41 protein-coding genes and 2 pseudogenes are annotated in these 57671 nt (G+C 64.6%); 25 read left to right on the top strand and 18 right to left on the bottom strand.

Features of this window, described 5'->3' with window-relative positions; all coding sequences use genetic code 11:
- From QYH69_RS26040 to QYH69_RS26115, 16 genes are all read left to right on the top strand, one after another.
- Positions 1 to 891: aconitase family protein (locus QYH69_RS26040; RefSeq protein ID WP_308834613.1), on the top strand; the 891-nt coding region annotated here is incomplete at its 5' end.
- A 14-nt stretch (positions 892 to 905) separates the two neighbouring features.
- The gene (gene leuD, locus QYH69_RS26045) at positions 906 to 1559 is read left to right on the top strand and encodes a 3-isopropylmalate dehydratase small subunit (protein ID WP_308834614.1); all 654 of its coding nucleotides are present in this window, start codon (positions 906 to 908) and stop codon (positions 1557 to 1559) included.
- A gap of 39 nt (positions 1560 to 1598) precedes the next feature.
- Complete coding sequence (gene leuB / locus QYH69_RS26050; protein ID WP_308834615.1) at positions 1599 to 2666, top strand: 3-isopropylmalate dehydrogenase; 1068 nt, start codon at positions 1599 to 1601, stop codon at positions 2664 to 2666.
- A 428-nt stretch (positions 2667 to 3094) separates the two neighbouring features.
- Positions 3095 to 4216, top strand: a complete 1122-nt coding sequence (gene asd / locus QYH69_RS26055; RefSeq protein ID WP_308834616.1) for an aspartate-semialdehyde dehydrogenase — start codon at positions 3095 to 3097, stop codon at positions 4214 to 4216.
- Positions 4217 to 4387: 171 nt separating this feature from the next.
- Positions 4388 to 7024 (top strand): FimV/HubP family polar landmark protein, encoded by a 2637-nt coding sequence (locus QYH69_RS26060; RefSeq protein WP_308834617.1) that lies wholly within the window; start codon positions 4388 to 4390, stop codon positions 7022 to 7024.
- A 14-nt stretch (positions 7025 to 7038) separates the two neighbouring features.
- Positions 7039 to 7848: a tRNA pseudouridine(38-40) synthase TruA gene (truA, locus tag QYH69_RS26065; protein WP_308834618.1), complete on the top strand. Its 810-nt coding sequence runs from the start codon at positions 7039 to 7041 to the stop codon at positions 7846 to 7848.
- A complete protein-coding gene (locus tag QYH69_RS26070) occupies positions 7845 to 8579 on the top strand; it encodes a phosphoribosylanthranilate isomerase (RefSeq protein ID WP_308834619.1) in 735 nt (244 codons plus the stop codon). The genes truA and QYH69_RS26070 overlap by 4 nt, the downstream gene beginning before the upstream one ends.
- 56 nt (positions 8580 to 8635) lie before the next feature.
- The gene (gene trpB, locus QYH69_RS26075; RefSeq protein WP_308834620.1) at positions 8636 to 9829 is read left to right on the top strand and encodes a tryptophan synthase subunit beta; all 1194 of its coding nucleotides are present in this window, start codon (positions 8636 to 8638) and stop codon (positions 9827 to 9829) included.
- Between the two features lie 11 nt (positions 9830 to 9840).
- The gene (locus QYH69_RS26080) at positions 9841 to 10839 is read left to right on the top strand and encodes a site-specific DNA-methyltransferase (RefSeq protein WP_308834621.1); all 999 of its coding nucleotides are present in this window, start codon (positions 9841 to 9843) and stop codon (positions 10837 to 10839) included.
- 72 nt (positions 10840 to 10911) lie between these two features.
- Complete coding sequence (gene trpA / locus QYH69_RS26085) at positions 10912 to 11733, top strand: tryptophan synthase subunit alpha (RefSeq protein ID WP_308834622.1); 822 nt, start codon at positions 10912 to 10914, stop codon at positions 11731 to 11733.
- 96 nt (positions 11734 to 11829) lie between these two features.
- Positions 11830 to 12702, top strand: a complete 873-nt coding sequence (gene accD / locus QYH69_RS26090; RefSeq protein WP_308834623.1) for an acetyl-CoA carboxylase, carboxyltransferase subunit beta — start codon at positions 11830 to 11832, stop codon at positions 12700 to 12702.
- A gap of 169 nt (positions 12703 to 12871) precedes the next feature.
- Positions 12872 to 14182 (top strand): bifunctional tetrahydrofolate synthase/dihydrofolate synthase, encoded by a 1311-nt coding sequence (gene folC, locus QYH69_RS26095; RefSeq protein WP_308834624.1) that lies wholly within the window; start codon positions 12872 to 12874, stop codon positions 14180 to 14182.
- A gap of 28 nt (positions 14183 to 14210) precedes the next feature.
- Positions 14211 to 15221, top strand: coding sequence for an SPOR domain-containing protein (locus tag QYH69_RS26100; RefSeq protein WP_308834625.1), 1011 nt, complete (start codon positions 14211 to 14213; stop codon positions 15219 to 15221).
- 7 nt (positions 15222 to 15228) lie between these two features.
- On the top strand, positions 15229 to 15774 hold the full coding sequence (locus QYH69_RS26105) for a CvpA family protein (protein ID WP_308834626.1): 546 nt from the start codon (positions 15229 to 15231) through the stop codon (positions 15772 to 15774).
- A 68-nt stretch (positions 15775 to 15842) separates the two neighbouring features.
- The gene (purF, locus tag QYH69_RS26110; RefSeq protein ID WP_308834627.1) at positions 15843 to 17393 is read left to right on the top strand and encodes an amidophosphoribosyltransferase; all 1551 of its coding nucleotides are present in this window, start codon (positions 15843 to 15845) and stop codon (positions 17391 to 17393) included.
- A gap of 251 nt (positions 17394 to 17644) precedes the next feature.
- A complete protein-coding gene (locus QYH69_RS26115; RefSeq protein ID WP_308834628.1) occupies positions 17645 to 18838 on the top strand; it encodes an O-succinylhomoserine sulfhydrylase in 1194 nt (397 codons plus the stop codon).
- Positions 18839 to 18894: 56 nt separating this feature from the next.
- On the opposite strand, the gene QYH69_RS26120 is transcribed toward QYH69_RS26115, so the two are convergent.
- Positions 18895 to 19713 carry an AraC family transcriptional regulator gene (locus QYH69_RS26120; protein WP_308834629.1) on the bottom strand — a complete coding sequence of 273 codons (819 nt, stop codon included), beginning with the start codon at positions 19711 to 19713 and terminating at the stop codon, positions 18895 to 18897.
- A gap of 63 nt (positions 19714 to 19776) precedes the next feature.
- Positions 19777 to 20118, bottom strand: coding sequence for an FKBP-type peptidyl-prolyl cis-trans isomerase (locus QYH69_RS26125; protein ID WP_308834630.1), 342 nt, complete (start codon positions 20116 to 20118; stop codon positions 19777 to 19779).
- Between the two features lie 221 nt (positions 20119 to 20339).
- On the opposite strand from QYH69_RS26125, the gene QYH69_RS26130 reads away from it, so the two are divergent.
- Together QYH69_RS26130 and QYH69_RS26135 are read left to right on the top strand one after the other, a co-directional pair.
- The gene (locus tag QYH69_RS26130) at positions 20340 to 21146 is read left to right on the top strand and encodes a histidine kinase dimerization/phospho-acceptor domain-containing protein (protein WP_308834631.1); all 807 of its coding nucleotides are present in this window, start codon (positions 20340 to 20342) and stop codon (positions 21144 to 21146) included.
- Positions 21147 to 21336: 190 nt separating this feature from the next.
- The gene (locus QYH69_RS26135) at positions 21337 to 22680 is read left to right on the top strand and encodes a hemolysin family protein (RefSeq protein ID WP_308834632.1); all 1344 of its coding nucleotides are present in this window, start codon (positions 21337 to 21339) and stop codon (positions 22678 to 22680) included.
- Positions 22681 to 22750: 70 nt separating this feature from the next.
- Here QYH69_RS26135 and treY read toward each other — a convergent pair whose 3' ends face one another.
- The 8 genes from treY to QYH69_RS26175 all read right to left on the bottom strand — a co-directional run bounded on the left by treY (position 22751) and on the right by QYH69_RS26175 (position 43008).
- A complete protein-coding gene (treY, locus tag QYH69_RS26140) occupies positions 22751 to 25705 on the bottom strand; it encodes a malto-oligosyltrehalose synthase (protein WP_308834633.1) in 2955 nt (984 codons plus the stop codon).
- Positions 25702 to 27966, bottom strand: coding sequence for a 4-alpha-glucanotransferase (gene malQ / locus QYH69_RS26145; protein WP_308834634.1), 2265 nt, complete (start codon positions 27964 to 27966; stop codon positions 25702 to 25704). Before malQ ends, treY begins: the two co-directional genes overlap by 4 nt.
- A 5-nt stretch (positions 27967 to 27971) precedes the next feature.
- On the bottom strand, positions 27972 to 29873 hold the full coding sequence (gene treZ, locus QYH69_RS26150) for a malto-oligosyltrehalose trehalohydrolase (RefSeq protein WP_308834635.1): 1902 nt from the start codon (positions 29871 to 29873) through the stop codon (positions 27972 to 27974).
- Positions 29874 to 29974: 101 nt separating this feature from the next.
- Positions 29975 to 32293 carry a glycogen debranching protein GlgX gene (gene glgX, locus QYH69_RS26155; RefSeq protein WP_308834636.1) on the bottom strand — a complete coding sequence of 773 codons (2319 nt, stop codon included), beginning with the start codon at positions 32291 to 32293 and terminating at the stop codon, positions 29975 to 29977.
- Positions 32294 to 32414: 121 nt separating this feature from the next.
- Complete coding sequence (glgB, locus tag QYH69_RS26160; protein WP_308834637.1) at positions 32415 to 34652, bottom strand: 1,4-alpha-glucan branching protein GlgB; 2238 nt, start codon at positions 34650 to 34652, stop codon at positions 32415 to 32417.
- A complete protein-coding gene (gene treS / locus QYH69_RS26165) occupies positions 34645 to 38118 on the bottom strand; it encodes a maltose alpha-D-glucosyltransferase (RefSeq protein ID WP_308834638.1) in 3474 nt (1157 codons plus the stop codon). The genes glgB and treS overlap by 8 nt, the downstream gene beginning before the upstream one ends.
- Positions 38119 to 38127: 9 nt before the next feature.
- The gene (locus tag QYH69_RS26170) at positions 38128 to 41679 is read right to left on the bottom strand and encodes a maltotransferase domain-containing protein (RefSeq protein WP_308834639.1); all 3552 of its coding nucleotides are present in this window, start codon (positions 41677 to 41679) and stop codon (positions 38128 to 38130) included.
- A 657-nt stretch (positions 41680 to 42336) separates the two neighbouring features.
- Positions 42337 to 43008, bottom strand: coding sequence for a DUF1345 domain-containing protein (locus QYH69_RS26175; RefSeq protein WP_308834640.1), 672 nt, complete (start codon positions 43006 to 43008; stop codon positions 42337 to 42339).
- 305 nt (positions 43009 to 43313) lie between these two features.
- On the opposite strand from QYH69_RS26175, the pseudogene QYH69_RS26180 reads away from it, so the two are divergent.
- The 3 genes and pseudogenes from QYH69_RS26180 to QYH69_RS26190 all read left to right on the top strand — a co-directional run.
- A pseudogene (locus QYH69_RS26180) lies at positions 43314 to 43598 on the top strand (GMC oxidoreductase); the annotation flags it as partial.
- A 78-nt stretch (positions 43599 to 43676) separates the two neighbouring features.
- Positions 43677 to 44624: pseudogene (locus tag QYH69_RS26185) on the top strand (c-type cytochrome); the annotation flags it as partial.
- Positions 44625 to 44777: 153 nt separating this feature from the next.
- A complete protein-coding gene (locus QYH69_RS26190; protein WP_308834642.1) occupies positions 44778 to 45515 on the top strand; it encodes a metallophosphoesterase in 738 nt (245 codons plus the stop codon).
- 64 nt (positions 45516 to 45579) lie between these two features.
- Here the strand turns inward: QYH69_RS26190 and QYH69_RS26195 are convergent, their stop codons facing one another.
- The 3 genes from QYH69_RS26195 to QYH69_RS26205 all read right to left on the bottom strand — a co-directional run bounded on the left by QYH69_RS26195 (position 45580) and on the right by QYH69_RS26205 (position 47920).
- The gene (locus QYH69_RS26195) at positions 45580 to 46395 is read right to left on the bottom strand and encodes an RES family NAD+ phosphorylase (RefSeq protein ID WP_308834643.1); all 816 of its coding nucleotides are present in this window, start codon (positions 46393 to 46395) and stop codon (positions 45580 to 45582) included.
- The gene (locus tag QYH69_RS26200) at positions 46392 to 46754 is read right to left on the bottom strand and encodes an antitoxin Xre/MbcA/ParS toxin-binding domain-containing protein (protein ID WP_374992504.1); all 363 of its coding nucleotides are present in this window, start codon (positions 46752 to 46754) and stop codon (positions 46392 to 46394) included. Before QYH69_RS26200 ends, QYH69_RS26195 begins: the two co-directional genes overlap by 4 nt.
- A gap of 371 nt (positions 46755 to 47125) precedes the next feature.
- On the bottom strand, positions 47126 to 47920 hold the full coding sequence (locus QYH69_RS26205) for an SDR family oxidoreductase (protein WP_308834644.1): 795 nt from the start codon (positions 47918 to 47920) through the stop codon (positions 47126 to 47128).
- Between the two features lie 292 nt (positions 47921 to 48212).
- On the opposite strand from QYH69_RS26205, the gene QYH69_RS26210 reads away from it, so the two are divergent.
- Together QYH69_RS26210 and QYH69_RS26215 are read left to right on the top strand one after the other, a co-directional pair.
- Positions 48213 to 50018, top strand: a complete 1806-nt coding sequence (locus QYH69_RS26210) for a CHAD domain-containing protein (RefSeq protein WP_308834645.1) — start codon at positions 48213 to 48215, stop codon at positions 50016 to 50018.
- Positions 50019 to 50082: 64 nt separating this feature from the next.
- On the top strand, positions 50083 to 50925 hold the full coding sequence (locus tag QYH69_RS26215; protein ID WP_308834646.1) for a TOBE domain-containing protein: 843 nt from the start codon (positions 50083 to 50085) through the stop codon (positions 50923 to 50925).
- Positions 50926 to 50956: 31 nt separating this feature from the next.
- On the opposite strand, the gene QYH69_RS26220 is transcribed toward QYH69_RS26215, so the two are convergent.
- On the bottom strand, positions 50957 to 51667 hold the full coding sequence (locus QYH69_RS26220) for a phosphatase PAP2 family protein (protein ID WP_308834647.1): 711 nt from the start codon (positions 51665 to 51667) through the stop codon (positions 50957 to 50959).
- 331 nt (positions 51668 to 51998) lie between these two features.
- Between QYH69_RS26220 and QYH69_RS26225 the strand changes: the two genes are divergently transcribed.
- Together QYH69_RS26225 and QYH69_RS26230 are read left to right on the top strand one after the other, a co-directional pair.
- Entirely contained in the window at positions 51999 to 53177 is a 1179-nt protein-coding gene (locus QYH69_RS26225; protein WP_308834648.1) for a PHB depolymerase family esterase, read from the top strand.
- 92 nt (positions 53178 to 53269) lie between these two features.
- Positions 53270 to 53446, top strand: coding sequence for a DUF3563 family protein (locus QYH69_RS26230; RefSeq protein ID WP_308834649.1), 177 nt, complete (start codon positions 53270 to 53272; stop codon positions 53444 to 53446).
- Positions 53447 to 53540: 94 nt separating this feature from the next.
- Here QYH69_RS26230 and QYH69_RS26235 read toward each other — a convergent pair whose 3' ends face one another.
- The 4 genes from QYH69_RS26235 to QYH69_RS26250 all read right to left on the bottom strand — a co-directional run bounded on the left by QYH69_RS26235 (position 53541) and on the right by QYH69_RS26250 (position 57575).
- The gene (locus QYH69_RS26235) at positions 53541 to 55058 is read right to left on the bottom strand and encodes a deoxyribodipyrimidine photo-lyase (protein WP_308834650.1); all 1518 of its coding nucleotides are present in this window, start codon (positions 55056 to 55058) and stop codon (positions 53541 to 53543) included.
- Between the two features lie 142 nt (positions 55059 to 55200).
- Entirely contained in the window at positions 55201 to 55656 is a 456-nt protein-coding gene (locus tag QYH69_RS26240; RefSeq protein ID WP_308834651.1) for a MarR family transcriptional regulator, read from the bottom strand.
- A 132-nt stretch (positions 55657 to 55788) separates the two neighbouring features.
- Complete coding sequence (locus QYH69_RS26245; RefSeq protein WP_308834652.1) at positions 55789 to 56589, bottom strand: BPSS1780 family membrane protein; 801 nt, start codon at positions 56587 to 56589, stop codon at positions 55789 to 55791.
- Positions 56580 to 57575, bottom strand: a complete 996-nt coding sequence (locus tag QYH69_RS26250; protein WP_308834653.1) for a homoserine kinase — start codon at positions 57573 to 57575, stop codon at positions 56580 to 56582. The genes QYH69_RS26245 and QYH69_RS26250 overlap by 10 nt, the downstream gene beginning before the upstream one ends.
- Positions 57576 to 57671 lie beyond the last annotated feature (96 nt).

Below are 57671 nucleotides of genomic sequence, written 5' to 3' on the forward strand. Positions count from 1 at the left end.
CTGCCGCGCGGCTGTACCGCGAAAGACGTCGTGCTGGCGATCATCGGCAGGATCGGCACGGCGGGCGGCACCGGCTATGCAATCGAATTCGGCGGCTCGACGATTCGCGCGCTTTCGATGGAAGGGCGCATGACGGTGTGCAACATGGCGATCGAAGCGGGCGCGCGCGCCGGCATGGTCTCCGTCGACGATACGACCATCGAGTATCTGAAAGGCCGTCCGTTCTCGCCGACCGGTGCCGAATGGGATCAGGCCGTTACGTACTGGAAGCAGTTCAAATCGGATCCCGATGCGCACTTCGATCGCGTGGTCGAACTGAATGCCGCGGAAATCGTGCCGCAGGTCACGTGGGGCACGTCGCCGGAAATGGTCACGTCGGTCGACGGCCGCGTGCCCGATCCCGAGCGCGAGAAGGATCCGGTCAGGCGCGACGCGATCGAGCGCGCGCTGAAGTACATGGCGCTCGAGCCGAACCTGCCGATCGAATCGATCAGGCCGGACAAGATCTTTATCGGCTCGTGCACGAATGCGCGCATCGAAGACCTGCGCGCGGCCGCGTGGGTGGTGAAGAAGCTCGGCCGCCGCGTTGCGCCGAACATCCGTCTGGCGATGGTGGTGGCGGGCTCGGGTCTTGTGAAGGCGCAGGCGGAGCGCGAAGGGCTCGACAAGGTATTCACCGATGCGGGCTTCGAATGGCGCGAGCCGGGCTGCTCGATGTGTCTTGCGATGAACGCGGACCGCCTGGAGCCGGGCGAGCGTTGCGCATCGACGTCGAACCGCAACTTCGAAGGGCGTCAGGGCGCGGGCGGACGCACGCACCTCGTGAGCCCGGCGATGGCGGCCGCGGCGGCCATCGAAGGCCATTTCGTCGATATTCGCAAACTGGGTTGAGAGGCACAAGCGTCATGGACAAATTCACCGTACACACCGGCCTCGTCGCGCCGCTCGATCGCGAGAACGTCGATACGGATGCGATCATTCCGAAGCAGTTTCTGAAGTCGATCAAGCGCTCGGGTTTCGGCCCGAATGCGTTCGACGAATGGCGTTATCTCGACCACGGCGAGCCGGGCATGGACAACTCGAAGCGGCCGCTGAACCCGGACTTCGTGTTGAACCAGCCGCGCTATCAGGGCGCTTCGGTGCTGCTCGCGCGCCAGAACTTCGGCTGCGGCAGCTCGCGCGAGCATGCGCCGTGGGCGTTGCAGCAGTACGGCTTTCGCGTGCTGATCGCGCCGAGCTTCGCCGATATTTTCTATAACAACTGCTTCAAGAACGGTCTGCTGCCGATCGTGCTGAGCGGGCAGCAGGTCGATCATCTGTTTAACGAAACGAGTGCGTTCAACGGTTTCCAGCTGACGATCGATCTCGAGGCGCAGGTCGTGCGCAAGACCGACGGCAGCGCCGAATACAGGTTCGACGTCGACGCGTTCCGCAAGTATTGCCTGCTGAACGGCTTCGACGATATCGGCCTCACGCTGCGCCAGTCGGACAAGATCCGCCAGTTCGAAGCGGAACGGCTCGCGAAGCAGCCTTGGCTCGGTCATCGGATCGTCGGCTAAGCCGCGTTTCGTTTCGCTCTATACGAATAAGGAATACGCATGAAGATTGCAGTATTGCCCGGCGACGGCATCGGTCCGGAAATCGTCAAGGAAGCGGTAAAGGTGTTGAACAAGCTCGGCGAAAAATTCGAACTCGAAGAAGCGCCGGTCGGCGGCGCCGGTTACGAAGCGGCTGGCCACCCGCTGCCCGACGCGACGTTGAAGCTCGCAAAGGAAGCCGACGCGATCCTGTTCGGCGCCGTCGGCGACTGGAAGTACGACAAGCTCGAGCGCGCGCTGCGTCCGGAGCAGGCAATTCTGGGTTTGCGCAAGCATCTGCAGCTGTTCGCGAACTTCCGTCCGGCGATCTGCTATGCACAACTGACGGGCGCGTCGTCGCTGAAGCCGGAAATCGTTTCGGGGCTCGATATCCTGATCGTGCGTGAACTGAACGGCGACATCTATTTCGGTTCGCCGCGCGGCGTGCGCGAGGCGCCGGACGGTCCGTTCGCCGGTGCGAAGGAAGGGTTCGACACGATGCGCTATTCGGAGCCCGAAGTGCGCCGCATCGCGCACGTCGCATTTCAGGCTGCGCAAAAGCGCGGCAAGAAGCTCTGTTCGGTCGATAAGTCGAATGTGCTCGAGACGTCGCAGCTGTGGAAGGACGTGGTGATCGACGTCGCGAAGGAATACGCGGACGTCGAGCTGTCGCATATGTATGTCGACAACGCGGCGATGCAGCTTGTGAAGGCGCCGAAGTCGTTCGACGTCATCGTCACCGGCAATATGTTCGGCGATATTCTGTCCGACGAAGCGGCGATGCTGACGGGCTCGATCGGCATGCTGCCGTCCGCGTCGCTCGACAAAAACAACAAGGGCCTGTACGAGCCTTCGCACGGTTCGGCACCCGATATCGCGGGCAAGGGCGTGGCAAATCCGCTCGCCACGATTCTGTCGGCCGCGATGATGCTGCGCTATTCGCTGAACAGGACGGAGCAGGCCGATCGCATCGAAAATGCCGTGAAGAAAGTGCTCGAACAAGGTTTCCGGACCATCGACATCGCAACGCCGGGCTGCCAGCATGTCGGCACCGCGGCGATGGGCGATGCAGTCGTCGCTGCTCTGTAAGCGAGATTGCCGGAAGAAGAAGTTGAAGGGCCGGCCCGCGCCCGATTCGTCAGACGCGCCGGCGCGTAGCTTTCAAACGCATTCGCCGGGCGCACGAAGGCGCGCGTCGTTTAGCATCGTTCGTGCCCAAAACTAGCCAAAACGCCGCTAATTTGAAGGTTTTCGTGTAGACTCACGCAATGGCGCTGATTCCCCAAATCACTTCGGTCTCGAGCAAGCACGGCAAAACGGCCCGTGCGATCGAACTCGCCATCAGCATTGAAGCATTCGTTATGAAGCGCGTTGGCTCGCTCGTTAGCACGCGCATTAGCACGATCACCCCGAAAACGATCACGAAACGTTAATCGTCCGTCGTGCCCGCCCGTCTTCCCCGCGCGGTCACGCCGGGCAAAGTTGCGGGGAAGCGTCCACTCCAAGGGTATGAAGTCATGAACGTAGGTCTCGTAGGTTGGCGCGGCATGGTCGGCAGCGTCCTGATGCAACGCATGCAGCAGGAAGGCGATTTCGATCTGATCGAACCGGTGTTTTTCAGCACCAGCAACGCGGGCGGCAATGCGCCGTCGTTCGCGAAAAACGAGACCAGACTCAAAGACGCCAACAGCATCGACGACCTCAAGAAGTGCGATGCGATCATCTCCTGCCAGGGCGGCGACTACACGAACGACGTGTTCCCGAAACTGCGCGCGGCCGGCTGGAACGGCTACTGGATCGACGCGGCTTCGGCGCTGCGTATGAAGGACGACGCGGTCATCATCCTCGATCCTGTCAACCTCGACGTCATCAAGAACGCGCTGGTCAAGGGCCAGAAGAATTTCATCGGCGGCAACTGCACGGTGAGCCTGATGCTAATGGCGTTGGGCGGCCTGTTCCGCGAAAACCTGATCGACTGGATGACGGCGATGACGTATCAGGCCGCATCGGGCGCGGGCGCGCAGAACATGCGCGAACTGCTCGCGCAGATGGGCACCTTGCACAGCGCGGCGCAAGCGGATCTCGCGAATCCGGCATCGGCGATTCTCGACATCGACCGCAAGGTGCTCGCCGCAATGAACAGCGACAGCATGCCGACTGAACATTTCGGCGTGCCGCTCGCAGGCTCGCTGATTCCGTGGATCGACAAGGATCTCGGCAACGGCATGTCGAAGGAAGAGTGGAAGGGCGGCGCCGAAACCAACAAGATTCTCGGCAAGCCGGCCATGGGCGAGCCCGGTTCGGTGCCGGTCGATGGCCTGTGCGTGCGGATCGGCGCAATGCGCTGCCACTCGCAGGCACTGACGATCAAGCTGAAGAAGGACGTGCCGCTCGACGAAGTGAACAGCATTCTCGCGTCGGCGAACGACTGGGTGAAGGTCGTGCCGAACGAGCGTGAAGCGTCGATGCGCGATCTGTCGCCGGCGGTTGTCACGGGCACGCTGACGGTGCCGGTCGGGCGTCTGCGCAAGCTCGCGATGGGCGGCGAATATCTGTCCGCATTTACGGTGGGCGACCAGTTGCTGTGGGGCGCGGCCGAACCGCTGCGTCGCATGCTTCGCATTCTGCTCGACAAGTAAAGTAAACTACGCGCTCAAGACGCGTATAACACTTACAGCAACAACAAAAGCGTCGCGATTTTCGCGGCGCTTTTTTACATTTGGCGCTTCTACATCTTGTCTTTGTTCATCGCAAACCGCGCAAGCACACTTCGCCAAACAGGGCTGCGCGCGCACGCGCACAGCGCACCGATGATCGCTCGATTTCCTTTCCTGCACGCCGCGGCGATGTTTAACGGCGCGCGCTTGCGCACGGTAACGGCCGCTGTTTTACTGGCCGCGGCGCAAACGTGTGCTGCGCAGGCGGCACCTGGCGGTGCCGCGGCCGCGAGCGCGCCGGCCGCTGCGAGTATGTCCGCCGCCGCGAGTACGCCCGCGGTGCCCGCAGGGGCAAGCCAGGTGACGGTGCAGGCCGGGCAGTCGCTGCACGACATCGCGGTCGCGGCCACGCAGTCGCATGACCGGGCGGTGCTCGCGCGCGCCACGAAAGCGATCTTCGACGCGAATCCCAGCGCGTTCATGAAGAACGACCCGAGCCGGATGAAGATCGGCGCGCTGTTGAACGTGCCGGCGCTCGATGCGACGGGCGCCGCGGTGGAAGGCGCAGCAACGGCGGCAGGGGCTTCTGCTGCGACGACCGCATCGGGCGCTGTGCCGGCCGCGGCGCCCGGTGGCGCGGTTGCGGGGCCGGCCGCTGCAATGGCAGGCAACGCAGCGAGTTCGGCCGCCGCGGGTTCGGCGGCAACAGCGGCCGCCGGTGCGAATGCTAGCGCTGCGCAGGCAGCAGGCGGGCAGGCCGCTGCGGCGGGTCCGGCGACGGCTGCCGCAGCGACGGCGTCTTCGCCGACCGCGGGAAATCCGACGAATCCGGCGAGCGCGCCTGTCGGGGAAGCGCCGGCGTCGGCCGCGTCATCGGCGCCGGCAAACGCGATTGCGGCAGTCGCGCCGACATCGGCACCGTCGGCGTCATCGGGGTCTGCGCTGGCCACCGGCGCCAGCAGTTCCCAGGCTGCCGCGGCGAGCAGCGGCAACGTGTGGTCCGGTTCGATCCAGTCCGCGCCAGTTCAGCCCTCCGCAGGCGCCAGCGGCGCTCAGGCGGCATCGGCCGGTGCGCCGCAGGGGGCGTCGCAAGCGCGAACTCAGGTTTCAAGCCTTCAGCAGTTGCTCGCGCTGAAGAACCGTGTGCTCATGGAGCTTCAGAAGCACGGTATAGGCAAGTCGCAGACGGCAAGCGGCGTCGCGGCGGGGAATGGTCAGCCGGCGTCGGCAGCGGCTGGAGCGACGAGTGCGCCGGCGATGGCCGCGCGTCCGCCGGCCGCATCTGCATCCCCGCAGCAGCCGGCGGCTGCTACGTTGACGTCGAAGCAGGAATATGTCGGCGCGGCCGCGCTGATCGGTGCGCTGCTAGCCGCGGTAGTCGCGGGACTCGCGATGCGCCGGCGCAAGCGCGATCACGCGTCGGCCGCACGCGCGCGCAGTGGCGCGGGATTGAGTGCACCGGACGGCGGCGTGCAAGCCGTGGAACCCGCCGCTGCGAACGACGCAGCACGCGGCGCCGCCAACGCATACGACGCGATGGCGAAGAGCGGCGTGTCCGCCGCATCGCATGAGCGGCCGTCACCGTCGGACGATGCCTATGACGTCCCGCCGTTGACCGAGCGCGTTTCGCCGCCTGCCGGCAGCGGCGTGACGTCCGCGCAGTATGGCGCATCGGCCGGGCATTCGACGACGGCACGGGGCACGGCCGCGGCGACAACGGGCGTGACCGCGGCCGCCGCGCTCGATGCGGCTGCGACGCACGACCAGCATGCCGATCCGTCGCGTGAACCGCAGGCGTTCGATCAGCGAGACGATCACAGTAGTAATCGGGAATCGCTTTACGAACTGCCGGCGGCCCCAGATGATGCGTCGGCACACGAAGCGCCACCGATCGACGAAACCGATGCCGAAGCACGCGAGATCGAGCCGGACACGCCGACGGAACTTACGGAGCCGACCTGGCCCGCTGCCGAACTGCCGCCCGATGTTGCGACGCCGTCCACGGGCGCCGAGCACGCCGCCGCGACCGAGGACATCGACAGCATTCCGACACTTTCGGAGCCGATGTCTACGGAACCGGCCGCGGCAACAGACGATAGCGAAGCTGTCGCGCATGCAGAGCCTTTTGACGAAGCACAGCAACCGTCGGCTGACCAACCCGCTCGAGATCCCACAGCCGAAGAACCCGCAGCCGAAGAACCCGCAGCCGAAGAACCCGCAGCCGAAGAACCCGCAGCGGCCCCCGAATCAGCAGCAGAACCCACCGCGGCAGAATCCGACGAAACGCGCGCGGCCGCACCGCAATTCCCACGGGCCGCGCTGGCGGCGCTTGGCAGCCTCGACATGTCCTTGCCCCCGCGTGCTGCCGAATCTGCCGAACCGGTCGCGCCACCGGCATCGTTGACCACGCAACCGGTCGTCGAACCCGAAGTGACCGCGCAGCAGGCGGTACCCCCGCACGAGCCCCAGCCGCCGCGAGTCGAGGAGCAGATCGAGGCGGGCACAGCGGGTCACGGCGCGATCGCCGGCATGGGCGCGGCCAAATACGGCCCGCTCGCGCTCGACTTCGACCTCGAGTTGCCGCCGGGCCCCGCCCAGCCGCTGCCGACCTTCACGCCCGAAGAGCTTGCCCGCATCGCGCGCAACAAGCTCGAACTGGCCGCCGAATACATCGAACTCGGCGACGTCGCGGGCGCACGGACGCTGATCAACGAAGTGATCGAGTCTAACGACGCCGCGACGCGCAACGAAGCGCGCGCGATGCTGTCGACGCTCGCGCCGCTGTCCTGAGGCGCGATGTCGCGATGCGTATAGCACTCGGCATTCAGTACGACGGCGCGGCGTTTTGCGGCTGGCAATCGCAGCCGCACGGCAAGACGGTCCAGGACGAACTCGAGCGCGCGCTGCGCGAATTCGCACAGACCCCGCTGCATACGATTGTCGCGGGCCGCACGGACACGGGCGTGCATGGGCTTGGACAGGTGGTTCATTTCGACACCGAACTCGACCGCGCCGATTTTTCGTGGGTGCGCGGCACCAACGCGTTCCTGCCGTCGACGGTCGCGGTCCAGTGGGCGAAGCCGATGCCGGACGCGTTCCATGCGCGTTTTTCGGCCTTCGAGCGCACCTATTACTACATGCTTTACGTAAACCCGGTGCGCTCGCCGATGCTCGCGGGACGCGCGGGCTGGATCCATACGCCGCTCGATATCGAGGCGATGCGCGCCGCCGCCGCGTGCCTGCCCGGCGAGCACGATTTCTCGGCGTTCCGCTCGTCGGAATGCCAGGCGAAGACGCCGGTCAAACATCTGTACCAGATCGACATCCGCCGCGCCGGCGACTTCATCCACTTCCGGTTTCGCGCGAACGCCTTCCTGCATCACATGGTGCGTAACCTGATGGGCTGCCTCGTCGCAGTCGGGCGCGGGCGGTATCCTGTCGACTGGCTCGCCGGGGTACTGGCTAGCCGCGACCGCAATAACGCGGCGCCGACCTTCATGCCCGACGGGCTATATCTCGCAGAAGTCGGTTATCCCGACGAGTTCGCAGTGCCGTCCGCGCCGGTCGGCAGCGTGCCGTGGGCCTATGTCTGGAACGACGAATCGCCATCATGAACGCAACTCCTTCGAGCCCGCCGGCACAAGCCGGCACCGCAGAGGCCCCCCCCGCGACAGGCGCGACGGCCACCGTCCCGCACCGCACGCGCATCAAGCTATGCGGCCTGTCGAAGCCATCGGACGTGGATTGCGCGGTCGACCTCGGCGCGGACGCGATCGGCCTCGTGTTCTACCCGCCGAGCCCGCGTGCACTGAGCGTCGCGCAGGCCGTCGAATTGACGCGCAACGTGCCGCCGTTTCTGTCGGTGGTCGGGCTCTTCGTCAACGCGACGCCGGACTGGGTGCGCGATGTCGTCTGCGACGTGCCGCTGTCGCTGCTGCAGTTCCACGGCGACGAGACGCCCGACCAATGCGAGGCGCTCGCGAGCGTCGCGGGTTTGCCATGGTTGCGTGCATTGCGCATTGAGCCTGATACTCGGCCGGACGATTTGGTAAAATCGGCGCTTAACTATTCAGCCGCCAGCGGTCTTCTGTTCGACACGCATGTCGAGGGCTATGGCGGCGGCGGGAAGGTTTTCGATTGGTCACTTATTCCAGCAGAACTCGCGCGTCGGGCCGTTTTGAGTGGTGGGTTGAACGCGCAAAACGTCGGTGAAGCGATACGTCGCGTGCGCCCGTACGCGGTCGATGTCTCGAGCGGCATCGAAGTACCGGGCGCGAAGGGCGTGAAAGATCACGCCCGCATGGCGGCGTTCGTACACGCAGTCAGACAGGCGGACGCTGGATGATTCAGGCCGCGTAGGTGTTAATCAAACGCCGGCCCGGCATACTGAAGAGTGACGATATGTATAACTTACCTGATGAACGAGGCCATTTCGGCCAATATGGCGGCGTGTTCGTCGCTGAAACGCTTATGCATGCGCTCGAAGAGCTGCGCATCGCATACGAAAAGTCCCAGAACGACTCCGACTTCATCGCTGAATATCAGCGCGAACTGAAGCATTTCGTCGGTCGTCCTTCCCCCGTTTACCACGCACAACGCTGGAGCGAACTGCTCGGCGGCGCGCAGATTTATCTGAAGCGTGAAGACCTGAACCACACCGGCGCTCATAAGGTGAACAACGTGATCGGCCAGGCGCTGCTCGCGAAGCGTATGGGCAAGCCGCGCGTGATCGCCGAAACGGGCGCGGGCCAGCACGGTGTCGCCACTGCGACGATCGCCGCGCGCTTCGGCATGGAATGCGTGGTCTACATGGGTGTCGAGGATGTGCGCCGGCAGGCCGCGAACGTTTACCGCATGAAGCTGCTTGGTGCGACCGTCGTGCCCGTCGAATCGGGCTCGCGCACACTGAAAGATGCGCTCAACGAGGCGATGCGCGACTGGGTGACCAACGTCGAGAACACGTTCTACATCATCGGCACGGTGGCGGGTCCCCATCCTTATCCGATGATGGTGCGTGATTTCCAGCGCGTGATCGGTGACGAGTGCAGGGTACAGATGCCTGAACTCGTTGGTCGTCAGCCCGATGCCGTAATCGCGTGCATTGGCGGCGGTTCGAACGCGATGGGCATTTTTTACCCGTATATCGAGGACAAATCGGTGCAATTGATCGGCGTCGAAGCAGCCGGCGACGGCATCGACACCGGGCGCCATGCGGCGTCGCTGACGGGTGGCACGCCGGGCGTATTGCATGGCAACCGCACGTACCTGCTGCAGGACGAAAACGGCCAGATCATCGAAACGCATTCGATTTCGGCCGGTCTCGACTATCCGGGCGTGGGCCCCGAGCACGCATGGCTCAAAGACAGCGGTCGTGCACAATACGTTGCGATCACCGACGAAGAAGCGCTCAAGGCGTTCCACGACTGCTGCCGGATCGAAGGAATCATTCCCGCGCTGGAGTCGAGCCACGCCCTCGCCTACGCGACGAAGCTCGCACCGACGCTTCCGAAAGACAAGGTTCTGCTGGTCAACCTGTCGGGCCGTGGCGACAAGGACATGCATACGGTCGCCGAGCGATCGGGCATCAAGTTCTGAGCGCCGCGGCGATGCGCGACGAGTTCGAGGAAACGCAACCGGCGCTCGACACCGCTGCGGTGGAGGCGGGGCAAGCCGCGCAACCGGCCGCAGGACAACCGGTTGCCCAGATGCCCACTCAGGTGCCCACTCAGTTAACCGACCAGTTAACCGATCAAGTGGCCACTCCGACCGGCGCACCGGTCGCGCCACCGTCGACACTGCCCGCGACGTCCACGCTCCTGTTGCCGGTGCCGTCCACGATCGAACTTCGCAACCGCGATTTCCTGACCGATGCGGCGAACCTGCCGGACCAGTCGATCGACCTGATCCTCGCCGATCCGCCGTACGGGCTCGGCAAGGACTACGGCAACGACTCCGACATGCGTTCGGGCGACACTTTCCTCGCCTGGACGCGCGAGTGGCTCGAGCTCGCAATGCCCAAGCTCAAGCCTGCCGGTTCGCTGTATATCTTTTGCACGTGGCAATACGCGCCCGAGATCTTCTGCTTTCTGAAGACAAAACTGACGATGGTCAACGAGATCATCTGGGATCGGCGCGTGCCGAGCATGGGCGGCACCACACGGCGTTTCACGTCCGTGCACGACAACATTGGTCTGTTCGCGGTTTCGAAGGATTACTACTTCGATCTCGATCCCGTCCGTATCCCGTACGATGCAGCCACGAAGAAGGCGCGTTCGCGCAAGTTGTTCGAAGGCAGCAAGTGGCTGGAGATGGGCTACAACCCGAAAGACGTCTGGTCGGTGTCGCGCTTGCATCGGCAACATGCCGAGCGGGTCGACCATCCGACGCAAAAACCGTTGGAAATCGTCGAGCGGATGGTGCTCGCGAGCTGCCCGCCGGGCGGTCGCGTGCTCGATCCGTTTATGGGAAGCGGCACCACCGCAGTGGCTTGCGCACGTCAGCACCGCCAGTTCGTCGGCTACGAGATCAATGAAAGTTACTGCGCGATAGCGCGAGAACGCGTCAGTCTGGCGGCGGCTTCCGCGGCGTCCGTGGCCTCGGCGTAGTCGCCGCGGCCCACGTTACGCTGACAGGTCGGCCAGATCATCGCGCAGTCAATCGACTTCGAGAAAATCAACATGTCACGAATCAACCAGGTATTCGCGGCCCTCGCCGCACAGAAACGCAAAGGCCTGATCCCGTTCATCACCGCCGGCGACCCTGATCCGAAGCGCACCGTCGAATTCATGCACGCGCTCGTCGCAGGCGGCGCGGACGTCATCGAACTCGGTGTGCCGTTTTCAGACCCGATGGCAGACGGGCCGGTCATTCAACGCTCGTCGGAGCGCGCGCTCGCGAAAGGCGTCACGCTGAACGATGTGCTCGCGGATGTGAAGCGCTTCCGCGAGAAAGACGACAAAACGCCGGTCGTGCTGATGGGCTACGCGAACCCGATCGAGCGGATCGGCGCCGATGCATTCGCAAAAGCCGCGAACGAAGCGGGCGTGGACGGCGTGCTGGTCGTCGATTACCCGCCTGAGGAATGCGGGCCGTTCGCCGAGAAAATGAAGGCCGCCGGCATCGATCCGATCTTCCTGCTTGCGCCGACGTCGACCGACGAACGCATCGCGGCGGTCGGCCGCGTGGCGAGCGGTTACGTCTATTACGTGTCGCTGAAAGGCGTGACCGGTGCGGCGCATCTGGACGTTCTTGATATTGCAGGTAAAATCCCGGCCATCAAGTCGCGGGTGCCGCTTCCGGTTGGGGTCGGATTCGGCATTCGCGATGCGCAATCGGCGCGGGCAGTGGCGGAAGTCTCCGATGCAGTCGTGATCGGCAGCCGGATCGTCAATCTGCTCGAAGACGCGGCTCCCGAAGCCGCCGCCGAATCGCTGACCCGGTTTATCGGGGAAATCCGTCAGGCAATCGATTCGATTGGTGCGGGCGCCCGCACAGCCTGATCAGCCAATCGATCAACATCAGAAACAAGGTCGTCGGTACGCGTTGCGCGCATTGCGCGTGAAGTGACGCGTACCGGAGGCCCGGAGAAAATCAATATGAGCTGGCTCGACAAATTGCTGCCGCCCAAAATCAAGCAAACCGATCCGAAAAGCCGCAAAGGCATTCCGGAAGGCCTGTGGATCAAATGTCCTTCGTGCGAAGCGGTGCTGTACCGCAACGACGTCGAGGCGAATCTGCACGTCTGCCCGAAGTGCGATCACCATATGCGGATCGGCGCGCGCGAGCGGCTCGATGGGTTGCTCGATGCAGAAGGCCGCTATGAGATCGGCCAGGAAATCCTGCCGGTCGACGCGCTGAAATTCAAGGACAGCCGCAAGTATCCGGACCGTCTGAAAGAAGCGATCGACGAAACCGACGAAACCGACGCGATGGTCGTGATGGGCGGCGCCATCCACACGCTGCCTGTGGTCGTGGCGTGTTTCGAGTTCTCGTTCATGGGCGGCTCGATGGGCTCGGTGGTCGGCGAGCGGTTCGCACGCGGCGCGCAAAACGCGCTTGAACAGCAGGTGCCGTTTATCTGTTTCACCGCTTCAGGCGGCGCGCGAATGCAGGAAAGCCTGCTTTCGCTGATGCAGATGGCAAAGACCACCGCGATGCTAACGCGCCTCGCTGAAGCGAAGCTGCCGTTTATCTCGGTGTTGACCGATCCGACCATGGGCGGCGTGTCGGCGAGCTTCGCCTTCCTCGGCGATGTCGTGATCGCCGAACCGAAGGCGCTGATCGGCTTCGCGGGCCCTCGCGTGATCGAACAGACCGTGCGCGAAAAGCTGCCGGAAGGCTTCCAGCGCGCCGAATTCCTGCTGCAGAAGGGCGCGGTCGACATGATCGTGGACCGTCGCAAGCTGCGCGAGGAAATCGCGCAGCTGATGGCCTTGCTCACGCGTCAGCCGGCCGACGCGGTCGCCTGATCCAACGATTCGGCGGCGAGGCGTTCAGGCCGCCGAGGGGCCAGGCGAAACCCACTGCGGCGCTTGCGCGCGTCGTACGCCGTGATGCACAGACAACGCGCCGCGAGCGACAGCAAGCGGCGCGTTGTCGTTTCCGCGATAATTGCGGACCGCACTTCCGTTTCATTCGATGAGCACATTCCCCACCCTCGATGCGTGGCTCACGCATCTCGAAACTGCGCATCCGGTCGGTATCGATATGGGCCTCGCGCGGATCAGCCGGGTTCGCGACGCATTGCAATTGTCGTTCGCATGCCCGGTGATCACGGTCGGCGGCACCAACGGCAAGGGGTCGACCTGCGCGATTCTCGAGTCGATCCTGCTGCGCGCCGGCTATACGGTCGGCTGTCACACATCGCCGCATCTGCTGTCGTTCAACGAACGTGCACGCGTGAACGGCCAGAACGCGAGCGACGCCGATCTGCTGCCGCACTTCGAAGCGGTCGAAAAAGCGCGCATGAGCCTCGCCGGGCAGCCGTCGTTGACGTACTTCGAATTCACGACGCTCGCGATCATGCATCTGTTCGCGTCGCGCGGCCTCGACGCAGTCGTCATGGAAGTGGGCCTTGGCGGACGCCTCGACGCAGTCAATATTCTCGATGCCGATTGCGCGATCATCACGAGCATCGACATCGATCACACCGAGTACCTCGGCGATACGCGCGACAAGATCGCGTTCGAGAAGGCCGGCATTTTCCGCGCGGGCAAGCCGGCGATTTGCGCCGACCCGCTGCCGCCGCAGACGTTGATCGATCATGCGCACAAGATCGGCGCCGATCTATGGCTGTTCGGCAAGGATTTTCGCTACGAGGGGCAGGCGGGCAACGAGCGCCAGCAGTGGAATTACGTCGGCCGTTCGCTGCGCCGTTCGGCGCTTGCTTATCCGGCGTTGCGCGGCGCCAACCAGCTGATCAATACGTCGGCTGCACTCGCGGGTCTCGAAGCGTTGCGCGACCGGCTGCCGGTTTCCGCGCAAGACATTCGCCTCGGCCTCGCAAACGTCGAATTGCCGGGCCGATTCCAGGTGTTGCCTGGCAAGCCGTCAGTCGTGCTCGACGTTGGGCACAACCCGCACGCGGCAGCGGTGCTCGCGCAAAATCTCGGCAATATGGGCTATTTTCCGTACACTTACGCGGTGTTCGGCTCAATGCGCGATAAAGACATTGCAGGCGTGCTTGGCCATCTGAAGGGCGAAATCGACCATTGGTGCGTGACCGACCTGCCGACGCCGCGCGGCGCGTCCGCGGAGCAACTGGAGGCCGCACTGCGCGACGCCGGTGTTGCCGATAGTGCGGACAACAGCGTGACGCGCTTCGCTTCACCTTCGGAAGCATTTCAGGATGCGTTAAAACGGGCCTCCGACAATGATAGAATCGTGGTTTTCGGAAGTTTCTTTACCGTTGCGGGCGTGATGGCCTGGCGGAAATCGCAGCAACACTGAACGCGGGCAGCCTCGAACCAAGGCATTCATGGCAATTTTCTCGTTCGGCAAGAAAGACGACGCGTCCAACCGGCGCGGCGCAAATTCCAGTTCCAGACGGGGCTCAAACCGGAGTTCAAGCGCGGCCGATCGTAGCGAGCGCGTCGAAAGGCGAACCCGGCGCGCCGAACGGGCCGGCGATGCAGACGCGATGCTCCTCGATCCCACCTTGCCGGAAAAGCAGCGCGCCCGGCGGCGCCTGGTCGGCGCGATCGCACTGGTGGTCGCGGCAGTCGTTATCCTGCCGATGGTGCTCGATTCGCACCCGAAGCCCGTCACCGACGATATTTCAATCGATATTCCGAGTCGCCCCGTATCGCGGGCACGCGTGCAGGATCCGCAAGATACCCAGGCGGGCGTTGCGCCCGACAACCCGGTCGCGCCCGAAGGCGCGCAGGGTGCCGCAGCGGGCGTGCAAAGCGCGCCGGCGCCGTCCAGCGAGTCGCCGTCGGCGACCGCCGCAAACGGGGCGTCGAGCCGCGGCGGCGCGACACAGACGCACATGCAAACGCAGGGTGAAGAAGCGGGCAAGCAGGCGCAACAGCAAACGCAGTCTGCCGGCAAGGTTCAGCAGGCGCCGGTAACGGCCACGAACAACGCGGCCACGAACAACGCGGCCACGAACAACGCGGCTGCAGCGGCGAAACCGGCAGCCAGATCGACGCAATCGGCAACCCAGACAGGCACACGGCCAGAATCCACCGCGCAGAGCGCGACGGCGGCGCTTGCCGAATCCGGCACGCCGGCGTCTCCGCCGGGCAACCGCTTCGCGGTGCAACTGGGCTCGTTTTCCGATGACGCGAGCGCGCGTAGCTGGGCCAGCAAGTTGAAAGCGGCCGGCGTGCCCGCATATCTCGAAAAGCGGAAGCAAGCCGACGGTTCGACGCGAACATTGCTGCGCGCAGGGCCGTTCGCGGACCGCGCGGCAGCGTCGGCGGCGATAGCGAAGGTTCGTGAAGCCGGCCTGACGTCGGGGCCGAACAACGGTTCGGCGCAATAAGCCGGCGATGTTCACCGCGTTCGACTACGCTGTTATGGCGGTGATCGGCCTGTCGGCGCTGCGGGGCACGTGGCGCGGCTTCCTGTCCGAAATTTTCGGGCTGATTGGCTGGATCGTGGCGTTTCTGGTCGCATGCCGGTTTGTCGGGCTCGTCGTGCCGTACATGCCCGAGCATTGGCCAGGCGGTGCGCTGACGCAATGGCTGCTTGCGTTTGCGGTCATCGTGATAGCGGTGATGCTGGTGGCGGGTGTGGCAAACGCCTTGCTCAGCCGGTTGGTGCAGGTATCGGGGTTGAGCGGCGTGGACCGCTCGCTTGGATTGATGTTTGGCCTCGTGCGCGGGGCCATTCTGGTGCTGATTCTGGTCGCGCTCGCAGGACTGACCGAACTGCCCCAGCAGGCATTCTGGCGTAACGCGTTGCTGCGGCCGTATGCGGAGCAGGGCGTGCGAGAGTTGAAGCCGTTGCTTCCGGACGCAATTGCGGCGTACGTGCATGTAGACGACGTGAGCGCCGGGACGAACGGCAACACCGCGGACTCCTCCGGCCCGTGAAGCGCGCGGCACGCCGGCGCAAGCAAGCCGGCCGCCGTAACGAATTTCGTACCTTTGAAGGACATGCCATGTGCGGCATCGTAGGCGTAGTTTCCCAATCCCCGGTCAACCAGCTGATCTATGACAGTCTGCTGCTGCTGCAGCACCGCGGTCAGGACGCCGCGGGCATCGCGACGGCGAACGGCAGCAATTTCCACATGCACAAGGCGAACGGCATGGTGCGCGACGTGTTCCGCACGCGCAACATGCGCAGCTTGCCGGGCAACGTCGGTATTGGCCAGGTGCGCTACCCGACCGCGGGTTCGGCGTCGAGTGAAGAGGAAGCGCAGCCGTTCTACGTGAACGCGCCGTTCGGCATCATCCTCGCGCACAACGGCAATCTGACCAACTGGCCGCAGCTGAAAGACGAGATGTTCCGCGTCGATCGCCGTCACATCAACACGAACTCCGACACCGAAGTGCTGCTCAACGTGTTCGCGCACGAACTGCAGCTCGCGAGCTCGGGCCTCGAGCTCGATCCAGCGGCACTGTTCAAGGCCGTGTCGGGCGTTCATCGCCGCGTGCGCGGTTCGTACGCGATCGTGTCGCTGATCGCGGGATACGGCCTCGTCGGTTTCCGCGACCCGTTCGGGATTCGCCCCCTGTGCATCGGCAAGCTCGAGACGGAACACGGCACCGAATGGATGCTCGCATCGGAATCGGTGGCGCTCGAAGGCATCGGCTTCGAATTCGTGCGTGACGTGCAGCCGGGCGAGGCGGTGTTTATCGATCTCGACGGTAACTTCCACGCGCAGCAGTGCGCGACGAACGCAAGCCTGAACCCCTGCATTTTCGAACTCGTCTATCTCGCGCGTCCTGACTCGGTGCTCGATGGCGTACCCGTGTATAACGCGCGTCTGCGCATGGGTGACTATCTGGCCGAGAAGATCAAGCGGGTCTTGCCGGCCGACCTGAAGATCGACGTCGTGATGCCGATTCCCGATTCGTCCCGCCCTGCAGCGATGCAAGTCGCCGCCAAGCTCGGCGTCGAATACCGTGAAGGCTTCTTCAAGAACCGCTACGTGGGCCGCACCTTCATCATGCCGGGCCAGGCCGTGCGCAAGAAGTCGGTGCGCCAGAAGCTCAACGCGATGGGCATCGAGTTCAAGGGCAGGAACGTGCTGATCGTCGACGATTCGATCGTGCGCGGCACGACGTCGCATGAAATCGTGCAGATGGCACGCCATGCGGGCGCGAACAAGGTGATCTTCGCGTCGGCTGCGCCGCCGGTGAAATTCCCGAACGTATACGGCATCGATATGCCGACGCGCGGCGAACTCGTCGCACACGGCCGCACGGATGAGGAAGTCGCGCGTATGATCGGAGCCGATTTCCTCGTGTATCAGGACGTCGACGCGCTGAAGAACGCGGTGCGCGACATCAATCCGGCGCTGAAAGACTTCGATGCGTCGTGCTTCGATGGCAACTACATCACCGGCGACGTGACGAGCGAATACCTCGACGGCGTCGAACTCGCGCGCCTCGCGCCGGCCGCTCAATCGGACCGCGATGCGGCGAGCGACGCGATCGATGGCGGCGCAGCGCGTTCGCAATTGCATTTGCAGCTGTCGGTCGAATGACGCCGCGCGATAGCGACGGTGTTAGAATTGCCACTTGCGTCGATTTGAATTCAGCTTGCGGACGCAGGGCAGCCTGACAAAGGCCGTCCGAAACAGCTAAAGCGAACGGTGGCCGCGCAAGCGCGCCGCTCGCGCTCAAGCTACTCCGCACACCAAGCCCGCTGATTGCCGACGCAATGCGGGCTTTTTTGTTGCCGGCGTGTGCCGGTGCTAGACAACGGAACAACCGGAAGAGAACGGAAAGAACGACTATGGACGATACCTTCAACTTCGACACCCTCGCGGTCCGTTCGGGCACGCTGCGCAGCGACTTCGGCGAGCATTCTGAAGCGTTGTTCCTTACTTCGAGCTTCGTCTTCGCGAATGCGGCCGAAGCGGCCGAGCGCTTCAGGAACTCGGAAGACTCGTACACCTACTCACGCTTCACGAACCCGACCGTGACGATGTTCCAGGACCGGCTCGCTGCGCTCGAAGGCGGCGAAGCGTGCATGGCGACCGCATCGGGAATGAGCGCGATTCTGTCGGTCGTGATGTCGGCGATGCAGGCAGGCGATCACCTCGTGAGTTCGCAGAGCCTGTTTGGTTCGACGCTCGGCATGTTCTCGCAGATCTTCAGCAAGTTCGGCATCACGACGACATTCGTCGACCCGACCGATCTCGACGCATGGAAAAACGCCGTGCGCCCGGAAACGAAAATGTTTTTCCTCGAAACGCCGTCGAACCCGCTCACTGAAATTGCCGATATCGAAGCGATCGGCAAAATCGCAAAGGCGGCGAACGCGCTGTTCGTGGTCGACAACTGTTTTTGCAGCCCCGCGCTGCAGCAGCCGCTGAAGCTTGGCGCCGACGTCGTCATGCATTCGGCCACGAAGTTTCTCGATGGCCAGGGCCGTGTGCTCGGCGGCGCGCTGGTCGGCTCGCGGCAGTTCATCATGGAAAAGGTGTTTCCGTTCGTACGCAGCGCGGGCCCGACGCTCTCGGCGTTCAACGCGTGGGTGCTGTTGAAGGGCATGGAAACGCTGTCGCTGCGCGTCGAGCGTCAGTCGTCGAATGCGCTTGCAATTGCAAGCTGGCTCGAAACGCATCCGGCGGTGAAGCGCGTGTTCTATCCTGGCCTCGAATCGCATCCGCAATACGCGATCGCAAAGCGTCAGCAGAAGTCGGGCGGCGCGATTCTGTCGTTCGAACTGAGGGGCGATACGCCGGAAGCGCAGCGCGCGAACGCATGGCGTGTTATCGACAGCACGAAGATCTGCTCGATCACCGGCAATCTCGGCGATACGCGCACGACGATCACGCATCCGGCCACGACGACGCACGCGCGCATCACGCCCGAAGCACGCGCGGCGGCGGGTGTTACCGAAGGACTGATCCGGCTCGCGGTCGGACTCGAAGACGCGGCCGATGTTCGCGCGGATCTCGAGCGTGGTCTGAGCGGCGCGTAAGCGGCGGCATGGCGCGCACTTGTCGCGCGCCTGAGTCATAACGAAGGAGGCGGGGTTCAGTGTCGCAATGCGCGCCACTGCCCTGGCGCAATGCCAAAGCGGCGCGTGAACGCATGCGTGTACGCGCTCTGATCGCCGAACCCGACATCGAGCGCGACGTCGGTCAACGAGCGACGCGGATCCGCAAGCAGCGTAATCGATGTATCGAGCCGCAAGCGCTGCAGATAACGATGCGGCGTCTCGCCGAACGCATCGATGAAAAGCTGATGAAACCGCCGCAAGCCGAAGCCGCAATGCGTGGCGAGATCGGCAATACGCAGCGTTTCCGAAAGATGTACGCGCAACCAGCGGTCGATGCGTGCAAAATCGAGTCCCGCGGCGGCACGCTGTGCATCCGATGTGCCAGGAGCGTCTGCGAAACCACCGGCGCCTTGCACGAGCGCCGCACATAACTGCGTAGCCGCATTCCAGTTGAAGTGGCGCAACGCGGCGGGGCTATCGCTTGCCTGAGCGAAGCCGCTGCCGCTCGTGGCGCGCGCGGCGATCTGCCCCACAAGCTGCGTCAACGCGCTATCGACATCCATTGTCCGCGCACGTTCGAAGAGTCGCTCGGGCACCGCAAGCGACGCGGCCGGCAAATCGAGCACGAGCTGCCGGTTTTCGCCTATCCCTGCATAGTCGTGACGCGAACCGGCCGGCACGAGCCACGCCGAACGCCGATCGATCTGCCGCTCGATGCCGTCGACGGCCATCACCATCGAGCCGTCGAGACCGAGCACGATCTGATGGAACTCGTGCACGTCCGACGCTTCGCTTGCGCTGAAGCGCCGCAACGAAACGCTCGGCGACGCAACGGTGACAATGCCGCTGGCCATAGACTGTGTGCCTTCTCCGTTTGCTCAGTGCCTGATTCGGGCGTGGAAGCCCGGTCGTGAAGCTCAGACGTCGAGCAGTTCGACTTCGAACACGAGCGTCGCATTCGGCGGAATAACGCCACCCGCGCCGCGCGGACCGTAGCCCAGTTGCGGCGGAATCGTCAAACGTCGCACGCCGCCGACCTTCATGCCTTGCACACCTTCATCCCAACCCTTGATGACCATGCCGCCGCCGAGCACGAACGCGAACGGGTCGTTGCGGTCCTTGCTCGAATCGAACTTCTGGCCATCGGTGAGCCAGCCCGTGTAGTGAACGCTGACCGTTTGGCCCGCACGCGCTTCGTCGCCGGCGCCTTCGGTCAGATCTTCGTATTTCAGGCCCGATTCGGTGGTCACGGTCGGCATAAGTTGCTCCCTTGAAGTTCGATTGAAACCGGTATTGTAGGCGCGTTGCGTATATACAGCGAATCGGTACTGCGGCGCGCAGTTCTGCGCAATGGGCTTGCCTATAATGTTGGCTGGCGATCGAACCACGCTCCGAACCAAACGCCGAATCAAACGCCGAACTAATCCCGTTCGAATCAGACCCATTCGAATCAAACCGCGAATCACGAACTGTTACGAGGATGTCGACCGTGACTACGCCTTTCCCAGCGAACAGCAGCCATGAACTGGGCGTGCCCGGCGCCGCGGCGTCGGAACGGGTTGCCCGTTTGTGCGCGCAGACCGCGCTTTTCATGCGGGACCATGTGCTGTCGCTCGTTTCTCATGACCTGCGCAGCCCGCTCAACGCGATCCACAGCTGGGCCTACGTGCTCGAGCGCAAGATCGACGGCGCCGATGCGACCGCGCAGCGCGCGCTGGCAGGTATCCGCAGCGGCGTCGAGCAGCAGGTGCAGTTGCTCGAATCGATCGTCGACACCACGCGCGCCGAGACGAAGTCGCTCGTACTCAATCGCGAACTGATTGAATTGCGTCCGCTCGTCGATACGACCGTGATGGACGTGCGCGAAATGCTCGCGCAACCGCGCGGCGTGAGGCTCATGCTCGAAACGCCGCTTGCGGCCGAACAACTCGATGGCGACCGCGAGCGTCTTGCCGCCGCGCTCTGGCTCATGCTGACCTTCGCAACCGAAGCGAGTGCACCGGATTCGATCGTCACGCTCGACACGCACGCCGACACATCGATGTGGCACGCGACGGCGACATACACTGCGGCACTCGATGCGCTCGATGATGCCGCGCTACCGCATCTGCTCGAAACCTTTGCGCGCAAGCAGGCCTGCGAGCCGCGCGAAGCGGGGCGCATTGCGTGGGTGCTTGCGCTGTGCAAGCGCGTTGCCGAAGCGCATGAAGGCGCGTTCGAACAAGGCGAATTCGCGCAGGGACAGCAAGCGAAACTGTCGTTGCGTGTACCGTTGAACGCGGGTTGAATCGCAAGGCGCGCAGCAAGGCGGGCCCGGCCGCCGGTTCGCCACTGCGATTCCGACATTTCCGGCAGCTGGTCTCGTATCCGCTGTTATAAGCGCTTCTTTGGCGCTTCCCCGACGCTTGCGCGCACATGCCGCTTTCGCCGGTCTTTCACCCTCTATACTGGCGGTTTCGTCGCCGGAGCCCATCGCCTTGATTCAGGTCGTCGCCCTTATTGGTGCGTTGCTGCTCGTTGCCCTCAACGGCTTTTTTGTTGCGGCCGAGTTCGGTCTCGTGAAGTTGCGGCAGACGCGCGTGCAGACGCTCGCGCAAAAACACGGCGTACGCGGCAAGCTGCTTGCCACCGTGCATCGACGGCTCGACGCGTATCTATCGGCTTGCCAGCTCGGCATCACGCTCGCCTCGCTCGGCCTCGGCTGGATCGGCGAACCGGCCTTCGCGGATCTGCTGACGCCGGTCTTCAGCGTGCTCGGCGTCGAGTCCGCGCAGTTGATACACGGCATCTCGCTGTTCTTCGCGTTCTCGGTCATTTCGTTTCTGCATATCGTGGTCGGCGAACTCGCGCCGAAGTCGCTTGCGATCCGCCAGGCGGAGAAAGTCTCGCTGTGGGTCGCGTTGCCGCTATACGCGTTCTATTGGGCCATGTACCCGGCGATCTGGCTGCTCAACAACAGCGCGAATGCGGTGCTGCGTATCGCGGGTCTGTCGGCCGATCACGGCGGCGACACGCACTATTCGAACGAAGAACTGAAGCTCATTTTGCGCGCGCGCCGCACGAGCGTGGCCGACGAAATCGAACTGCCGGGCCGCACGTACAGTCCCGACGAATGGAACACGATTGCGCATTCGCTCGATTTCTCGCGCATGACCGTCTCCGATCTGATGCGGCCCGCGCACGAACTGGTGAGCTTACGCCGCGATCTGCCGTGGCGCGACAACATGCAGATCGTTGCGCGCCATCGCTTCAGCCGCTATCCGCTATTCGAAGACGCGTCGGGCGAACGCGTCGTCGGCACGATTCACCTGAAAGACCTGCTGCTCGCGCGGCATGCGGCCAACTCGCTGGACGACCTGTCGAAGTATGTGCGTCCCGTGCAATACGTGAAGCCCGATATGCCGGCACTCGAGCTGTTTCGCCGCTTTCGCAAGGGCGCGCCGCATCTGGCGCTGGTTGGCCACAAGCATGAGAAGCCGATCGGCTTTCTGACGCTCGACAATCTGCTCGGCGCGCTGGTCGGCCAGATTCACGACGAGTTCCGCCAGGGCGATCAGGACTGGACGCGCCTCGACGACGGCACGCTGATGGGCAAGGGCAGCCTGCCCGTGGTATCGCTCGAGCGCGCACTCGGCATCGATATCGATGAAGGCCGCGCGGAGTCGGTCGGCGGTCTCGTGATTCAGGCGCTGCGCGATTTGCCGGCCGAAGGGCAGCGCGTGGAGTTCGACCGCTTCGATATCGTCGTGAAGAAGATGACGGGGCCGCGCATCGTACTCGTGCGCGTGTACCCGAAGGTATTCGACGACGAAGGCGGTTGAATTGCGGTCGACCCGCGGTCGGGTCGCAGTCGGGTCGCGGTCGAGCCGCAGCCCGGAAGCGAAATTCCGCCTAAGCGCGCGGCACGCCATCCTCAACAAGCACCGCGACCGGCATCGACGTCAACGCATCGCGCAGATACAACAGTCCGTTGCCTGCAACTTTCGGCGCAGCCGGACTGACCCAATCGAACATCGCGCGACCGAACAGTTCTTCCGGCATCCGAACGGCTGTGTCTTCCCAGCGAGCGGGCTCGACAAGCGGAATATCGTCCGGCACGTTATCGCCGCCCTTGGCGTCGGCGCCGCGTTCGAAAAGCAGCGGCGCCGCAAGCCGCGTCGCGATCACGACGGCCCATGCATTGCCCTGCCGCCGCGCGAACGCAATCGCGCGCTCCGCATGTGCCCCTTCCACTGCTAGCGGCAAATACGCGCCCTGACTGAGCAGTTCCGGCAGATGCGTGCGCAGCGCGAGCATCCGCTGCACGATCGCGAGCTTCACGCGGCCATCGTGCCAGTCGGCAAGAAACGCCGAAGGCGGCTGTTCCGCGAGCATCGCAGCCCGTTTCTCGAAGTCGACAGGCCGCCGATTATCGGGATCGACAAGGCTGAAGTCCCACAGCTCGGTGCCTTGATAGAGATCCGGCACACCGGGCGACGCAAGCCGCAGGATGGTCTGCTGCAAACTGTTGACGACGCCCGCTCGGCTGATGCGCGCCACGAATGCGCACAATTCGCGCAGAAATCCATCGCGCCGTTGCGGCGCGAGAATGTCGAACAGAAATGCGCGGCACGCGTTTTCGAATGCTTCATCGGGCGCGAACCAGTTCGTGCGCAGCTTCGCTTCGCGCAGTCCCTTGAGCATCCATTGCGCGACGCGTTCCGCAAGCGCCGCGATACCATCTTCGTCGTCGGCGCTGAGATCGGGCAGCCAGCAGCCGACCAGCGTCTGATAGATCATCGCTTCCGCTGCGGGGCCCGGCGCCCAGTCGCTCGTCAATGCGTCGGCGGTCGTGTCGCCGGACAGCGCGCGCCGCTGCGGCGTATTCAAGATCGACCACGCGCGCAGCGTCGCGCTCCATTCGTCGGCGATTTCGCTGAGCACCGCGAGCCGCGCGCGCACGTCTTCGCCGCGCTTGTGATCGTGCGTCGCCGTGACGAGCATCGCATGCGGATAGCGCCGCGCTCGCTCGAGGTTGCTCGCATGGAACTGATCGACCGATATCGCGAACTCGCCGGGATCGGCGCCGACTTCGTTGCGCGAGATCAGGCGGCCATAGCGATAGCACGCGGTATCTTCGATCGCCTTCGCGGCAACCGGCGCGGTCAGTTGCGAGAACAACGTCTGCACCGTCCGTCGCGCGGCGACCGCATGATTGAATGCGCCAGCTGCCGCGCCTTGCATCGGCGGCTGCGCGTGCTGGTTCGCGCGCGCGTTCGGGCGCAGATCAGCGGGTTCGCGCGCGCTCTCGGCGCAAGCCTCGCGAGTGCCGGCAGCAGGCTCGTCGATGCCGCTGCCGAGCCACATATCGACATGCTCGAGCACCGTGCGATCCGCGCGCGACAGCATCTGCCGCGCGGCGTCGAGCGCCTTGTCGAAATAGACATTGTCGGCCGCACTGCGCACGCCGTTCTGCGGATAGATCCGGTAGACGGGAAAATGCGCGGCCAGCTCGCCGGTCACACGCCGGATCGAGGTATACGTGAAATCGCGCGTCGCGAGGTTATCGCGTGCAATGCGATGCAACGCGCGCGCGGCGCGGTCGAGTTCCGCCGCGAGGTTCTCGGTCAGAATCTTGCGGCGCGCGATTAGCGCTTCGTCGGCAAATTCCGCGCTACGTCCGCTGATTTCGGCCCACATCGACGCAAGCGGCTCGGCGCCGCGCGGATCGTGCAGCAAGGCGCCGACGTCGTTCATGAAGTCGTAGCCGGTCGTGCCGTCTACAGGCCAGTCGTCGCGCAACGGCTCGCCGCGCGCGAGAATTTTTTCGACCACGATATACGGCGCGCCCTCGCGCAATTCCGAGAGCCGCTGCCGCAGGCGCTGGCAATATTCGCGCGGCTCGGCGAGTCCATCGATATGATCGATGCGCACGCCGTCGACCACGCCTTGCGCATAGAGTCGAAACACGAGCGCGTGCACCGCCTCGAACACTTCGGGCCGCTCGACGCGCACCGCCGCGAGCGTGCTGATATCGAAAAAGCGCCGCCAGTTCACCTCGTCGGCGGCGGTGCGCCACCACGCAAGCCGGTAGTGCTGGCGCTCGAGCAGCCGATGCAGATGGTCGCGCGTCGACGGATCTTCAGGTGCGTATGCCTGGAGGAGAGACTCGATCGCCGTCGTGCCGTTCTGCCTTGCGAAATCGCGCAGCGCATCGCATGCTTGTGCCGCGCGCGGCTGATCGGCGGGTTGCGTCGTAAGGCCGCGAAACTGCGCGGCGATCGCGCTCAGATCGGCGCGATCGGCCGACTGCAGCAGCGCCGCGTAATCGACCGGGCACACGGGGCACACGTGATCGCCATACTCGATATTGAAGCGCCCCGTGTCCGCCGCGAAGCGCAACGCGATGCGGCCCGCGGCGAGCTCTTCGCCGTAGGGCGCGCCAAGGCACGGCAGCAGCACCTTGCCGCGCAGCGCGGGGTCCGGCGAATGCCAGTCCACGTCGAAGTGGCGCGCGAATGCGCTATGCCTGCCCCATTCGAGAATGTCGCGCCACCATCCGTTATGCGCGCCCGACCCCGCGACGCCCATATGATTCGGCACGACGTCGACGATCAATCCCATGCCGCGCTCATGCAGCTTGTCGGCAAGTCTCTTCAACGCGGTTTCGCCGCCGCACTCGGCGCTGACCCGCGTGTAGTCGACCGTGTCATAGCCGTGCATCGAGCCCGGCACGGCAGTCGTCACCGGCGACGCGTACAGATGGCTGATGCCGAGCGCGGCGAAGTAGTCGAGATGCTCGAGCGCATCGTCGAAGGTGAAGCCCCGATGGAACTGGAGGCGCAGCGTGGAGCGCGGGACGGTCATGGCGTGTTAGGCAAGGAGGAAGCGGCGGAGCCGGCAGCAGTGGATGAGCCGCCAGCATCTGGCGTGCCCGGCGCGCCGGTTCCGGCGGCCGTGCCTGCCGAGGCGGCCGCACGCGCCTCGTCGACCGCTCGCAGGCGATCGCACAAAGCCGCATCCGCGAACAACGCGTCGACCGGTTGCTTCACGCGGCGGCGCCAGTTCGGATGCTCGTCGATCGAGCCGGGCAGGTTCGGCTGCTCTTCGAGGCCGAGCAGGTCTTCGAGCGGGTAGGTCACGAGCGGGGACGGCGTCGCGGCGACGAACGCAAGTGCTTCGTCGACGGGCGCCTGCCCGGCCGGCGGCGCATCGACGTCGCGCGCGGCAACGCCGGCCTGCTGGAAGGCGCGCCACAGCGCGGCGCGGTCCGTCGCGCGTTCGGCCTGCGCCGCTTCGACCGGGTCGCGGCCGTCGCTGCGCGGCGCCGTCTGGCCGATACGGTTGCGCCACATGATGTCTTCGCCGCGCCACCAGCCCGTGACGGTCGGCAGATCGTGCGTGGTCGTCGTCGCGGTCGCGTGGCGATCCCATTCGGACGGCTGCAGAAATCCGTCGCCGTCGGGCGTGCGCTCGAACCACAGCACACGAATGCCCGAAAGGCCATGATCGGCGAGCCGCTCGCGAAATCCGGGCGGCACGGTGCCGAGATCCTCGCCGATCACGATCGCGCGATGACGCCACGATTCGAGTGCGATCAGGCGCAGCATGTCGTCGAGCGGATAGCGCAGATACGCGCCGTTCTTCGCACGCTCGCCCTCGGGCACGAGCCATAGACGGCGCAAACCGAGAATATGGTCGATGCGCACGCCGCCCGCATGCGCGAACACCGTGCGCAGCATGTCGATAAACGCGGAGAAGCCCTGCGTGCGCATCGCGCGCGGCGAGAATGTCGTCAGTCCCCACGACTGACCCGCCTGATTGAACAGATCGGGCGGTGCGCCGACCGACACGCCATGCAGCATGTCGTCGCGATACGACCACGCGTGACTGCCCGCGCTGTCGCAACCCACTGCGAGATCCGCGATCAGACCGACCGCCATCCCCGCATCGCGCGCCGCATGCTGCGCATGCGATAGCCCCTTCGCCGCGAGCCATTGCAGGAACAGATGAAATTCGACTTCATGCCGGTGTTCGTTCGCGAACGCCTCGACTTCGGGGCTGCGCGGATCGCGCAGCGGCTCCGCCCATTTGCGCCAGTAGCCTTCGCCGTCGGGCTGCGCGAGTTGCCAGGCGTGCAGCGCTTCGAAGCGCGCGTGATCTTCGAGCGCGCGGCCGCCGCGCGTGCAGAAGCCGTGAAACTCGAGTGCGCGCGGCAGATCCTGCGCGCGGTCGTGCGCACAGAATTGTTCGAACAGGATGCGCAGCACCTTGAGCTTGAGCGGCACGGCAGCAGGCCAGTCGATCAGCGGCAGCGTTTCGAGCTGTTGCCACGCGTCGCCCGCTTGCGCGGCTTCGATCGCATGGCGCGCGGCTTGCGCCCCGAATACGGCAGCGGGATCGATATGCGCGACGTTCAACCACAAGCGCGACGACGGCGCGTACGGGCTGAAACGCTGCGGCAGCGCGCTGAACATCGCGTGCGTCGGGCTCACGGCCAGCGCGTGGGCGCCGCGCTTCGCGCTTTCGATTGCGAGCGTCGCGAGAGACGTGTAGTCGCCGATGCCGCCATCGCCTATGCGACGCAGCCCATAGATCTGCGCGGCGATGCCCCATAACGGCGGCGTGGGTTTTTTGTCCGCATCGGCCGCATGCAGCGTGCGCCACGCATCGTCAACCGTGTAGCAGCGCGCCGGCGCGACGGCGAGTGTCATCCGGTGATCGTTGATGACGAGCGTGTGATAGCCGGGTTCGTCGATCGGCGCGAGCAAGGCGGCTTCGCCTTTGGGCGCGGTGAAACGGCCGTCGATCAGCGCGCCGCTCTCGAGCTCGATCCGATAGCGGCTGCCGGACTTGATCGAAGCCGCGGGTAGCGCGATGCCGCGTCCGCATTCGGCCGTCATCAACGGCGCCAGCTTGCGGCCCGACAGCTCGGCGTCGAGCGCGGCGCCGCTCTGGCGAATCTGCGTGGCATTGCCGCACGGCAGTCCCATTCGTTCGAGCAGTGCGGCGAGGGTGGTGTCCGGCACACGCCGCATCGTCTGATGCGCGTCTTGCCATTCGATTTCGAAACCGGCGCGTGTCGCAAGGCTGGCGATCGATTCGCTGGGGCGGCGGGCTGCTTTCACGCGCATCACTCCTCATTGGCGCGCCGTCGCGCATCGTGTCCGGTTGCGTATTCGCAGACGTCGCCGGTCAGCCACGCGACGAACGATTGCGCAGGCAGTTCGCTGTCCTCGATACGATCGCGCGCACGCGGCGGCGTTTCGAAGATCACCTTGCCCGGCGGCCGATCGGTCGAAGGCAGAGGCACGGGTTGGTCCGCAAGGTTCAGCACGATCGACAGCGTTTCGCCATCCGCGAGCTTCCAGCGCGCGGCGAGCGCCTTGGCTTCGCTGCCGTCCCGCGCTTTGAGCACCGACGCGCCAAGCGGCTTCGCATGCTTCAGGCGCGGCATGATCAGTTTCGCGCGCACGGCAAGCGCCGATTTGTAGAAGTGCATCCATTCGAGCCGTTCAGCCGATGTGTCGTCGGCGCCGCGCGGCGACGACTTCACGAACGTTTGCGGATCGTTCGGATCGGGAATCTGCGCGCGGCGCTTTTCGTCGGCGAACGAAGCGAAGCGCGCGAATTCGCGGCGGCGGCCTTCGCGGACCGCATCAGCGAGTTCGCCCGTGTAGTCGGTGAAAAACAGAAACGGCTGCTCGGAACCGTACTCTTCGTCCATGAACAGCAGCGGAATTTGCGGCGACAGCAGCAGCAGTCCGATGGCCGCGCGCAACGCGTCGTCGGAGCACAGCGTGCGCAACCGCTCGCCCATCGCGCGATTGCCGATCTGATCGTGGTTCTGCAGAAACATCACGAACGAAGTGGGCGGCAGGTGGCCGCTCGGTTCGCCGCGCGGCTCGTCGTCGTGGATCGGCGACGGGTCGCCCTGGTACGCGAAACCGCTCGACAGCACACGCGCAAGCTGGCGAATCGGCTCTTTCGCATACGCGTGGTAATAGCCTTCGGTCTCGCCGGTCAGCAACACGTGCAGCGCGTTGTGTGCATCGTCGTTCCATTGCGCGGTGAAATGCGTATCGAGCAGGTTCGCAGTGTTGCGCTCGTTTTCGAGGATCAGATGCACGTGGCGCCCGTGCTGCACTTTCGCGTGGATATGGTCCGCGACTTCGCGCAGCCAGTCGTCGTTGCGAATGGCGTGAACCGCATCGAAACGCAGTCCGTCGAAGCGGTATTCATTAAGCCAGTACAGCGTGTTGTCGCAGAAAAATTCACGCACCTCCGTGCGTTCGAAATCGATGGCCGGGCCCCATGGCGTATGCGTATTCGCCCGGAAAAACGGTTCCGCGTACTGATGCAGATAATTGCCGTCCGGCCCGAAATGGTTGTAGACGACGTCGAGTATCACCATCAGTCCGAGCCCATGCGCGGCATCGACCAGCGCTTTCAGATCGTCGGGGCGGCCATACGCCGAATCGGGCGCGAACGGCAGCACGCCGTCGTAACCCCAGTTGCGCTCGCCGGGGAACTCGTTGAGCGGCATCAGCTCGATGGCGGTCACACCGAGTTCGACGAGCGACGGCAGCTTCTGCTTGACGCCTTCGTAGCCGCCGAGCGCGCCTACATGCAGTTCGTAGATCACCGCTTCTTCCCACGGTCTGCCTTGCCACTGCGTGTGCTGCCACTGATACGCGCGTGGGTCGATGACTTCGCTCGGGCCATGCACGTCCTGCGGCTGAAAACGCGACGCGGGGTCGGGCACGCTCAGCTTGCCGTCGAGACGGTAGCGGTACAGCGTGCCGGGGCCGCATGCCGTTTCGAGGTCGAACCAGCCGCCGCCCGATTCGTTCATCCGATGTGCGCCTTCGCACGCGCTGCCGTTTTCGATCACGAGTTCCACTTTCTTGCATGACGGCGCCCAGAAGCGAAAGCGCGTGCGCGGCTTCGTGCCGCGCGCGCCGAGCACTTGCGCGCCGAACGGCAGGCAGTGCGCGTGTTCATGCGCGTGGGGATCGACTGCTCGGTCATGCATGATCGTCACCTTTGGTTATGCGGCGGGCCGACTCGGAGTGAGCCCCCGAAGTGAGCCCCCGAAGCGAGCCCTTGGCGCCGACGCCGGTCCCGAGCCCGGCATCACACGCCGGGCTCGGGTGGCCGCGCGGTCAGAAGACTCGAACCGTGCTGCTTGCCGGCCATCCAGCCGGCCTGCCAGTCCGCGTCGCCGGCTGGTCGCGCTGCAAGCACGACCAGCGCACGCGCAGCCACTTCGAGATCGGGCGCCGCGAGCGGATGCGGCGGCGCATCGGGGTCCGCCGAATCAACTAGCACGTGCCATTCCAGATGCGGCGGCGGGGGGGTGAAGCGCAATGCGTCAGCCGACGCGTTCAACATCATCAACAATACTTCCGTTTCGCCGTCGAGTCCCGGACCCGCGCGCCGCAATGTGAACGCGCGGCCTTCGGGGTCCTGCCACGCTTCGATCGACAGCGGCTCGCCGCGCTCGTCGAACCAGCCGACGTCGTAGAGTCCCGGCAGCACCTCGCGATCGCCGACGAGAAAGCGCGTCTCGCGCAGCAGCGGATGGTGTTTGCGCAATGCGATCATCCGTGTGACGAACGCGGTCATGCGCTGGCCTTCGGGCGACCGGGCAAGCGTCCAGTCGATCCAGGAAATCTCGTTGTCCTGGCAGTACGCGTTGTTGTTGCCGCGCTGCGTGCGGCACGCTTCGTCGCCGGCGAGCAGCATCGGCGTGCCGAGTGCGATGAACAATGTGCCGATGATCGAACGCGCGACGCGTGCGCGCGTTTCTTCGATCGCGGCCGCCGCCGCGGCGGCTTCGGCCGACACATGCTCCTTGACGGCGAGCTGTCCGTCGTTCGACGCTTCGACACCTGCTTCGCCGTGCATCGCTCCGTCGTTCGATTCGCTGCCTGCTTCACCACCTGCCGCCATCGCGCTGACCGGTCCTTCCACACCCCAGTTCGAACTGTAGTTTTCGTTGTGCCCGTCGTGGTTGTTCTCGCCGTTGATCTCGTTGTGCTTTCGCTCATACGAAACGATATCCGCGAGCGTGAAGCCGTCGTGCGATGCGACGAAGTTGATCGACGCGGTCGGCTTGCGAAAGCGCCGGTTGAAGAGGTCCGCGGAGCCGGTCAGCCGTGCAGCGAGATCGGGGCGCAAGCCTGCGTCGCCGCGCCAGAAACGCCGCACGCAATCGCGAAAACGGTCATTCCATTCGGCGAAGCCGGGAGGATGGCCGCCAAGCTGATAGCCGCCGGGCCCGATATCCCATGGCTCGGAGATCAGCTTGCGTTGCGAGAGCACCGGATCCTGACGGATCGCATCGAAAAAACCCGAGCCCGGATCGAAGCCCGCGGCTTCGCGGCCGAGCGTGACGCCGAGATCGAAGCGGAAGCCATCGACGTTGAACGCCGTCGACCAGTAGCGCAACGAATCCATCACCATCTGCAGCACGCGCGGATGCGTGACGTTCAGCGTATTGCCGCAGCCCGTGTCGTTGATGTGATGGCGCTCGTCGCCGGGTATGAGCCGGTAGTAGCTCGCGTTGTCGAGGCCGCGCCACGATACGGTCGGCCCCGTCTCGTTGCCCTCGCACGTGTGGTTGTAGACGACGTCGAGAATCACCTCGATCCCCGCCGCGTGCAGTTGCCGCACGGCAATGCGCATCTCGTCGAGCCGGTGCGATGTCAGATAGGACGGCTCGGGCGCAAAGAATGCCGCTGTGTTGTAGCCCCAGTAGTTGCGCAGCCCGCGCTCGACGAGAAAACGGTCGTTCAGGAACGCATGCACGGGCAGCAGCTCGACGGCCGTTACGCCAAGCTTCAGCAGATGATCGATGAACTCGGGCGAAGCGAGCGCCGAAAACGTGCCGCGTTCGGGCGGCCGCAGATCGCCGCGCAGCATCGACGCGCCGCGCACATGCGTTTCGTAGATGATCGTGTCGCCCCACGGCACATTCGGGCGCCGGTCGTGCGACCAGTCGAATGCCTCGTCGATGACCACGCATTTGGGCATGGCGGGCGCCGAGTCGCGCCGGTCGATCGATAGGTCGAGCCGGTTCGAATGCATGCGGTAGCTGAAGAGCGCGTCGGACCAGCGGAAATGTCCGAGCAGCTTGCGCGCATAAGGGTCGAGCAGCAGCTTGTGCGGATTGAAGCGATGGCCGTGCTGCGGCTGATACGGTCCGTGCGCGCGAAAACCGTACACGGTGCCTGGATGCGCGTGCGGCAGATAGCCGTGCCAGACCTCGTCGGTGCATTCGGGCAGCGCATAGCGCCTGATTTCCTTGCGGCCGCCCGGTTCGAACAGGCACAGCTCGATGCTGTGTGCGTTAGCGGAAAAGACCGCGAAATTGACTCCCAATCCGTCCCAGCTCGACCCCAGCGGATAGGGCGAGCCCGGCAACAGCCGGTCGGGCAGTACATGCGACATGGTTCCCGTTCCTTGTTTCGGCTTGTGCGTGTTCCTGCGTGCGTTTGCGTGTGCCGGGGGCTAACAGCCATGACACCGTACGCGACGCAGTTGCGTTGCAACCGCGTCGCGACTCCGCCGATCAATCCGCGCGCAGCACGATCGTCGCCAGCGGCGGCAGAATCAGCGAGGCCGAATGCGGCCGGCCGTGGCTCGGCACGTCCTCGGTATAAATGAGACCGCCGTTGCCGAGATTCGATCCGCCATAGATCGCCGCATCGGTATTCAGAATCTCGCTCCATCGGCCGTGGCGCGCCATGCCGACGCGGTAGCCATGCCGCGGCACCGGCGTCATATTGCACACCGCGACGATCTCGCGTCCTTCGCCGTCCATGCGCCGGTACGCGTATACGCTGTTTTCCGCGTCGTCGCCGATAATCCATTCGAAGCCGCCGGGCTCGCTATCCATCTGATACAGCGCGGGCTCGGCGCGATATGTGCGGTTCAGGTCGCGCACGAGCTTTTGCAGGCCGTGATGCATTTCGTCGTCGAGCAGATGCCAATGCGGCGAGCCGTCGTGGTCGAATTCGGCGAACTGGCCGAACTCGCCGCCCATAAACATCAGCTTCTTGCCGGGATGTGTCCACATGAAGCCGAAGTACGCGCGCAGATTCGCGAAGCGCTGCCAGCGGTCGCCCGGCATCTTGCCGATCAGCGAGCCTTTGCCGTGCACGACTTCATCGTGCGACAAGGGCAGCACGAAGCGCTCCGAATACGCGTACACCATGCCGAATGTCATGTTGCGATGGTGGTAGCGGCGATAGACGGGGTCTTCGTGCATATAGTGCAAGGTGTCGTGCATCCAGCCCATGTTCCATTTGAACTGGAAGCCGAGGCCGCCGCTATCGACAGGCGCCGTGACGCCGGGCCACGCCGTCGATTCCTCGGCGATCGTGATGGCGCCGCGCACGCCCGGCATATGCTGCACTTCGTGGTTGAGGCGTTTAAGAAACGCGATCGATTCGAGATTCTCGCGGCCGCCGTAGATATTCGGCACCCATTGGCCGGCCGCGCGCGAATAGTCGCGATACAGCATCGACGCGACCGCGTCGACGCGCAGCCCGTCGACGTGATAGCGCATGAGCCATGCAAGCGCGGAGGCAATCAGGAACGCGCTGACCTCGTTGCGGCCGAGGTTGTAGATCATCGTGTTCCAGTCCTGGTGATAGCCTTCGCGCGGGTCCGAGTGCTCGTAGAGCGGCGTGCCGTCGAATTGCACGAGACCGTGCGCATCGTTCGGAAAATGCGCGGGCACCCAGTCGAGAATCACGCCGAGGCCGGCCTCGTGCGCGCGGTTCACGAAGCTCGCGAACTGCTCGGGTTTGCCGAAGCGCGCGGACGGCGCGAACTGCGAGAGCGGCTGATAGCCCCACGAGCCGCCGAACGGATGCTCGGCGATCGGCATGAACTCGATATGCGTGAAGCCCATCTCCTTCGCATACGGAATGAGCCGGTCCGCGAGTTCGGACCAGTCGAGGCCGCGATGGCCTTCTTCGGCGATGCGCAGCCACGACTCCGCATGCACTTCGTAGATCGAAACCGGCGTACGCGGCGTTTGCAGGTTGCCGCGCGATTCCATCCATTCGCGATCGGTCCACGCGAACTGCTCGATCTCGTCGACGTGCGCGACCACCGATGCGGTCGCGGGCGGCCGTTCGGTCTGCATCGCGCACGGGTCGGCCTTGAGCGGCAGCGGATGGCCGTCGCGCGAGAGCATCTCGTACTTGTAGCGTGTGCCCGCGCCGATCTGCGGCACGAACAGCTCCCAGACGCCGGCCTGATGGCGCAGCCGCATCGGATGACGCCGGCCATCCCACGAGTTGAAATCGCCGACGATCGAGACGCGTCGCGCGTTCGGCGCCCATACCGCGAAGCGCACGCCCGGCACGCCGTCGAGCACGATCGGGCGCGAACCGAGGCACTCGAGCACCGCATACGGATCGCCCCACGCGACGCGTTGCAGCGGTTCGTCGCCGAGCACCGGCCCGAACGCGTACGTGTCTTCGATTTCCTGCACGGGACCGTGCCAGTCGATGCGCAGCCGGTACGGCACCGCTTCGCTGACGGGGCCCGCGAACAGCCCGCCCGCATGCACCGGCTGCAGTTCGCCGAGCACGCGCCCATCGTCGCGGGCGACGACGCTCACGCGTGCCGCGTTCGGCAGCATCGCGCGCACCACGGGGCCGGCATCGGTCTGATGCATGCCGAGCTGCGAGAACGGGTCGGGATGGCGCGCGTCGACTAGCGCGTTCAGATCGAGCGGGTTCAACCCCGCCACGGCGCGTTGCGCGGCGTCATGCACATTGCTTTGCTCACTCATAATCGCCCTCTGCGGCGTCGTTCGGCGGCGCACTGCCGCCCGGTGAATGCTGTATCGGCCCGCCGGGGGGCGTGCCCGTGTCGCCGAGCAGCCGGCTCGTGAGCGCGGCGAGACCGCGCACCGGCAGACCGAGCCACGACGGCCGGTTCGCCGCTTCGTAGCGGATTTCGTACGCGGCCTTTTCGATCAGGAACAGGTCGAGCAGGGCCTGCTCGTCGGCGGCTGCGACGATTCGCTGCGGCGACGCCTCGAGCGCCTTCCGGTATTCGGCGAGGAAGGCCTCGGCCGCGTGCGTGCGGAAGCGGTCGAACAGCGCGCGCTTGCGATCGGCGGTCGGTTGCGGCGCGGCTTCGGTGGTCGACTGCGCAGCGGCGCTCGCGTACGACAGCGAACGCAGGAGGCCCGCGACGTCGCGCAACGGACTCGATTTCGCGCGGCGTTCCTCGAGGCTGCGCGCCGGCTCGCCCTCGAAGTCGATGAGGAATGCGTCGCCCTGCGCGACGAGCACCTGGCCCAGATGGAAGTCGCCGTGAATGCGCGTGCGCAACGCGTTCGCATCGGCGTTCACGAGATTTTCGACAGCCTCGACGAGCAGTTCGCGCCGGTCGAGCACGCTGCGCGCGAGCAGCAGCGAGTCTTCGGACAGGTGGGCGGTGCTCTTTTCGAGCACATCGAGCGCAGCCGCGAGCATCGACTGCGTGCCGTCGATCCACGCGCGCACCTGCTCGCCCGTGGCGGCCTCGGGCGAGAAGGCCGGATCGTCGGATGGCGCGGCGAGCACGACGTGCAATTCGCCGAGCCGTTTGCCGATCATGCCGATAAACATCGAATATCCTTCGAACGCCTCTTCCTCGTTGATGCGGTCCTGCGTCGGCTCGCCGTCGATCGCCAGCGCGAGTTCGTCGATCGTGCGGCGCAGATAATCGAGCGCCCAGTTCCACGCATCGCCCTGGTTGTCGACAAAGCCTTGCAGGATCGACAGCGTATGCGGGACGCCTTGCGGATCGACGCGCACGACTTCGCCGAACAAAGGCGCGGTATTCGCATAGCCGCGCAGCGTCAGATAGCGCGTCATTTCCGCTTCCGGATGCACGCCGTTCATCAGGCGCCGCACGAGCTTGAGCACGATCGCATCGGCGATCACGAGCGAGCTGTTGCTTTGCTCGGCCGCGAGCCAGCGGATTTCGGGCGCGTCGCCGAGTTCGAGCTCGTCGAAGCGGTCGGTCGGGATAAAGCGGATTTCGCTCTTCTGCACGGTCGGCACGGCGGCTCGCTCGCGCAGCTTCTTAAGCGTGCCGTACGCGAATTGCGGCAGCGCGAACGCGTCGGTCAGGTGCCCGATATTGCGCGCGCGCCGCACGCGAGCGAGCGCGAGCTGCATGAAAAGCGGCGTCGTCGTGTCGGTGCCCCAGGTGATTGCGAGCGGCAGCACATAGCGTTCGGTATGTTCGTTGCCGCTGGCGCCGACATCGGCTTCGATTTCGGTAAAGGCGAAGCCGGCTTCGGGAATCGTCGTCAGTGCGGCGAGGCGCACCGCGTTCAATTTCTGGTCCTTCGATGCAAACCAGCGCCGCCGCACGAGCCACGACGGTAGCACCTCGGATTCGAGCAGGCGCACATTCTCCGGCGTCGGGCCCGCCTGCCCTTCGCGGATCACGATCGTAACGAAATCGGGCAGTGCTTCGGACGGCGCCTGGCTCCATGTCGGCCGCTGGTTGCTCGAGCACAGCAGGAACCACAGGAAGCCGTACGGAGGAAACGTCAGCAGATAGCTGAGCTGGCCGATCGCCGGGAATACCGAATCGGACGTCATCTCGACCGGCACCGTGCCTGCGAATTCGGACAGATCGAGTTCGACCGCCTGCGGCGCGCGCGACAGATTCGCGACACAGAGAATCGCCGGCTCGCCGGGCATTTCGCGCAGATACGCGAGAATCTTGCGATTGCTCGGTTTCAGGAAGCGGATCGTGCCGCGACCGAACGCATGCTTCGAGCGGCGCGTCGCGAGCATGCGGCGCGTCCAGTTCAGCAGCGAATGCGGATCGCGGCTTTGCGCTTCGACGTTGACCGCGTCGAAGCCGTAAAGCGATCCCATCACGGGCGGCAGGACGAGCTGTTCGGGGTCCGCGCGCGAGAAGCCGCCGTTGCGGTCGGACGACCATTGCATCGGCGTGCGTACGCCGTCGCGGTCGCCGAGGTGGATATTGTCGCCCATGCCGAGCTCGTCGCCGTAGTAGATGACGGGCGTGCCGGGCATCGACAGCAGCAGCGAATTGATCAGCTCGATGCGGCGCCGGTCGCGTTCCATCAGCGGCGCGAGGCGCCGCCGAATGCCGAGATTGAGCCGCGCGCGGCGATCGGTCGCGTACGTGTTCCACAAGTAATCGCGCTCGGAGTCGGTGACCATCTCGAGCGTCAGCTCATCGTGATTGCGCAGGAAAATCGCCCACTGGCAGCTGTCGGCGAGATCCGGCGTCTGTTTCATGATGTCGGTGATCGGAAAGCGGTCTTCGCTCGCGATTGCCATGTAGATGCGCGGCATCAGCGGGAAGTGGAATGCCATATGGCATTCGTCTTCGTTGCCGAAATATTCCTGCACGTCTTCCGGCCACTGATTCGCTTCGGCGAGCAGCATCCGGTTCGGATACTCGGCATCGATCGTCGCGCGGATCTTCTTCAGAATGGCGTGCGTCTCGGGCAGGTTCTCGTTGTTCGTTCCTTCGCGTTCGACAAGATACGGCACCGCATCGAGGCGCAACCCGTCGATGCCCATATCGAGCCAGAAACGCATGACTTGCAGCACTTCGCGTAGCACGGCGGGATTGTCGAAGTTCAGGTCGGGCTGGTGCGAATAGAAGCGGTGCCAGTAGTACGCGCCCGCGACCGGATCGTGCGTCCAGTTCGACGGCTCGGTATCGATGAAGATGATGCGCGTGCCCGTGTATTTCTGGTCGGTATCGGACCACACGTAGTAGTTGCGGTGGTTCGAGCCGGGCTTCGCGCGCCGCGCGCGCTGGAACCACGGATGCTGGTCCGACGTGTGATTGATCACGAGCTCGGTGATCACGCGAATGCCGCGCGCGTGTGCTTCCTGGATGAAGCGTTTGACATCCGCGAGCGTGCCGTAGTCGGGATGTACGTTGCGATAGTCGGCGATGTCGTAGCCGTCGTCGCGGCGCGGCGACGGATAGAACGGCAGCAGCCAGATCGCATCGACGCCGAGTTCCGCGATGTAGTCGAGCTTCGCGAGCAGGCCGGGAAAATCGCCGATGCCGTCGTTGTTCGCATCGAAAAACGACTTGATGTGAACCTGATAGATGATCGCGTCCTTGTACCAGAGCGGATCGTCGGACAGCGTCGACGCTTTGCGACGCCGCGCGGGCCGAGGCTCCGTAACCGGCTCTTCGACGGTCGGATCCGCGATGGTTGCCTGTAATGCGTTTTCAGAAGGATCGTCACGCTTCATGTCGCACCTTCATTCGGAGAATGGGTCGGCGAAGCCGCTGCCGGTGATGGTCTGATCGGCCGCGTTTTCCGCTTCCGGTATCGCTTCGCGCGGCAGGCCGCCCGCGGGTTCGATGCGCCAGATCGCAAACGGCCGGGTGTTCGGGTCGAGCCGCACGTGCTGCCAGCGGCCGTGCCACTGGAAGCGCTCGCCGCTCATCTGATCGACCACGTCGACGGCAGCGTGGTCGTGCAGCTGCCAGCGGTTGAACGTGGCCCATGAGAGTTCGATATCGGCGCCCTGTTCATTGAACGGATCGAGATTGATCGCGACGACGATCACGTTGTCGCGCGCCTCGGTCGCCTTTTCGAAGAACAGCACATGGTCGTTGTGCGCGGGCAGGAACGTGAGGCCGAGATGCGAATGCAAGGCCGGATTCGCCCGGCGGATGCGATTCAACGCGCTGATCTCGCCGACGATATTGCCGGGCCGGTTCCAGTCCCACGCGCGCAACTGGTACTTCTCCGAATCGAGATATTCCTCGCTATTCGGCAATGCCGCGGCCTCGCAGAGCTCGAAGCCGCTATAGACGCCCCACAACCCTGATAGCGTGGCCGCGAGCGCCGCGCGGATCACGAAGCCCGCGCGCCCGGACCATTGCAGATGGCGCGGGTTGATGTCCGGCGTGTTCACGAAGAAGTTCGGGCGGAAGTATTCGCGCAGGTTCGTCTGCGTAAGCTCGGTCAGATACTCGGTGAAGTCGCGCTTCGACTCGCGCCACGTGAAATACGTGTACGACTGCGAAAAGCCGACCTTCGCGAGACGCGCCATCACGCGCGGCCGCGTGAACGCTTCCGAGAGAAAGATCACGTCGGGATGCCGCCCGCGTACGTCGGCGATCATCCATTCCCAGAACGGCAGCGGCTTCGTGTGCGGATTGTCGACGCGGAACAGGCGCACGCCCGCGTCGATCCAGAACAGGATCACGTCGCGCAGCGCAATCCACAGATCGGGTTTGGCGTCGCGCGCGTAGAAGTCCGGATTCACGATATCCTGGTACTTCTTCGGCGGATTCTCCGCGTAACGCAGCGTACCGTCGGGCCGCCATGCGAACCATGTCGGATGTTCTTTCAACCATGGATGATCGGGCGAGCACTGGATGGCGAAGTCGAGCGCGATTTCGAGGCCGTGCTCATGCGCGGCCGCGAGCATGCGGCGGAAATCGTCGAGCGTGCCGAGTTCGGGATGCACGGCCGTGTGGCCCCCCGCTTCTGAGCCGATCGCATACGGGCTGCCCACATCGTCGGGGCCCGGGGTCAGCGTGTTGTTGCGGCCTTTGCGGTTCGCCATGCCGATCGGATGAATCGGCGGGAAATACAGCACGTCGAAGCCCATGTCGCGAATGCGCGGCAGCTTGCCGATCACGTCGTCGAAGGTGCCGTGGCGATGCTCGTCGTCGCTCATCGAACGCGGGAAGATCTCGTACCAGCTCGCGAAGCGCGCGGCGGCACGCTCGGCGTCGATCCTGTAGACCGCGCCGTCGCGCGATAGCCCTGGCCGGTGGCGCGTGGCAGCGACAGCCTGCGCGGTCGATGGCGCGAGCACGATGCGCAGCCGTTCCGACGTATCGGCTTTCGCGAATGCCGTGACGATCTTCTTGAGCGGTTTCGGGTCCGCGCTGCTTTCGTCCGCGCCTTTGTCGGGGGTTTTGTCGGTGCCTTTGTCGGCGCTTTTGTCGATTTTGCCGGCGTTTTTGCCTTCGGTTTCGTTGGCCGTTTCGCTCTCGGCGAGCGCCAGCGCGAACAGATGCCTGGCTTCCTCGATCTCGAGTTCGACGGTCTGGTTCGCGTTGAGCTTTTTCTGCATGTGGTCGACGAGCGACGCGAAGTCGTCGCGCCACGCGATCACCGTGAACTCGTGGCGGCCGACGCGTTCGAGCGGGATATGCGCCTCCCACAGGTCGTTGCCGGCCGGCTTCACGGGCGTCATCGGCACTTCGTGCCACGCGGTTTCGTCCGCGGCGCGCCAGATCACCGCGGCCGCGATCTTGTCGTGTCCTTCGGCGAAGATCGCGGCTGTGATCGGCACGCGTTCGCCGACTACGCGCTTGGCCGGAAAGCGCCCATAGTCGACCGACGGCGATACGCTTTCGATCGCGACGCGCGGCGCGGCAATCGCATCGAGTACCGTCTTGCGCGCGGAGGTCTTGCTCGTGCGCTTGTCGATCGGCGGTGCGAGCAGAATCGGCTTGTCCGGCACCACGCCAAGCAGCGTGAAGCCGGCCGGCGCAATGGCGAACGGTTTGAGCGGCACAGAGGCCTTCGCGGGGCGCGCGTTGCCGCTGTCGCCTGTCACCGTGAGCGGCACGAAGCGCGTGAAGCTGCCCGGCACGCCGTCGAGGAAACGCGCAGGATCGGCGCGCACCGGCACGCTCAGTTCAGGATTGAATACGGCCAGCACCGCTTCTTTAGCGTCGCGCAGATCCGGTGTGTCGCCGCGCAACAGCACGGCGAGCGGCGCATTCGGCGCGCTCAGCATGCGCAGTTCGCCGGTGGTTTGCAAAGTCCACGTGTCGCGCTGCAAAGCGTTGGCGCGCCTGACGGCTCCGCTCAGGTCGAAGCGCCGCGCGCGGCATTGCTCGGCGAATGCGTGCGCGTCGCCATGCAGATACGACATCGGTTCGGCGATACCGTACTCGAAGCCCATCGGCATCATCCAGCCGGTGCCGATTGCGGTCGCCGCGGCCAGTCCGCGCCGGTACGTGCGTTCGACGATCGTCGCATCGTGCGTGTCGGCGACATCGTCAACGAGGCGCGTGCCATACGGCGCTTCCGGAAACGCGATCGGTGCGCCGACGCTTTGCAGCGCCGTATGTTCGTCGACCATCCACGGCGCGCGGAAATCCCACCAGCGCGACGACGAGAACACGCTGTCGAAGCCCGCGCCCTGCAGAGCCAGCACGTCGGCGCGCGCGAGCCCGGGCGTCGCGGCGAGAAAGCGCACCGACGGATGCTGCTCGTGCACAGCCGCGCGCAGCCGCCGCCACACGGCGTTCGGCACGCGATGCGGCGAATCGAAGCGAAAGCCGCCGACGCCGGCCTGCGCGAGCGTGCGCAGTACCTCGGTCCACCAGCCGGTCAGAGAGTCGGCGGCTTCGCCGTGAAAATCCGCGTAGGCGACGTTGTCTTCGTGCCGCGCGTGACGCGGATCGAGGCGCGCCTCTTCGGGCTCGAATGGATGGAACCAGTCGCGATGCGCGTTGAAGAGCACGCCGTCGGCCGCGACGCGGTCGATCACGAGGTCGACGAGCAGTGTGAGGCCGTACTGCCGCGCGGACTGCGCAAGGCGTGAAAGTGCGTCGGCCGTGTTTTCGCCCGAGCCGAACACGGGGTGCAACTGCGCATGGTCGCTGACGATCTGCGTGTGCCCGGCCGCGCCTGGTTTGAACAGCGCGCCGATCAGGACATGGTCGAAGCCGAGCGAGGCCGCGTGCTCGAACTGAGCGGGCCACGCATCGAGCGGGCCGGCGAGCAGGGAATGAATAAAGTAGATCCGCGGCGCATACGCATGGGGAGCTTGCATCGATCGTTTCCAGATTCGTCCTGCCGCGGCGTGGATGCACCGATTGTGCGATCACGGCCGCTTATTGGGCTGTCAGAGCCGGGCTGTCAGAGCCGGATGCCGCGCGGTGCTCGTGCGACGGCGCCTGCGCCTGGCATGGCGTGTAGTGTCTTGTCCCGCTACCTGTTCCTCATGTCACACGGTCTCGTCCGGGTTTCGCCCCGGGTTCGCCCCGTCGACCGTTCCGGCCACTCGTCACAATTTAGTGCATCGAGCGCAAGGCCGCCTCACCGATTCGCAACGCCGCTTGCAGCGGAGCACGGTGCGGCATTTCCGCGGGCCAGGGCGGTTCACCGTGCATCCGGTGCGAGGCGTTCCGATCCTTCGAAACCGTATGACAAAGGCAGGCCACTGCGGAGCAAGCGTTATGCCAATCAGGCGCGTGTTGTGCGGCGCGGCGTGACGCCGCGCGCCGCAGCGAGCACAGGCGCGGTGGGGCGGGGCAAGCCGCGCAGCGGCGCAGACAGGCGCCGCTGCGCGAGGACAGCCATGCGGGCGCGCTCCGCGTGTAAATCGGAGAAACGGGCGGCTGACCTTACATGCCGGCTGTCCGATGCGGCGTGGCGCGCCCGCAGAGCGAACCGCGACCCGCGAGCGGGGCCGTGCGGGATCAGGCGATCATGAGCCGAGCAGCCCCGCCGCCATATTGATGCACAGACCGAGCACCGCGACGTTGAAATAGAACGAGAGAACCGACTGCGCTAGCGTCGCGCGGCGGATCGGCCGCGATCTCAGCACGACGTCGGAGGTTTGCGACGCGACCGCGATCGTGAACGAGTAATACAGAAAGTCCCAATAGTTCGGATCGAGCTTGTGATCGGGAAACAGCAATGCGGTTTCCTTCGTCGTCCCGCTGAAGTAAAGACGCGCGTAGTGCAGCGTGAAGATGGTCGGTATCAGGAACCACGCGCCGATCAACGTGAGCGCCGTGAGCACGTAATGCGACAAGCCGGGCGCCACGTTCTGGCCGCCGCTGCCCTTCGCGGTGGCGAGTTCGAGCACGATCGCCGCGATGCTTGCGACCGTCGCGATGCATACGATGAACAGCACCATGCCGGCGTTTTCGTCTTCGCGCACGGCGAGTTCGCGCACGTCGTCATGATCGGCGCGGGCCATATGAGACCAGATCAGCGCGAGGTAGATCCAGACGGCCGCGTCCCAGCCGATCAACGCGCGCGCCGTCGGCCGGACTGCCGACGGCAATAGCAGCAGCGCAATCAGCGCGCCGGCCACCGCGCCAATCACCATGCGCGGCCGGTTGCGGAGGACTTGTGGATAGATATTGATCATAGGCTTCGCTCAGACGGGCGGGTTATCGTGCGGATTGCCGCGCGGGTTGTTGCGAACCACGGTGAACTGCAATGCGCGTGGGCTCATTGTCGAACGGCCGCGTGGACGTTATATTTCCCGGCACAGTTTTACGCACTCCGCTTGCGGGAGGCTTTCAGGCGCAGCCGTCTTGCCCGGATCGCGGCGCTACGACAGCACAAAGACCGCTTGGACCGGCACGGAAGACCACGCTTGGGCGAATTGGGGCAGACGGCCCATCGTGCGCGCGCATTGAACCGATTCGACTCGTGCGGTAGCGATAGTGCGCCGCGCACACGCACGAACAGTACGCGCGCATCGCCGCGCTTTTCGGCGGCACCGAGGTCGCATTCGACGATACCTTTGCACCGGACCATCACATCATGGGCACGACGATCATGGGCAGCCACGCTGCCGACTCCGTTGTCGATGTGGATTGCCGCACGCACGATCATCCGAATCTGTGTGTCGCGGGCAGCGCCGTGATGCCGAGCGCCGGTTCCGTCAACTGCACGCTGACGGTGGCCGCGTTGGCATTAAAGCTCGCCAGCATGCTCAAGCGTGAAATCTGAACTTGCTCGCACCGATACCGACGCGGAGGCTCCGACGATGACTAATCCGACGTCCCGCGCGCGGCCGGCCGGCGAGGGCGATTCTATCCGGCGTTTCCGAATCCGTCGTACACGAAGGTGGCGGACCGCGACGTGCTGGCGATCCGCGCGTATCTGAATACGGTCGCGCCGGTTCGCTTCACGCCGCCGGCCGACACGTTGACCTTTCCGTTCAATCGACGCTGGCTCATGCTGTTCTGGAATCTGTTCAACTTCGACGAGGGACGCTTTGTGCTCGATCCGAAACAGAGCGCCGAATGGAATCGCGGCGCCTATCTCGTCGACGGTCTCGCACATTGCGGCGAGTGCCATACGCCGCGCAACTTCATGCAAGGCCCGAAGTCGGGCGACCGTTTCTCGGATGCCGCGCAGGCCGGCTGGCATGCGTTCAACATCACGCCGGACAAGCTCGGTGGCATCGGCAACTGGAGCGCCGCTGAAGTCGTTGCTTACCTCGCGACCGGCGTCGCGCAAGGGCGCGCGTATGCAGCGGGACCGATGGCGCGGGTCGTCGAGGACAGCACGCAGTATCTGAGCGCAGAAGATCTGCGCTCGATCGCTGTGTATCTGCGCGCGCTGCCTCCCGTGCGCGGCGGCGTGAAAGACGTCAACGGTGTCAATCATGTCAATGGCGCGCGGCTATACATCGCGAACTGCGCGAACTGCCATCGATGGACCGGCACGGGCATCGGCGCGAATGCGCGAGGCGCTTGTCCGTCGCTGATGCATAACAGTGTGACCGGTGCCGCCGATCCCACGAATCTCGTGTTGGTGATTCTGCATGGCGTCAGCCGCAAGACACAAAACGCGGATATCTTGATGCCGTCATTTGGCGATCAGTTGACTGACGATCAGATTGCCGAACTTGGCGATTACGTGACGAAGCAATTCGGGAATCCTCACGCGTCGATCACGGCGACGCAGGTCGCCCGATTGCGCAGCCAGTCGGGCGGTCAAGCGCGCGGTCGATCACAGTGTCCGCCTTAAGAAGTCGTTAAGGAAACGCGGGCACGATTCGCGGGCGCAGTCGCGACGAAGGTGCGCGTCAACGTGCAACTCGCCGCTGCGTTGTAGTGTCAAAGAGCCTCGAACGATCGACAGCGCTCATACAGGCGATGCTCATCGCACTATCATCGAGAGATGGAGCCTACTCTGGTCACTACCGTTCAACATCACCCTGTGAATCGGGTCGGTCGCGACTTCGTTATCGGCGACCTGCATGGTTGCGTCGACGCGCTGCGCTATCTGCTGCGCGAGGTCGTGTTCGACCCCGCGCGCGATCGTCTTTTTTCGGTCGGCGATCTCGTCGATCGCGGGATGCAGTCCGAAGCAGCGCTCGCCCTGCTCGACAAGCCGTGGTTCTACGCCGTGCTCGGCAATCATGAAGACACGTTGTGCGGAGTCGCTGAAGGGCGCTTACGGCGCAAGTGGTGGTACGACATCGGCGGACGGTGGGGCGAATCCTTGTCCGACGAAAGGCTGCGCGACTACGCGCAGCGGCTGCGGCTGCTGCCGCTCGTGCGCGTGGTCGGCAGCGGCAGCGAACGCTTCAATATTTTGCATGCCGAGTTTTTCGGCAGCGATGCCGAACTCGATCGCGGCGACTTTTCCAATGCAACGCGTCAGCGGATTTTATGGGGACGCGATCTTGCACTGGGCAACTACGATCCCGCGCGCGTGCGCGGTTTGTCCCCCACCTTCTGCGGACACACGCCAGTGCGCGAAGTGGTCCAATGTGGTGCGCAGCTGTTTATCGACACGGGCGCGTTCGGGCAGGGCGGCAAGCTCTCGATTGTCGAAGCCACCACCTTGCAGCGCTGGTCGGTCAGCGTGGAGATCGCGCGCGCGGAAGGGGCGGCGGCGTTCGCGTTGCCTTGAACGATGTACGTTCTCGCACGGCGCACGCCGGTTTGGCGAGCGCGTGTTGCTTGCGCGACCGCGCTTATCCCACCTGATTCAGTTCGAACACCACGTCGATCTCGTGGCCGTTCCAGTTGTATTCGAGGTACGCCGCGTGATGGCAATCGCGCAGCAGCGTGGTGCGGAAGGCGGCGAGACATTCGCCGCTCGCGTCGCGCACCGATGGATAGACGATGCCGGGCGCGCCCGCGGAACGCGCCGCGCGGCCGAGCGCCTGGCCGGCCGTATAGTCGGTGGGCGATAGCACGGCGGGCGCATCGAATAGCGTGCCCGTATTCGACGCGTTTTGCACATCGGCCGTGCGCGTTCCCATGGCCGCTGCCGTTGCCGTTGCCCGTTTCGCGCCCTTCGTACCGGCCGCACGGCGCGCATCATTCGCATCGCCGCGCAAATCGACGACATCGCCTTCTGCCAGTACCGAGTACAGCCGCATCTGCTGACGCAGCGGCGGCTGCCCGGTTGCCGCCAGAAAGAGCGCCGAGTGATAGCGCGTTTCCGCGATTGCGGTGGCGCGCGATGCCGCGCAGTAGAACACGCCGTACGTGCCGTCGGAGAAACGGCTGCCGAGCGGGTTCAGATGCGTGAACGCCGCCATGATCGGCCCCCAGCCCGGACCGAAGCGGCGCTCGTCGCGCGGCACGAGGTCCAGCTCGCCGACTTCGGTGCGCAGACGGTCGTTGGTCATCGCTTCGAGCGCGTACAGCGCGTCGAAGTCTTCGGGCGATGCGACACGGTCGAACAGGTTCACCGCGGGAAAACGCGTCGGCACGACGCGCCAGGCGGGCAGCCACGCGAGCGGCGACGTGGGCCAGCGTTCCTGCCATTGCAATAGCGTCACGCCCAGCCGCCTCGCATTGCGTCGAGATACTGGCGCACGGCGACCAGATCGCTGATGTTGCCGGCCAGCAGCCGGTCGAGCGCGCGGCGGCCGCCGAACGGCGGCGCGCTGTTCGGACGCTTGATCCAGGCGTCCGCGGCGGCCGGCTGCGGCAGCAGGATTTGCAGCGACTTGTAGATGCCGAGCAGAAGCGACAGCCGTTCGAGCGTGTCGCGCCCAAGCCGCGCGGTTTGCGGCTCGGCCTTCCATTTGAAGAACGTCGAGCGGCCCGGCGAGCCCAGCAGCACGATCTGCTCGTCGGTGCTCAAATCCCAGTCGCGGGCGATATTGAAGAACGCGCGCAAGCCCGCCGCCGACATGCCGGCGAGCGTCGGTTCAGTCTGGTTGCGGCGCGAAGGTCGCGCGGCGCCTGAAATATGAGCGGCTGAAGACATAGCCCCGAATCCTGAGATGAGTCCTCAAATGAACTCGACTTTCATCTTAGTCTATTTTTGGAGTTATGCAAGGCTGATATGCGCGCGACGGCAGACGGTGCCGTTCGGCCGACCGGCGATGGCCTTGCGCGCGCCGTCAAGGAGGCCCGCGGGCGTGTTCGTCAATTTCGTCGAAGTGCGGCCGGAGGGCGGCGTTCGGCAAAGCGCTCGCACAGTGAGACGGGGCAGCGGCGGCCTGCGTCGCGCGACCTCATGCGTGCTTCGCGCCGTGTCCGTTTTGTATGCGGCCGACCGCGTCAGGCAATCGTGTCGACGATGCCGCCATCGACGCGCAATGCCGCGCCGGTCGTCGCGGATGCCTGCGGCGAACAGATGTACACGACCATGTTCGCTACTTCCTCGGGCATCGTGATGCGGCGAATGATCGACGTGCCGCGGCTCGAAACGACGAACTCGTCCGCTGCCTGTTCGATCGACTTGTGCTCTTTCTGCGCTGTGTCTTTAAGCATGTCGCGCACGCCGTCGGTCATCGTCGGACCGGGTAGCACCGAGTTGACGGTCACGCCGCTTCCCGCGGCGAACTTCGCGATGCCGCGCGCGATCGACAGTTGCGCCGTCTTCGTGAAGCCGTACGCGAGCATGTCGGACGGAATGTTCAATCCCGACTCGGAAGAAACGAACACGACGCGTCCCCAGTGCCGCTCCATCATGCCCTTCAGGTATGCGCGCGTGAGCCGTACGCCGGACATCACGTTGATCTGGAAGTAGCGCTCCCACTCGTCGTCGCTCGTCGCGAAGATATCGCTCGGGCCATACATGCCGAGATTGTTGATCACGATGTCCGCGGTCGGGACGTCCTTCAGGAATGCATCGCAGCCCGCGCGCGTGCCGAGGTCCGCGGCGATGCCGCGCACGTTTGCGCCGGGCGCGCGTGCACGGATCGTTGCGACGGCTTCATCCACGGCACGCTGATTGCGACCGTTGATGACAGTGTCGGCGCCGGACGCCGCGATGCCGGTTGCGATCGCGAGGCCGATGCCAGCGGTCGACCCGCTGATTGCCGCGGTCTTGCCGGAAAGATCGATATGCATGGCTGTCGTCTCCTCTGAAATGGGATAGGACCTGCGCGGTCCATTTGACTCAGGTCAAATGCGCGCGCGCGAGGCCGGATTCATTCTATGGCCACGTCAAGCTGTTTGTCAGAACGCAAGCCTGCGGCGCGGCGTGACGGGCGCGCTGCCGCGCGTGTACCATCGTTCATGCACTGAGGGTGACTGTGCGCTGCATTCCCTTCGCGTCTTTTGCGTCGTTCTGCATCGTTTCTTGCGTTGCCTTTCGCGTTATTTGCAGGCGCCTTCACCATTCGCCACGTTTGGGGTGATCATGGTTCGTGTGCTGGAAATTGTGCTGAATCTGCCGGAGCCTACCGTCATCGCGTGGCTCGAACAGCACGGGAAATCGCTCGGGCGAATCGATGCCGCGCTGACCGAAGCGGTCGATGCACTGCCCGGTTTCGAGCGTGTTTCTGTCGGTGTCGATGCCGATGCGGCCGATAACACGCCCGCCGATAACGTGGCGCCCCGCACGCTGTATGGCTTCGACAGCGACGGCGTCCTGGCCGGCGCCGGCTGGCGCCTCGTGACCGAAGCGACGGCAGACGGCAGGCGAGCCGTTGCCACGCATCGGGAATGGCATGCGCCGGGCGTCGCGATTTGCGAGGTCGTCTGCGATATCGCGCTCGAACGCGATGCTTCGCTCGACGATGCATTGAACGATGCGCCTCACGAGCTCGCGCGTGCGCTTGGCCGTGCGGGCGAACTGGCGACCGTCGCGACGCTCGGCTGCGAGCGGCGTATCGAATGGCGCCGCGAGACGGCGCAGGGCGTCACCGTCGACGTCGCGTTCGACGTCGTGCACTGTATCCGCGCTCAGCTCGATCCCGCGCTCGCGTTGCGCGAACTGCGCGTTACGACACGGTGGCCCGGCGACGAGGACGATGAAGACGACGAAGCGGCACGAGAGGCACAAGCGGCCGATGCCGATGCATCGCATGACGCCGAAGCTGTCACCAAAGCCTCACCTTCCGTCGATCCCGCCGACGCCGCGCATGCCGCGGCATTCGTGGCGGCACCCGCAGCGGCTTCTCCCGCCGTGCACGCTGCGCGAACGCCCGACGCCGCGTTGGCCGCGCTCTTCTCGGTCGCGAACGAACTTGCTGCCCGGTTGCCGGCATTCCCGGTGCTCGCCGACGCGTTCGACCGCGTCTGCCGCGTCGACGTATCGCGCAACGAAGCGCCGGCGCGGGCCAAGGCGATCGATCTCGCTGGCGCGCGCACGCCGCATCGTGCGTTGCTGGCGATCGAACGCAATATCGCAGACCAATGGTTCGGCAATGAAGCGGCCGTGCGCGATGCACCGGACGTCGAGTTCATTCACCAGATGCGCGTCGCGCAGCGCAGGCTCAAAACCGCAACGAAGATATTTCCCGCGTGGATCGACGACATGTGGACCACGCGCGTCGAGCCGCGCTTCAAATGGCTGAGCGATCTGCTCGGCCAGGCGCGCGACTGGGATGTCTTTACCGATTCGACGCTGCCCGAGCTCGCGAAGGCCGATGTCGATGCGGCCGCCTGGAATGCGACGCGCGAAGCAGCCGAGCGGTGGCGCATGGACGCGCGTGCGCGCGTCCAGGAGGCGATGCGCTCCCCCGCTTATGCGCAGCTCACGCTTGCATGGCTCGAATGGATCAGCGATCTGTCGCTGCGCGGTACGCCCGCAAAGCAGCGTGGCCGCTCGTTGCGCAGCTACGTGCAAAAGCGCATCGCGAGACACTACAAGCACGTGACGCGCGAAACGAAGCTGACCGCGCTCGACGCGGCGACGCGCCACAAGGTGCGCATTCAGGCGAAACGGCTGCGCTATACGCTCGAGTTCTTCGAGCCGATCGTTTCGCACAAGACGCGCCGCGACGCGGCGAAGACCTTGTCGCGCATGCAAAGCGTGCTTGGCGACGGCAACGACGCGGTCGTCGCGCTGCATTTTCTCGAGGAACTCGAGGTGCCACCGTATCAGCTCGGTTTCGCGCGAGGCTGGTGCGAAGCGCTCAAACGTCATACGGCGAGGGAGGGCGAGCGCCTGCTCGCGGACCTCGGCAAGCCGAAGGTCGCAAGCGGCGGTGCAGGAAGCTGAATTTCAGGTGCCGTCGCTATAATGCGCCGGCACTCGCACAACGCAATTCGTTGCACATACAACCATGACAGATCGCGTAGACGAAGACGAGCCGGAACGGGGCGGGCCGCTCGAGCTTGCCGGTTCAGTGTGGTTCAAAGCGGGCGAACAGACGCTCGGCGGCGCGTCGCGCATCGCGCTGCTCGCCGCGATTCGCGAAACCGGTTCGATCACCGGTGCGGCGAAGGCAGTTGGCATGAGCTACAAGGCCGCATGGGATGCGATCGACACGATGAACAACCTCGCGGGCGAACCGCTCGTCATACGGTCGACGGGCGGCAAGGGCGGCGGCGGCACGACGTTGACGCCGCGCGCATCGAGTCTGATCGATACGTTTCGCGCGGTCGAGAGCCAGCATCGCAAGTTTCTCGAACGCGCGGGCGCGGCGATCGAAGGCTTCGCCGGCAACTGGGCGTTGATCGGCCGTATCGGCATTAAGACGAGCGCGCGCAATCAGCTGTTCGGCAAGATCGCGTCGATCCATCGAGGCACGGTCAACGACGAGGTGTCGCTTGCGCTGCCGGGCGGGCAGACCATCGTTTCCGTGTTGACGCACGAAAGCACCGAAACGCTCGGGCTCGAGGAAGGTGTCGCCGCGTTTGCGCTCGTCAAGGCGTCGTGGGTGATCCTGCTGGCCGATGACGGCGCGACGCCCGTGCGGCTGTCCGCGCGCAACCAGTTGCGCGGCACCGTGGCCGCGGTGGCGCGCGGCGCGGTCAATGCGGAGGTCTCGGTGTCCCTCGACGCGACGACGGTGGTGACCGCGGTCATCACGAATGAAAGCGTCGACAAGCTTGCGCTCGCTGAAGGGCAGCCCGTGGTGGCGGCGTTTAAAGCTTCCAGTGTGATTCTTGGGGTGACGGAATAGACCCGCGCAACAACGACATCGGTCAGCCGGCTCAGGCCGACTGCGCCTGCGGCGCAGCCAATGAATCGTGCGCGCGCGATAGCGGCGCGCCGACCATATGACTGCGGCCGTGCGCGGCCTTCCAGCGCGCGCGGACGAACGGCCGCGTATGACCCGACATCTTCATCGCGACATGCTCGACCCAGCGATGTGTCGGGATATGGATATGGTGGAACGCGGCGACGAGTACGACGAGGCTCATCATCACCGGCAATATCGACAGTGGGTTGTGGCTTTGCGTCGTGTGCCGCGCGAGGCGTAAAAAGAGCAGCGCGATTAGCGCGCCCATCATGCAGCCTACGACAGCCTCCGACGGCGAATGCGCTTCGACAACGACGCGCGAGAAGCTGATCACAATGCCGACGCAGAACCCTGCGCCGATGCCGGCCACGCGGATGGGCGGTCGCGTCGGCAACAGGATCAGGAAAAACGCGACCGGATAAATCGCCGTCGACATCATCGCGTGGCCGCTCACGCCCGTGAAATCCCAGTCGCGCACGCCGATGCCCCAACCGAGGAACGCGAGCTTCGTCACGAGCACGACCGATGCGGCGCCGGCAATCAGCGCGAGCCAGCCAAGCGCGAGCCGCGACGAATAGCCGACCGCGAGCCAGAGCGCGATCGCGACGGTCAGCGGCAGCGTCACGCTGGCGCCGCCGCAGCTACTCGTCACATACCAGAAATGGAGTGGCAGGTCGGGCATCGTAAAAAAGCAACAGGCATTGAATGAGCAGGCTTGCGCCGCGCGGCGGCCGCGGCGGCCGCGGCGGCCGATCAGGGAAGTGCTCCGGTAGCGCCGCAGCACCGCGCGCGTATTCTATAAGTAAATAAACGCCGAATTCCACGATATATCGGTGCGACGCGCTGACGAAATCCGTTGCGCGCGTACCCGCGGATTACCTGATTTGCATTCAAGGCTGTTAACGGGTCGGGCGCCTTTTACGTCGACAGCATCGCAGCTGGATTGATGTTATTGTGCAATGCACAAGAGCCCTCATCTGCAGGCAGACACCGATCCTTTTTGCGAGGTATGCATGGCAAAAAGTCTGACAAAAATATGGCTCGGCGGCCTGAAACGGTTGATCGCCATCCAGAAAGAACATGCGCATGCGACGTTGAAGCGGACGTCCAGGCGACCCGCGCGGCCCGCTGCGACGCGGCCTCCGGTCAAGGTACGCAAGACGGCGGCGCGCGATGCGCAGCACGCGGGCAAACGCGAATCGCGCGTGCGGCCGCGTGCGGCGGCGTGGGCGGGCGGCACGTGGACGCGCTCGTTCCACTCGGCGCCGGCAGCGCCCGGCCGGCTCGTGAATCATCTGCAGTACGGCCTCTATCTGCCGGCCGGCAAACCGCAGCGCGGCGCGCCGCTCGTCGTGATGTTGCACGGCTGCAAGCAGACCATCGACGAATTCGCTGAAGGCACGCGGATGAACCTGCTCGCGGATCGCTTCGGCTTCGCGGTCGTCTATCCCGAACAATCGAAGCACGCCCACGCGCATCGCTGCTGGCATTGGTATGACGATTCGGACAACGCCGGCGGCGCGGAGGCGCTAGCCGTCGTATCGCTCGTCGATGCGCTGGTTGCCGAACATGGCCTCGACCCGGAACGCGTGTATGTCGCGGGCCTGTCGGCCGGCGCCGGCCTCGCATCGCTGCTCGCGATGCGCTATCCCGAGCGGTTCGCGGCCGTCGCGCTGCATTCGGGCCCGGCATTCGGCGAAGCACATTCGGGTATCACGGCAATGGACGTGATGCGCCGTGGCGCGCGCCAGGATCCGGTTGGGCTCGTCGATCGTGCCGCTGACGTCGATGCGTATCCGGGCATGCCCGCGATCATCATGCAAGGCGAAGGCGACCCCGTGGTCGCGCCGGTCAATGCCGATCAGCTGGCCACGCAGTTTCTGCGGCTCAACGGCCTCATCGACGCGAGCGGTGTCCGCAAGGCGGGCGAAACAAAAGAGGATCGTAAAGCGACCGTCGTGACGCGCGACTTCGTTCGCGGCGGGCGGCGCGTCGTGCGCCTGTGCCGCGTTCAGGGTCTCGGCCACGCCTGGAGCGGCGGCGACGATGCTGTGCCGTTCCATTCGTCGAAGGGGCCCGATGCGAGCAGTCTGATATGGGAATTCTTCCGATATCAGCGGCGCAGCGCGGCGCAAGAAGGCGCCGCAAAGCAGCAGCGCGCCGACCGTGGCGGCTTTTACACCTCTCCTTAAAGAAAAGCTGGTGTTGGGTTCGGGTTTTCCCTATAATGCAGAGCAACAACTAAGGGTTATCCCTTGGATTGACTCTTACAAGGGGTTGAACCATGTACCTGCTGAGCCGCCTTTTCCTGTTCCTCACGAAATCCGCTGACGAAGTCGCGAAAGAACGCCAGGACGCGTACCTGTCGGAAGCAACCGATTTGTACGACCTCGAATTCCGTATGCGCAAGCTCGATCGCGAAGCGCAACGCCGTCAACCGGCGTGGATGAGCCAGCAATAAGCATTGGTTGACCGCGGGCGTGCGCCGGTCGGCCGAACGGCTGGCCGATTTCTGCGCGGCTTCGGCGCGACTTCAGCGCCAGCGCAGCGTAACTTCAGCGCTTTCGAGGCCGCACACGCCCAAAGCGCTCGAGCGTCAACTGCCGCGCTTGCGCATGGTCGACTATCGGCGGCGGATAATTCTCCCCGAGTACCACGCCCCATTCCGCCAACTGTTCCGCGCCCGCCAGCCATGGCGCGTGTATCCATTTCGGCGGCACTTTCTCAAGTTGCGGCAAATAGCGCTTGATAAAGCGCCCCTGCGGATCGAACTGCTCCGACTGCGTGACGGGATTGAAGATGCGAAACCACGGTTGCGCGTCGCATCCCGTCGACGCCGCCCATTGCCAGTTGCCGTTGTTCGCCGACAGGTCGAAGTCGTTCAGCATCTCGGCGAAGTACTGTTCGCCGAGATGCCAGTCGAGACCCAGATCCTTCACGAGAAAGCTCGCGGTCACCATGCGCAGACGGTTATGCATATAGCCGGTCGTATTGATTTGCAGCATGGCGGCGTCGACAAGCGGATAGCCGGTGCGCGCTTCGCACCAGGCCGTGAACGCGGCGTAGGCTTGATGGCCGCGCTCCCAGCGCACGCTGTCGAACTCGGGCTTGAACGGCGCACCGTCTGCAACTTGCGGGTGATGCGTAAGAATCATGAAATAGAAGTCACGCCAGATCAGCTCGGTCAGCCATGCGGCGGCGCCGCCACCGTCCGGCTGCAGCGACCGGTCGTTGGCGAGCCGTACGAGCGTGCGAATCGATACGGTGCCGAAGCGCTGATGCACGGACAGATAGCTGGGGCCCGCGGCGGCCGGGAAATTGCGGCGGTCCGCGTAGCTATCGATACGCGTCAGAAAGTCTCCCAGTAGCTGTTGTGCGCCGCTCATGCCCGGCGGCAACTTCAGATCGGCGAGATTGCTGCGTTCGAAGCCCAACTGGCTCAGCGACGGTATACCGTGGTCGAGCTCCGCCGGCGGCTTCGCGAGGCTCTTCGCGTAACGTTCGACCGGGTATGGCTTGAGGTCGAACGGCGTCAGCTTCCTGAGCCACGCATTGCGATACGGCGTGAAAACCGTAAGCGGCTTGTTCTGGCCGTTCAGCACCTCGTCTCGCTCGAAAATCGCCTGATCCTTGAACGTGATCAGCTCGCGCTGCGCGTCGCGCAGGCGGTCAGCGACGGTTTCATCGCGCTCGATCGCCGACGGTTCGTAATCGTGATTCGTGAATACGGCGTCGATCTTCAGACGTTCCGCGAGCTTGGGGATCGCGTCGCGCGGATCGCCGTGCGAAACGATCAGCCCGCCATGTCCGTCGCGCAGCGACCGGTCCAGTTCAGCGACGCTTGCAACGATGAAATCGACGCGCCGGTCCCGCGGCATCTGCTTCGGATTCCGTTCGCGTGCGCGATCGATCAGCGGTTGCAGGATCGTCGTATCGAAGACGAAGACGCACCAGACGTGCCGGCAATGCTTGAGCGCGTAGTAAAGCGCAGCGTTGTCGCCGGTGCGTAGATCGCGGCGAAACCAGACAAGGCCGTGGTCGAAGGAAGCGTCGAGTTGCCGCGGTTCGGTCATCGTGATGGGATCGGGCGATAGAAGAGGGTAAGCCGGCGAGACAGCAAATGCCGAGCTGTGCCGGGTGGAGCCGGTGCAAGAAAAGCGCCTGCTCGAACTGCGCATCGGCTGCAGCTTTCAATCGTGCGCCGCCACGAAAGGACTACCCTCGTTCGAGATGTTCATTGAGCGCCCCGCGCAACTGCGCGAGGTCGTCGCGCAAGCGCACGACGAATTCCAGTGCCTGGCCCGTGGCGCCGAGAATTCCGGTTGGCACCTCACGCGCGGCGCGCTTGAGCGATGTACCGGCTTTCGTCAGGCGGATAAAGACGAGCCGCTCGTCGTCGGTGCCGCGCGTGCGCTCGACGTAACCTTGCGCTTCGAGACGCTTGAGCAGCGGTGTAATCGTCGCGGAATCGAGATTGAGGCGCGCGGCGATATCCTTGACCGTCACGTCGTCGCCTTCCCACAGTACGAGCATCGCAAGATATTGCGGATAGGTCAGGCCGAGCCTGTCGAGCAGCGGCTTGTAGGCTTTCGTCATTGCAAGCGACGCCGAATACAATGCGAAGCAGAGCTGGGTGTCGAGCGTAAGCGGTAAAAGCGGGCGCTGGGTCATGATGCATCTCGGCGTAGGAATGCAAGAGAGCGGCAGGAGAGCGGCGAGAGCGCGCGAATTGATCGCGTGCTAAGCATTGTGCCGCAATCGGGCGACGCTGGCGAGCACGAGCCGAGCCGTGCCGCCGCGGAATCAGACGACCGGCGGCGGCGCCGGCTGTCCGGTTCCCTGGACGCCGAAGCAGCCGCGATACGTTGCATAGAACGAGCAATAGAGCATGGTCGTGACGATGATCGATGCCGGCATCAGCACGATCAGCGCGAGGTCGCTGGCGCCGAGCGCCTGCAGCAGCGTGGACAGCCCGAGCGATACGGTGATTGCCACCGCGAACCACAGCACGCCGTACACGACGAATGCCCCGCGGTTGCGCCAGCAACTGACGATGCTGAAGAACATAGCCTTGACCGGTGGCACGTCGTGCCACGCTGCGAGTATCGGCGAGAACCAGAACAGCATCGCGACGGGCACGTAGAAAGCGAGCGCGGTGAGGACCGCGAGCGGCAGGTTGCTGGTCGCGAGCGCCTCCTGCTGCATCGCTTCGCCGTTCACCATGAGCCGCAGCAGCACGCCGCCGTCGGCAAGCGCGGAGCCTGCCAGCACGAGCGCCATCGCGACGATATAGAGGCATCCCAACAGCAGCAGGCGTTTGGTGACCGTCGAGCCATATGAGCGGAAGCCATCGACGAGGATGGTTGGGAACACCGGCTTACCCGCGATCGTATCGCGGCATGCCGCCATAAAGCCGACCGCGATGCCGGGAATCAACGCGAGCGGCAACACGGCGCCGATTACGGGAATCAGCGAAATCAGCGTCATCGCGAGCAGGTACGCGAAGAATAGCGTCAGGAACGCGAGCGGGTTCTTGCGGAACAGCCATATGCCCTGCCGGAACCACACATAGCCGGTCTTCGCGGGGACTTCGATCAGTTGCATGAGGTGTGAATGCCTGGGAGTGCGACGCCTTGCAGACGTTCGCGAAGAATGCGCTCGAAATGACCGGGGTCATGCGGTTTCAGTAGTTCGGCCGCGCGCGGCATATGGAAATCATACAGGCGCGAGACCCAGAAACGGTACGCGCCCGCACGCAGCATATCGCCCCAGTGGCGATTTTCCTCGTGCGTGAGCGGACGGACAGTCTGATACGCACGCAGCAATGCTTCGACACGTGCGTCGTCGAGACGCCCGGTCTGCAGATCGACGCACCAGTCGTTGACGGTGACCGCGACGTCGAAAAGCCATTTATCGCAGCCCGCGAAGTAGAAGTCGAAGAAGCCGCCGAGGCGCACTTCATGCCCGGTGCCGGGAGCGGCGTGCGCGAATAGCGCGTTGTCGCGGAACAGATCGCAGTGGCATGGGCCGCCGGGCATCGCGGCATAGTCGGCCGATGCAAAGAACGCGTGCTGATGCGCGAGTTCGTCCGTCAGCAGCGCGCGTTGCGCCTCGTCGACGAAGCGCAGCAGGGCCGGCACTGTTTCTTCCCACCAGGCGAGGCTGCGCAGGTTCGGTTGATGATGCGCGAAGTCGCGACCCGCGAGATGCATGCGCGCGAGCATCTGCCCGACTTCGACGCAATGCTCGACGCCGGGCGCCAGTTGCGGCGCGCCTTCGAGCTTCGTGACGATGGCCGCAGGCTTGCCGTGCAGCATGCCGAACAGCGCGCCATCGTCGCGCGGCACCGGGTCCGGCACTGGCACGCGATGCGCGGCGAGATGCCGCATCAGGTCGAGATAGAACGGCAACTGGCGGTCGGTCAGCTTTTCGAAGATCGTCAGGACGTATTCGCCGCGCGAAGTCGTCAGAAAGAAGTTGCTGTTTTCAATGCCGGACGTAATGCCGCGAAATTCGACGACGTCGCCGAGGTCATAGTGGCGCAGCCATTGCGCGAGTTGGGCTTCGGTTACAGCAGTGAAGACGGCCATGCGGAAAACATCGGTCGGGTTGGTGGGCTGGCGTTCTCGGGCTGCCAGTCGGGTGGTCGAGGGTGATGAACCGGTTGTAGCGTGCGTTTATGCGAT

Origin of the sequence: Paraburkholderia sp. SARCC-3016 (assembly GCF_031119615.1) — a bacterium.
Lineage (GTDB): Bacteria > Pseudomonadota > Gammaproteobacteria > Burkholderiales > Burkholderiaceae > Paraburkholderia.

Coding starts and splice junctions, on each gene's coding strand:
- QYH69_RS26240 (WP_308834651.1), bottom strand. CDS start 55,656: ATGACCCAGCGCCCGCTTTTACCGCTTACGCTCGACACCCAGCTCTGC.
- treS (WP_308834638.1), bottom strand. CDS start 38,118: ATGAAGCGTGACGATCCTTCTGAAAACGCATTACAGGCAACCATCGCG.
- leuB (WP_308834615.1), top strand. CDS start 1,599: ATGAAGATTGCAGTATTGCCCGGCGACGGCATCGGTCCGGAAATCGTC.
- QYH69_RS26210 (WP_308834645.1), top strand. CDS start 48,213: ATGGTTCGTGTGCTGGAAATTGTGCTGAATCTGCCGGAGCCTACCGTC.
- QYH69_RS26200 (WP_374992504.1), bottom strand. CDS start 46,754: ATGTCGGCGGCGGGCTTGCGCGCGTTCTTCAATATCGCCCGCGACTGG.
- treZ (WP_308834635.1), bottom strand. CDS start 29,873: ATGCATGACCGAGCAGTCGATCCCCACGCGCATGAACACGCGCACTGC.
- accD (WP_308834623.1), top strand. CDS start 11,830: ATGAGCTGGCTCGACAAATTGCTGCCGCCCAAAATCAAGCAAACCGAT.
- QYH69_RS26105 (WP_308834626.1), top strand. CDS start 15,229: ATGTTCACCGCGTTCGACTACGCTGTTATGGCGGTGATCGGCCTGTCG.
- treY (WP_308834633.1), bottom strand. CDS start 25,705: ATGACCGTCCCGCGCTCCACGCTGCGCCTCCAGTTCCATCGGGGCTTC.
- asd (WP_308834616.1), top strand. CDS start 3,095: ATGAACGTAGGTCTCGTAGGTTGGCGCGGCATGGTCGGCAGCGTCCTG.
- truA (WP_308834618.1), top strand. CDS start 7,039: ATGCGTATAGCACTCGGCATTCAGTACGACGGCGCGGCGTTTTGCGGC.
- QYH69_RS26230 (WP_308834649.1), top strand. CDS start 53,270: ATGTACCTGCTGAGCCGCCTTTTCCTGTTCCTCACGAAATCCGCTGAC.
- QYH69_RS26215 (WP_308834646.1), top strand. CDS start 50,083: ATGACAGATCGCGTAGACGAAGACGAGCCGGAACGGGGCGGGCCGCTC.
- QYH69_RS26220 (WP_308834647.1), bottom strand. CDS start 51,667: ATGCCCGACCTGCCACTCCATTTCTGGTATGTGACGAGTAGCTGCGGC.
- QYH69_RS26100 (WP_308834625.1), top strand. CDS start 14,211: ATGGCAATTTTCTCGTTCGGCAAGAAAGACGACGCGTCCAACCGGCGC.
- QYH69_RS26170 (WP_308834639.1), bottom strand. CDS start 41,679: ATGCAAGCTCCCCATGCGTATGCGCCGCGGATCTACTTTATTCATTCC.
- leuD (WP_308834614.1), top strand. CDS start 906: ATGGACAAATTCACCGTACACACCGGCCTCGTCGCGCCGCTCGATCGC.
- glgX (WP_308834636.1), bottom strand. CDS start 32,293: ATGTCGCATGTACTGCCCGACCGGCTGTTGCCGGGCTCGCCCTATCCG.
- folC (WP_308834624.1), top strand. CDS start 12,872: ATGAGCACATTCCCCACCCTCGATGCGTGGCTCACGCATCTCGAAACT.
- QYH69_RS26125 (WP_308834630.1), bottom strand. CDS start 20,118: ATGCCGACCGTGACCACCGAATCGGGCCTGAAATACGAAGATCTGACC.
- QYH69_RS26190 (WP_308834642.1), top strand. CDS start 44,778: ATGGAGCCTACTCTGGTCACTACCGTTCAACATCACCCTGTGAATCGG.
- QYH69_RS26235 (WP_308834650.1), bottom strand. CDS start 55,058: ATGACCGAACCGCGGCAACTCGACGCTTCCTTCGACCACGGCCTTGTC.
- QYH69_RS26080 (WP_308834621.1), top strand. CDS start 9,841: ATGCGCGACGAGTTCGAGGAAACGCAACCGGCGCTCGACACCGCTGCG.
- QYH69_RS26245 (WP_308834652.1), bottom strand. CDS start 56,589: ATGCAACTGATCGAAGTCCCCGCGAAGACCGGCTATGTGTGGTTCCGG.
- QYH69_RS26225 (WP_308834648.1), top strand. CDS start 51,999: ATGGCAAAAAGTCTGACAAAAATATGGCTCGGCGGCCTGAAACGGTTG.
- QYH69_RS26175 (WP_308834640.1), bottom strand. CDS start 43,008: ATGATCAATATCTATCCACAAGTCCTCCGCAACCGGCCGCGCATGGTG.
- trpB (WP_308834620.1), top strand. CDS start 8,636: ATGTATAACTTACCTGATGAACGAGGCCATTTCGGCCAATATGGCGGC.
- QYH69_RS26070 (WP_308834619.1), top strand. CDS start 7,845: ATGAACGCAACTCCTTCGAGCCCGCCGGCACAAGCCGGCACCGCAGAG.
- trpA (WP_308834622.1), top strand. CDS start 10,912: ATGTCACGAATCAACCAGGTATTCGCGGCCCTCGCCGCACAGAAACGC.
- QYH69_RS26060 (WP_308834617.1), top strand. CDS start 4,388: ATGATCGCTCGATTTCCTTTCCTGCACGCCGCGGCGATGTTTAACGGC.
- QYH69_RS26120 (WP_308834629.1), bottom strand. CDS start 19,713: ATGGCCAGCGGCATTGTCACCGTTGCGTCGCCGAGCGTTTCGTTGCGG.
- glgB (WP_308834637.1), bottom strand. CDS start 34,652: ATGAGTGAGCAAAGCAATGTGCATGACGCCGCGCAACGCGCCGTGGCG.
- QYH69_RS26115 (WP_308834628.1), top strand. CDS start 17,645: ATGGACGATACCTTCAACTTCGACACCCTCGCGGTCCGTTCGGGCACG.
- purF (WP_308834627.1), top strand. CDS start 15,843: ATGTGCGGCATCGTAGGCGTAGTTTCCCAATCCCCGGTCAACCAGCTG.
- QYH69_RS26250 (WP_308834653.1), bottom strand. CDS start 57,575: ATGGCCGTCTTCACTGCTGTAACCGAAGCCCAACTCGCGCAATGGCTG.
- QYH69_RS26130 (WP_308834631.1), top strand. CDS start 20,340: ATGTCGACCGTGACTACGCCTTTCCCAGCGAACAGCAGCCATGAACTG.
- QYH69_RS26205 (WP_308834644.1), bottom strand. CDS start 47,920: ATGCATATCGATCTTTCCGGCAAGACCGCGGCAATCAGCGGGTCGACC.